This window comes from Bacillus cereus group sp. BfR-BA-01356 (assembly GCF_022663635.1).
GTDB lineage: Bacteria > Bacillota > Bacilli > Bacillales > Bacillaceae_G > Bacillus_A > Bacillus_A cereus.
Window position 1 is genome coordinate 1 of the sequence record NZ_JAKUFX010000042.1, and the last position, 41,920, is coordinate 41,920.

Below are 41,920 nucleotides of genomic sequence, written 5' to 3' on the forward strand. Positions count from 1 at the left end.
AAAAGCGGCGGCGTTAGCGAAACAGAAAAGAGAAGGAACCGAAGAAGTAACGGAAGAAGAAAAAGCGAAAGCCAAGGCGAAGGCAGCAGCAGCTGCAAAGGCAAAAGCGGCGGCGTTAGCCAAACAGAAAAGAGAAGGAACCGAAGAAGTAACGGAAGAAGAAAAAGCGAAAGCCAAGGCGAAGGCAGCAGCAGCTGCAAAGGCAAAAGCGGCAGCGTTAGCGAAGCAGAAAAGAGAAGGGACAGAAGAAGTAACGGGAGAAGAAAAAGCGAAAGCCAAGGCGAAGGCGGTGGCGGCCGCCAAGGCAAAAGCGGCAGCCTTGGCGAAGCAGAAAGCCTCGCAAGGTGATGGGGATTCGGGAGATGAAAAGGCAAAGGCAATTGCAGCGGCAAAAGCGAAAGCAGCAGCGGCTGCAAGAGCGAAGACAAAGGGAGCTGAAGGTAAGAAAGAGGATGAGCCGAAGCAGGAAGAACCGTCCGTAAATCAGCCGTATTTAAATCAGTATGTTGAGGCTATTAGGGAGAAGTTAGGAGAGGGTGCATTAGTAGATTCCTACATTAATAAACTGTCAAAGGATGTGCCAACTCTTGTGGTGGATCCCGAAAAGTATTATGAAGTGATGGAGTCACTGCGATGCCATGAGGGACTTGCTTTTGATTATATGTCAGAGCTACATGCGACGGATTTTGTGACACATATGGAAGTGTATGTTCATTTGTTTTCATATGGCAAGAAACAATCGGTAGCGGTGAAGGTAAAGCTAGACCGGGAAGCGCCGCAAGTCGAATCTGTGACAGCGCTTTGGAAAGGAGCTGACTGGCCGGAGCGAGAAGCATACGATTTGCTCGGCATTGTATTTAAAGGGCATCCGAATTTAACGCGTATTTTAATGCCAGATGATTGGGTAGGATATCCGCTTAGAAAAGACTATGAACCGTATGATGTGGAGGTGTAGCTATGATCCGCACGGAAGAGATGCTTTTGAATGTAGGACCTCAGCATCCGAGTACACATGGTGTGTTCAGGCTCGTAATTAAGATTGACGGGGAAATTATTAAAGAAGCTACACCTGTTATTGGATATTTGCATCGCGGGACGGAAAAGATCGCTGAGAGCTTACAGTATACGCAAATTATCCCTTATACAGATCGAATGGACTATTTATCAGCCATGACGAATAATTACGTCATTTGCCATGCTGTAGAGACGATGATGGGGCTTGAAATTCCAGAGCGTGCCGAATACTTGCGAGTACTTGCGATGGAGCTAGGAAGAATTGCGAGCCATCTCGTTTGGTGGGGGACGAATCTTCTTGATATAGGAGCGGTCAGCCCGTTTTTGTACGCGTTTCGTGAACGAGAGATGATTATAAATTTATTAAATGAATTATGCGGGGCACGGCTTACTTTTAACTATATGAGAGTTGGCGGTGTGAAGTGGGATGCGCCAGATGGTTGGATTGAAAAGGTGGAAGAGTTTGTTCCGTATATGAGGGAGCAATTAGCAGGTTATCATGATCTTGTTAGCGGTAATGAGATTTTCTTAAATCGTGTGAAAGGCGTTGGTATATATAGCGCGGAAGAAGCGATCTCGTATTCTTTAAGCGGAGCAAATTTGCGGTGCACTGGAGTAAACTGGGATCTTCGCAAAGATGAGCCGTATTCGATTTATGATCGTTTTGATTTTGATATTCCTGTTGGAAGCGTGGGAGATGCTTGGGATCGCTACGTTTGCCGAATGCAAGAAATCGAGGAGTCTTTAAAGATTGTTGAGCAAGCGGTTCAGCAGTTCCCGAAAGATGGAGCTGTGCTGGCAAAAGTACCGAAAATTATTAAGGCACCTAAGGGAGAAGCATTTGTACGTATCGAATCGCCGCGCGGAGAGATTGGTTGTTATATCGCTAGTGACGGAAAGAAAGAGCCGTACCGTTTGAAGTTTCGTAGGCCATCTTTTTATAACTTGCAAATTTTACCGAAGTTATTGAAAGGTGAAAACATCGCTAATTTAATTACGATTTTAGGTGGAGTTGATATTGTACTTGGGGAGGTTGATGGCTAATGATTGAGACGCTCTTACAATCACCTTCAAGCTGGACGAATTTCTTCATTTTTTTCGGATTAGCGGTACTTCTACTATTTGCAGTCCTTGGCTTCGTTACATATGGAATTTTGGCAGAACGGAAAGTGATGGGATTTATGCAAGGGCGGATTGGACCAAACCAGGTTGGAGGCCGATTCGGTTTACTGCAAACGGTAGCTGATGTTTTAAAACTATTATTGAAAGAAGATAGTATTCCGAAAGCAGCAGATAAACCGCTGTTTATATTAGCGCCTGTCATTGCATTTGCACCAGCATTTATGGTGCTTGCGGTTATCCCGTTCACTGATAAATTTCAATTTGCAGATATTGGAGTCGGGCTACTTTATTATATTGCTGTTTCCGGTATTACGACGATAGGTGTTGTAACTGGGGGATGGGCATCGAATAATAAATATTCCCTTTTAGGAGGGATGCGTGCGGCGGCGCAAATGATTTCTTATGAGATTCCGCTCGTAATGAGTGTAATTGGTATCGTTTTGCTAGCTGGTAGCCTGAATTTAAATGAGATTGTAGCGGCGCAGGAGAAGGTCTGGTACATTTTCGTACAGCCAATTGGATTCGTCGTTTTCTTAATCGCAGCAGTTGCAGAGTTAAATAGGACGCCATTCGATTTGCCGGAAGCGGAGTCAGAACTTGTTTCTGGATATCATACGGAATACTCAGGTTTTCGCTGGGCGTTTTTCATGCTTTCAGAGTACGTATATTTCTTCGGGATGGCATCGTTAATTACAGTGCTCTTTTTAGGCGGATGGAATCCAGTCATGTTTCTTGGATTTATCCCAGGTGCCGTATGGTTTGCTTTGAAATTTAGCAGTGTAGTCTTTCTATTAATTTGGTTCCGCGTTACGTTCCCGCGTATAAGAGGTGACCAGTTAATGGAGTTTGGATGGAAAGTATTATTGCCGATTGCACTTGCAAATATTTTCTTAACGGCATTGATTAAGGAGTTATTCTTCTAATCTATGAGGGGGGTGCCAGTAAGAGATGAAAGGACTATTTAAAGGGTTAAAATATACATTAAGTAATTTGAGCAAGAAGAAGGTAACGTATGATTATCCAAATCAACCGTTGCCGTTGCCAGACCGTTTTCGGGGGATTCAAAAATTTTATCCGGAGAAATGTATTGTTTGTAATCAGTGCTCTAACATTTGTCCGACAGACTGTATTCAGTTAACAGGAAAGAAACATCCGGATCCTACGAAAAAAGGAAAAATTATCGACACGTATGATATTAATTTTGAAATTTGTATTCTTTGTGATTTATGTACAGAAGTTTGTCCGACAGAGGCAATTGTCATGACAAATAACTTTGAACTCGCGGAATATTCACGTGATGACTTATTTAAAAATTTGCAGTGGCTTGACGAAAACGACGAAAACGTCAGGAAGGAGAATAAGGCATGAATGGCGAGTTTGTAGCATTCTTTATACTATCCTTGTCTGCAATTATCGGCGGTGTTCTTATGTTGAACTTAACGAAAGTTATGCACATGATGCTAGCTCTCGTTCTGACATTTCTCAGCATTGCAGGTTTGTATTTTCTTTTGTCAGCCGAATTTATAGGCGTTGCACAAATTTTACTTTACTCTGGTGCAATCACAATTATTATGATTTTCGGCATTATGTTAACGAAACATAACGCGGAAAATGAATCGCGTCTTACTCTTCGAAAATGGATTATCTTCTTTGCAGTTGTAGCATTTGGAGCGGTTATGTATTTCGCTGTTAATAATGTTGATTTTGCAAATGAAAGCACACAAGGAAGTTTACCTCTCCATGAAAACAACACACTTCAAATCGGTACGCTTCTCTATTCAAAATATATTATTCCATTTGAACTAACTTCAGTTATTTTACTTGTAGCACTCGTTGGCGCAATTATACTTGCGAAAAAGGACGAGAAAGAGGAGGATTCCAATGAGTAGCGTTCCAGCTTCTGCATATTTAACACTTGCAATTATTTTGTTTTGCATCGGTCTATTTGGAGCTTTAACAAAGCGGAATACAGTAATCGTATTAGTTTGTATCGAATTAATGCTGAATGCTGCCAATTTAAACTTAGTGGCGTTTAGTAAATTAGGCTTATTTCCGAATTTAACAGGTCAAATTTTCTCACTGTTTACGATGGCTGTAGCGGCAGCGGAAGCGGCGGTAGGACTCGCTATTTTAATTGCTTTATATTGTAATCGTACGACAGTTCAGGTGGATGAAATGGATACGCTTAAAGGATAGCATTGTGACCGAAAAAGGGGGAAGGAAACAATGATCGATTATGCATGGCTCATACCGCTTTTCCCACTCGTTTCGTTTTTGTTACTCATTATATTCGGGAAGAAAATTAGAGAAGGAAGCAGCGTACTTAGTATTTTTTTCGTCTTTCTCTCCTTTATACTTGCGGTACTTGTGTTAATAGAAAGGTTTTCAGAAGCAAGCGTGAAGCATAAGTGGGTGTGGCTTAGAGCTGGAGATGTGGATATATCATTCGGCTTTGAAGTGACTGCATTAGGAGCTTTAATGTTATTTATCGTGACGCTTGTAAGTCTACTTGTACATGTGTATTCGAAAGGTTATATGAAAGGTGATGAACGATTACCAACCTTTTACGCATATTTAGGACTCTTTACATTTGCGATGTTAGGACTTGTTATATCAACGAATTTATTACAACTTTATATATTTTGGGAATTAGTTGGCCTTGGCTCATTTTTACTTATCGGTTTTTATTTCTTTAAAGAAGAAGCGAAGGCTGCTGCAAAAAAGGCTTTTATTATGACCCGTATTGGGGATGTTGGTTTATTTATCGGGATGATTTTAATTTTTTGGTACGCAGGTAGTTTTGAATATGACGCAATATTTAGGGCGATTTATACAGGGGATCTACCTCCTTACATGATTACAATAACAGCGATATTAATTTTTATCGGGGCGATGGGGAAATCAGGTCAGTTCCCGCTTCATACGTGGTTGCCAGATGCAATGGAGGGGCCAACACCCGTTTCGGCACTTATTCACGCGGCGACGATGGTCGCAGCTGGCGTATATTTAGTAGCGACGATGTTCCCTCTGTTTTCAGCAAGTACAGTGGCGATGCAGACAGTGGCAATCATTGGAGCTTTCACTGCAATCTTTGCGGCCTCTATCGGTCTTGTGCAAACAGATATAAAGAGGGTGCTTGCTTATTCTACAGTTAGCCAGCTCGGGTACATGATGCTCGCGTTAGGTTCTGCCGGTTATGTAGCTGGTATATTTCATTTAACGACACATGCTTTTTTTAAAGCACTACTATTTTTGGCGGCAGGAAGTGTAATTCATGCTGTGCATACGCAAAACATTAATAAAATGGGCGGTTTACAGAAGAAGATGAAAGTAACTGGTACGCTATTTTTAATAGGTACCCTTGCCATTAGCGGTGTTCCGCTGCTTTCCGGTTTTTTCAGCAAAGATGAAATTTTAGTGGCGACGTGGATGAATGGCAATTACGTTTTATTTACTTTAGCGGTAATTGCGGCGTTTTTAACAGCGTTCTATATGTTCCGCCTATACTTTCTTGTCTTTACTGGAGAAACGAAGACGAAGGAAGAAGTGCATGAATCGCCTCGCGATATGACGTATCCAATGATTGTTCTCGGCGTTCTCGCAGTAGTGGCAGGATATATAAATACACCATGGTTTGGGACGTTTCTCGGAGATTGGTTGACGAAAGATGTAGGGTTTAAGGTTGAAGAAGCGCATGGACCAGTTTGGATTATGATTGTTGCGACACTCGTTTCATTTGCGGGAATCGCTCTTGCATATTTCATATATGGCAAGAAATCAATTTCTAGAGATTGGGCTGGGGGTACGGAAACATCGCTTTATAATCTTTTGAAAGAAAAATATTATGTGGATGAACTATACAACATGACGGTGATCCCTATTACGAAAGGAATCGCTCATGTGCTTCGCTTATTTGAAGTGTATGTAGTCGAAGGAATTGCAGTTTTAATTGCAAGTGTAGTGAAAGGTACAAGTAACCTTGGATCGAAACTTCAAAACGGGAATGTACAAGTGTACGGTACTGTAACGGCGGTTTCGCTCGCTGTACTCGTCATTATTTTGCTCTATACGGGAGGGGATTTACGATGAATGATTTGTTGTTAACGTTCTTCATTTTTTCCCCGCTTTTAGGAATTTTATTGCTTGTATTAACACCGAAAAAGGAATTACGTACAGTGCGAGCGCTTGGCTTATTTGGGACGGCACTTCCATTTGGAATAGCTGCCGTCCTCGCTTGTACATATGCTTCTGGAAAGAATTTGTCACTATTCGATGAAAAGATGAAATGGATTAAGTTCGGTGATTTTACAGCGGTAGATAAAAGGTGGTTTTCTATTTATTACGAGCTCGGTATTGATGGTTTGTCGCTTGTCATGATGGTACTGACGGCTCTTCTAGCAACGCTTGCAGCAATTGCAGCCTTTTCTATTAAAAGAAATTTAAAAGCATTTTATATGCTGTTACTCATGCTAGAAATAGGAATGCTCGGCGTCTTTGCTGCTCAAAACTTAATGTTGTTTTTTATCTTCTTTGAAATTACGTTGCCACCAATGTTCTTATTAATTGGAAAGTGGGGAAAATTGTCGAGTGAAAAGGCTGCGTATAGTTATTTAATATATAACGGTATTGGCTCAGCTATTTTGCTCATTGTTTTCTCAATTTTGTTCGCGAAAACAGGTACAACAAATATTGTGGAGCTGAAAGAGATATTAAGAAGCGTAAACGCAGAGGGAGCACTCGTCATCCCAAGTAGTTTGCAGCTTAGTGTATTTATTGCCATAATGATTGCTTTTGCAATTAAACTACCTGTTTTTCCGTTGCACCGCTGGATGGTCAATGTACACATAGAAGCGCATCCAGCTGTAGTTATGCTTCATGCGGGTGTTTTGCTGAAGATTGGAGCGTACGGTATTATTCGCTTCGGGAAAGGGCTATTCCCGGAATATTTTCACGATGTTGCAACACTAATTGCGATATTAGGCGTAATTAATTTATTATACGGTGCCTTTTTAGCGCTCATCCAAACAGACTTTAGGAAAGTACTGGCTTACTCTAGTATTTCGCATATGGGAATTGTGTTAATGGGACTTGCGTCACTTAATGCACCTGGTACACAAGGAGCGTTATTCCAGGTTGTATCGCACGGTTTAATTGCAGCCTTGCTGTTTTTCTTACTCGGTGTTATAGAACAACGTTTCGGAACATCAGACATTACAGCGCTTGGTGGACTCGCAAAAAGTGTCCCAGTACTTAGCGGCTTCTTCTTAGCAGGAGGAATGGCATCGCTCGGATTACCAGGGATGTCTGGGTTTGTTAGTGAATTTCTTGCCTTTCTCGGTTTATTTCAAGGAGAGCCCGTCATTGCTGCAGTCGGTGTGATTGGCATCATTTTAACCGCTGTATATGTATTAAGGGCGACACTTCAAGTGACATTTGGAAAGAAAGAGTGGGAAGCAAAATCTGATATACACGGATGGGAGTATGTCCCTGTTTTACTACTTATCTTTTGTATTATTGCAATTGGAGTTATGCCAGAGATACTAGGGGATCCGCTTCAAAATACATTGAAAACATTGGGGGTGAAGTAGGATGGATATGAATACGTTACTTAGCTTATCGTGGCATCTAATGGTGCCAGAATTTATTATTCTCGGCGCCGCCATCCTTCTTTCCATATGTGATTTGTTTTTTAAGCTGAACCATAGATATGTAGCTCTTGGTGCGATTGCTGCCATCGTATTAGCAATCGTGTCATTAATTACTCTATATAGCGAACCGGCAGGAGATATTTTAAATGGATCGTTTGTGTTAGATGGATTTTCAAAAGGGTTTAAAACGTTGCTATTAGGTGCCTCAGCTCTCATTTTATGCACCGCAATGAGCGATGATAAGAAGAATCCAATTGAAGATAAAGGTGAATATTATTACTTATTTTTAATGGCACTTCTTGGCGCGATGTTCATGGCTTCTAGTGTTGATTTTATTACCCTTTTCGTTGGTTTGGAGTTACTTTCACTTTCTTCCTATATCTTAGTAGGAATACGAAAAAAGAGCCGTGCATCAAATGAAGCGGCAATGAAATACGTCATTAGCGGAGGAATTGGAACGGCGATTACGCTCTTCGGAATGAGTTATTTATACGGTATTACAGGTTCAACTAACATTGTAGATATGCAAAAGGTACTCACTGGGGAACTCGCTAGTGGTATTCAGTTATTGTTAGCTCTCGCATTTCTTTTATTGCTAGTTGGTCTCTCATTTAAAATTGCCACAGTGCCGTTTCATATGTGGGCACCTGATGTGTATGAAGGAGCGGCTACACCAGTTACTGCTTTTCTTGGAACGATTTCTAAAATTGCCGGGTTCCTACTCATTATTCGTTTGTTCCTTATGATCTTTGCAAGTGTATTAATACAAGGAGATATGCAATCTTTATATGGGCATATGAGTATATATATTGCGGTGCTAGCAAGTATTACGATGATTGTTGGGAATGTAGTCGCATTAAAACAATACAATATAAAGCGTTTATTTGCTTATTCGGGCATTGCTCATGCAGGATATTTACTCGTTCCACTTGTGGCATTATCACCATTTACGATGGATAGCATGTGGTTTTATATGCTGGCATACATGCTTATGAATATAGGGGCATTTGCTATCATCCACGGCTTAATCTTACAAAATAATGAGGAAAATATAACAATTTTCACAGGTTTATATAAAAGGTCGCCATTTACAGCGATAATGATGACAATTTTTATTTTATCGTTGGCTGGGATACCAGGAACGGCTGGCTTCATTGGAAAGATTAATATCATTTTAGGCGCACTTCATGTAGAGCCAGCACATTACGTACTAGCTTCGATTATGATGGGTACGACAGTTGTTTCATTCGTATATTATTTCCGTATTTTACAACAAATGTTTTTCCGCACCGGAGAGACAGAAGAGAGAATACGGTTACCGTTAAATATAAAGGTTGTTATGAGTCTTTGTGCAATTTCGATTGTAATACTAGGGATTATGCCGATGATTGGGTACAATTTCTTTTATGAATATTTTCCATTAATGAAAGATTTCTTCTTCTTAGGGAACGTGGTACAATAGTGAAAATAAAAGGTGTGGAGTCAGTACTCTGCGCTTTTTATTTTGTGTTAACTTGTAATGTAGATATACGTTTTTGGAAAGAAAATCACGATGTAAAATGTAAGATGTCTATGTGCATTTGAAAAAGTGTAGCTCCTACTTATTATGGTATCGTTTTTATATTCTTTCATAAGTAGTAGCTGAGTAAAAAGGGGTCGATTTTTTGGCACAACTTTTAGGGCAACAAGCACTGATTGCCATTGTTTCGCATTTATTGTTTATTACCATTACGTGGTGGGCCTTACAAGGCATTCACATTGAGCGTTTAATGAAGTCCGGAAAAGTGCTGCAGACGCGAGTATTACTCATCTTAATTACAATTGCAATTGGGACATCTGTAAGTAACTTTTTCCTTGATTATTTAGGCTATTCGAAGAGTTTAACGTATTTAGTAAAGTAAGTGTATAGAACCTCAAATCTCCGTTAACAATGGGGATAGGAGGGGATGAAATTGAAGCTTAAAGCCATTCTTATTGTTGCACTTAGTGTTGTTTTATTTTTGGTTGGATATAGAGAGATGAAACCGATAAGCGATGAACAGAAAATGGAGAGCATGATCAAGGCTTTAGAGAAAAATGATGCTAAAGTAGAAAAATGGTCATGGTTAGCGAGAGAAACAAAAACAATTTCTAACATACATACGTTTCAAAAGTTGTTAAACGATGTGAAGGAAAAGGCAAATATTCAAAAGTGGGAAGTAGAGCAATCTCCAGATGGATATAAAGCTACATCCTATAAAAAGCTTTCTTCTTATGAAGAACGAGTAGTAGTAACTTGGAGTAAAGAAAATACTAAAGAAAACACTTTCATTATCTTTGAAGTAAGTGGGGCGAAATGGGACCCGAAGTATGTTCAAAACATGAATAAAATTTTTAGTGAAAAACCTATAATTTACACTTGTGTTCAAGGTGTACTGAATGATAAGATTGAAGGTGTTTTGCAAAATAAAACCAATCAGGTTTTGAAAGATCTTTCAGCAAGAGCGATCGAACAAGTAGAAGAAAGAGCATTTGTGTCAGTCTCCGCATACAATAAAAAGTGGGATGACGCTCTTTCAACAAATAGAGAGAAAATAAATGTGCAAATAGCAATACGTTCTACAGACAACAAAGATACAATTGTGGTTGGCACACCGATCATAACTTCTGAGTATTGAGTGAATAGATACTGAAAAAAGGACACGGAGGGGAATAATTTGGAAAAGATCATCGTCCGTGGCGGAAAGCGGTTAAACGGCACAGTGCGTGTTGAGGGCGCAAAAAATGCTGTATTACCTATAATCGCTGCAGCCCTATTAGCGAGTGATGGAAAGAATGTACTATCTGAAGTACCAGTTTTGTCTGATGTATACACAATTAATGAGGTATTACGTCATTTAAATGCTGAAGTCGTATTTGAAAATAATCAAGTAACAATCGATTCTTCTAAAGAACTAAACATTGAAGCACCATTTGAATATGTACGTAAAATGCGTGCATCTGTTCAAGTAATGGGACCATTATTAGCACGTAACGGTCGTGCTCGTATTGCACTTCCTGGTGGATGTGCAATTGGTTCACGTCCAATTGACCAACATTTAAAAGGCTTCGAAGCAATGGGAGCAAAAGTACAGGTTGGTAACGGTTTTGTTGAGGCATATGTTGAGGGAGAACTAAAAGGAGCTAAAATCTACTTAGACTTCCCAAGCGTAGGCGCGACAGAAAACATTATGTCTGCAGCTACATTAGCAAAAGGGACAACAATTCTTGAAAACGCAGCGAAAGAACCAGAAATCGTTGACTTAGCTAACTTCTTAAATGCGATGGGAGCGAAAGTACGCGGAGCTGGAACTGGAACGATTCGTATCGAAGGCGTTGATAAATTATATGGTGCAAACCACTCTATTATTCCTGACCGTATTGAAGCGGGAACATTCATGGTTGCAGCAGCAATTACTGGTGGAGACATCTTAATTGAAAATGCTGTACCTGAACATTTACGCTCAATTACAGCGAAAATGGAAGAAATGGGTGTTAAAATTATTGAGGAAAACGAAGGTGTACGTGTTATCGGCCCAGATAAGTTAAAAGCGGTTGATATTAAAACTATGCCTCACCCAGGTTTCCCAACAGACATGCAATCACAAATGATGGCATTATTACTACAAGCTGATGGAACAAGCATGATTACAGAAACGGTATTCGAAAACCGCTTTATGCACGTTGAAGAATTCCGTCGTATGAATGCTGATATTAAAATTGAAGGTCGTTCTGTTATTATGAACGGTCCAAACAGCTTACAAGGTGCTGAAGTAGCAGCAACTGACTTACGTGCTGCAGCTGCATTAATCTTAGCTGGTTTAGTATCAGAAGGTTATACTCGTGTAACTGAGTTAAAACATCTTGACCGTGGCTATGTAAACTTCCATAAGAAATTAGCTGCATTAGGTGCAACTATTGAACGTGTAAACGAAAAAGTAGAAGAAGTGAAAGAACAAGAAGTTTCTGATCTTCACGCTTAATTGAAATAGTCTCTATGTCTTTTGACATAGGGGCTATTTTTTTGGGTTATTACTGTTATAGTCAATAAATTCTATACTTATGCACGTACCAGTAAAAATATTTAGAAAATTTCTGTTTTATGCTCTTCCCCTTAAGTATGTTCTAAAAGAAAGAGTTGTTCCATAAGAATGAATGGAGTAAAGCTTTTATATTGGGGGAAAATAGGATGAAATTTTCAAAGCCACTTTTTATTACAGTAGCGCTCTTAATAGCGCTCGTTATCATTGTACCTGCAGCCCTTGTTATTCCATTTGCGAAAGCAAAAGTAGGGGAAGAAACGGCCTCTAAAACTCCTCCAGCGATAGAAAGCATACCAGCTCCAGGAAAAGTAGATACAGCTGTTCAAGTTGCTGTATATCGCGAAAAACAAAAGAAGGTAGAAACATTACCAGTGGAGGAGTATGTGACAGGTGTAGTAGCTTCTGAGATGAATGCCAGTTTTGAAATAGAGGCACTAAAGGCGCAGGCATTAGCAGCGAGAACATTTGTAGTACAACGTATGCTAAGCGGAGGAAAGAAAAATAATGCGGACGTGACAGATACGGTGAAAGATCAAGTGTACAAAGGCAAAGATGAATTGAAGAAGCAATGGGGCAATAACTACGAAAATAATTTGAAGAAAATCGAAGAAGCCGTTTCGAAAACAGCAGGACAAGTTTTAACGTATGATGGAAAACCAATTTCAGCATCCTTCTTTTCAACGAGTAATGGTCGAACAGAAAATGCAGCTGACTATTGGGGAAATGATTATCCGTACTTGAAAAGTGTAGATAGTCTGTGGGATCAAGCCTCTCCAAAGTTTACGAGCGAGCAAACATTTACAGTAGCTGATTTTCAAAAACGTCTCGGTGTGAAAGTGCTAGCAGACGGGAAGGTTGGAAATATTAAAGACCTTACGGAAGGAAAGCGCGTAAAGGATGTAGCTTTTCAAGGAAAAATATTAACAGGAAAAGAAGTTCGTGAAAAGTTAGATTTACGTTCTTCTGATTTCACGTGGAAACAACAAGGAGATAAAATCATCGTTACAACGAAAGGCTTCGGTCACGGCGTTGGTATGAGTCAATACGGGGCGAACGGCATGGCAGCGGAAGGAAAGAAATATACAGATATCGTCGCTCATTACTATAAAGGCGTTGAAATAAAGACGATGAATGATTATGAAGGAAAATTGATGGTGAAGAAATAGGTGTCAGAACTCTGGCACCTATTTTTTTCTGTTTAAAATATCATAATTTTCCATTAACTGTTTGATATAATAAGATAAAAAGGCATTTGGGGGAAATGAAATGGCGTTACTAGAGTTGAAACAATTAGGGAAGGCGAACCAGTTACCGGCAATTGAGCTAGAGGTAGAGAAGGGACAATGTATTGTTTTGCAATGCAATAATCATACAGCTAAAGTGTTACACCGCATCATTATTGGTGAAGAAGAGGCGTCGACTGGCAATGTACTGTTTGAAGGAGAAGCAATTGGAAAGAAAAATTATTCCCGCATCGGTTTTTGTTTTTTGAAAGATGAGGCATATGATCGTTTGAAGGTGAAAGAATACTTCAAATTTCTATTAGGGCTTTATGAATCAAAGATAAGTATAGAAGAAGTTGTGCAGTCTGTTGGTCTCCTAGATAAACTAAACGTTAAAATAGAAAAATTATCATTTTCAGAGAAACGCCGTCTTCATATCGGACGAGTGATGATTCATAATCCGGATTTAATCATTTTGGAAGAACCGGAGCAAAATGTAGATATAGAGAGTACGGTTATTATTCGAAAAGCAATCATGAAAATGAAAGAACAAGGAAAGGCGATTTTTATTACGTCATCTTTCCTATCCGATGCCCTTTCGTTAACGGAAGATGTATACATACTAAACAATGATGGTGTGAAAAAAGTAGAAATTGAACAAGAGGAAGCAAAAAAAGTCGATGAAGAGAAGGTCGTTCAAATAATTCCGCAAATGAAGTTAGAAAGAATACCTGCGAAAGTGAACGATAAAATCATTTTACTTGATCCGATGGAAATCCATTTCATTGAAACGCAAAACGAAGTGACACATATTCACGTTCGTGAAGGGGATTTCGTATGTACATTAACATTAAGCGAACTAGAAGCAAGGTTAACAGGTTTTGGTTTCTTTAGATGTCATCGCTCGTATCTTGTGAATTTACAAAGAGTGCGAGAAGTGATTACTTGGACTCGTAACAGTTTTAGTTTAATTTTGGATGACGAAAGAAAAAGTTCAATTCCGCTTTCAAAAGGACGCATGGATGAATTAAAAGGCGTGATTGGGCTATAAAAAGTGTTCCAATAAGCTCAACATGCGATTCATTCACCGGTAAAAATACTCCTTTTACCGGTATTTTAATGCGACTACCCTTTGTTTTTCATATGATTGAGTCAAGAAAAGTGAAACAAACGAACGAAAAGCGCTAAAGCGACTTTCATCTATAAAGAAGAAAAACAAAGGGGATGAAGAAATGACATTGGCAATTGAAATGAAAGATGTAATGAAAAGTTTCGACGGAAAAACGGCACTTCGAAATGTAAATATTGAGGTGAAGCGAGGAGAGATATTCGGATTCCTCGGACCGAGTGGATCTGGTAAGACGACAACAGTAAAAATTTTAACTTCTCAATTGCTTCATAGTGTTGGAACAGTAAGAGTATTAGGGAAAGATATTACAGGACCAAGTAGCATCGATTATAAACGAATTGGTATTTTAACAGATAACAGCGGCTTATATGAAAGACTTAGCATTTATGATAACTTACTATTATTTTGTGACTTATACGATTGTAAAAAAGAACGAATCGATGAAGTACTAGCACAAGTGAATTTATTAGATGATAAAAAAACACCAGTAAAAAAATTATCAAAGGGAATGAAGCAACGCGTCACACTAGCGAGAGCAATCCTTCATAAACCAGATATCCTCTTCTTAGATGAACCAACATCTGCACTTGATCCAGTAAACGTACAAAACATTCATAAAATCTTAAAAGACTTAAATGAAGAAGGAACGACGATTTTCTTAACGACTCACAACATGGATGAAGCAGAAACGCTTTGTAACCGTATTGCCTTCCTTTGTGGCGGAGAAATTGTAGCGCTTGATACGCCAGAGAACCTGCGCTTACAATACGCTAAGGATCATATACAAGTCGTATTAAAGGATAAGCAAAAAGAAGTAGTGCAAAAAGATGAATTAGGTGCAAAACGTATTTCAGAATGGATGAACAAAGGAGAATTACTATCCATTCATTCACACGAACCAACTTTAGGCGATATTTTTATTGAAGTTACTGGGAGGGGATTATAATGACATTTTCAATGAGACGTGTATCAGCTATTTTTAGAAAAGAAGTACAAGATTTTAAGACAAATTCACAAGTGTTGTTAATGGCATTTTTACCAATTATACTTTCATTTTTGTTTAGCAGATTTGGAGTGGGAAAGGAAATGTTAGGTATTACTACTATAACGGCCTTCCTATTTGTCGCAGGCTTTGTTCAATCTATGGTAATTGCAGAAGAAAAAGAAAAACATACATTGCGTGTATTAATGCTATCACCGGCATCTTCGGTTGAAGTTCTACTTGGAAAGAGTTTATTAACATCGGGTCTGACGATGGTCATTTGTATTGCAAATTTATTCATTTTAGATCAGTTAAATATTAATCTTCCATTGGTAGGATTGATATTCTTATGCGGAACTATTTTGTTTATCGTACTTGGAACAATGATCGGATTACTTGCATCTTCTGTACCACAAACATCAATAATTGGAATGCCGATATTAATGACGATGTATTTGGCTGTACAGTTTGAGCCAATGGTTGAAAATAAAGTAATTAAGACGATGATTGGATATCTTCCAACATCTCATATTGTGAAAGCACTTAAAAGCTTAGTAGGTGGGGCGGGATTTAGTAGTATTAGTGGGCATGTATTAAATGTTGCAGTTTGGCTTATTATATCGCTCGTTGTATGTTTAATCGTATATAAAAAGAAACAATTAGACTAAAAACTGAGCTAAAAGTGCTCAGTTTTTTCTTTTTTCTATCATTTCCTCGGAAATTTTACAGTTCTTATACATATTTTTACAGATTTTGTCGAAAAGTAATTAGTTATACGTTGTATAGGATAGGTGAATATTGTTCAAAATGATTGCTGAGGTGATGATGGAATGCGAGGAAGAAATAATAAAAAGTCGCAAAAGGTAGTACATTTATTTCAAAAAAGATGGGTGTTTCCGGCACTATACATTGCTTGTGCAGCGGTAATCTTAATGGTTGCGCTATGGTTCCAAGGAGCTAATCCGAAGAAGACTCCAAACCACGATCAAGCAACACCGTATACACAATCGGAAGATCCAGCAGTACCAGTAACGAAATCTTCAGAAGTAGTGAAAATGCCAGCTGCCGCGAATGCGGAAGTAGTCGTACAGAAGAAATTCTATGAAGATGCAGCAACTGAGGCGGAACAAGAAAAAGCACTTGTCTTTTATAACAACACATATTCCCCAAACAAAGGAATTGACATTGCTGCGAAAAATGGAAAAGAATTCAATGTTGCTGCTGCTTTAAGTGGTACAGTAACGAAAGCTGAAAAAGATTCACTTCTTGGTTATGTTGTAACAGTTGATAGTGGAAATGGTGTAGCGGTATCTTATCAAAGCTTAGGCAGTGTGAAAGTAGAAAAAGGTGCAAGAGTTGCACAAGGTGAAGTATTAGGAACATCCGGTCTAAGTGCAATGAATAAAGAGGCAGGCTCTCACGTTCACTTTGAAGTACGTAAAGACAATGTGGCTGTGAACCCTGAACGTTACTTAAATAAATCAGTAACAGAAATTAAAGCTGATGCAGGTGCTGCAAAGGCTACGAATGCTTCTGGTAAAAAAGCTGATGACAAATCTCAAAAAGAAGAGAAGTCAACGAGCACGAAACCTGAAAGTAAAACAGAAGACAAGTCTCAAAAAGAAGAGAAATCAACAAGCGGTTCAACTGGTGACAAAAAAGAAGAACCGAAGAAAGAAGAAAAATCAACAAATGGTTCTACAGAATCATCTAACGATTCTTCTTCACAAGAATAAGAAAGTGAAAAAATCAGTTCTCACTAGGAGAGCTGATTTTTTTATTTCCATATAAAAATACTCAATTTCGAGAAAAAAGTTGCAAAAACAAGGAAAAATGACGAGATTCTCGAATATATATTACAAAAGGGAGGGGATACTGTGTCATTTTTATTTGTTCTGTCGACTGCTATTATTTTATTGTTTGTTTTATTCACCTTATATTATTATATTGCCGGTAAGAAAGAGGTTCCCCACCATCAATTATTAGAAGAAGAGTTTGAAAGAGAAGAATGACGCCTTATATATAAGGTGTCATTTTTTTCGCCAAAATAGTCACTGTTAACGTATTTCTCACAAAAAAACGTAATTTTTCTTAACTTAGTCCGCAAAAATAGTGAACATGTAGCATATATCAGTAGTGCGGGCAATACAATGGTATAAACCAAAGCAAAGAGAGTGTTTGAGGTGAGAAATCGTGAATCATTTCATTATAAATCCAAGAATGTTTAACGCTTACAAACAGCACCCACACTTACTTCTTAGTCGTATGCAGCGAGGCTCATTTCACCCTTCTCACATCCAAATTAGGGAGGCGAGTGGTGTGCACGATTACATCAAAGAGAGAACTATCAAGATTGGTAAGTATATCGTGGAGACAAGAAAGACAGTGCGTGTCATTGCAAAGGAATTTGGGGTATCAAAGAGTACAGTCCATAAAGATTTAACAGAACGTCTACCAGAAATTAATCCAGAGCTCGCAAATGAAGTGAAAGAAATTCTTGATTATCATAAGTCTATTCGCCATTTAAGAGGTGGAGAAGCAACAAAGCAAAAGTATAGAAAAGAAGATGTAGAGAAGCCTGTACGTCAATAATGTTACAGTAGCAAACATTCCGTTCACATTCGGTAATATTTTTCAGAAGAATTCTTTTTGCGAATATTACGTTTCTGTTAAATTTATGATAAAATCAGAAATTAGGTGAAAAGAATTCGGGTGTAACCTGATTTTGAATATCGAGGAGGAAAAAACGGGAATGTTTGCGCGAGATATCGGAATTGACCTAGGTACGGCTAACGTATTAATTCATGTTAAAGGTAAGGGTATTGTATTAAATGAGCCATCTGTTGTGGCAATTGATCGTAATAGTGGTAAAGTATTAGCAGTAGGTGAAGAAGCGAGAAGCATGGTGGGACGTACGCCTGGTAATATTGTAGCAATTCGTCCACTTAAAGATGGTGTAATCGCAGACTTCGAAATTACAGAAGCAATGTTAAAGTATTTCATTAACAAATTGGATGTAAAGAGCTTCTTTTCAAAACCTCGTATTTTAATTTGTTGTCCAACAAATATTACATCAGTAGAACAAAAAGCAATTCGTGAAGCTGCTGAACGTTCAGGTGGTAAAACAGTATTTTTAGAAGAAGAACCAAAAGTAGCCGCAGTTGGTGCTGGTATGGAAATCTTCCAACCAAGCGGTAACATGGTTGTTGATATTGGTGGAGGTACAACAGATATCGCTGTACTATCTATGGGTGATATTGTTACCTCTTCCTCTATCAAAATGGCTGGCGATAAGTTTGATATGGAGATCTTAAACTATATTAAACGTAAGTATAAGCTATTAATCGGAGAACGTACTTCAGAAGATATTAAAATTAAAGTTGGTACAGTATTCCCAGGTGCACGTAGCGAAGAGCTTGAAATTCGCGGACGTGACATGGTAACAGGCTTACCACGTACAATTACAGTATGCTCTGAAGAAATTACAGAAGCATTAAAAGAAAATGCAGCTGTTATTGTACAAGCTGCAAAAGGCGTATTAGAGCGCACACCACCAGAATTATCTGCAGATATCATCGACCGCGGTGTTATTCTAACAGGCGGTGGAGCTTTACTACACGGTATCGACATGCTTCTAGCAGAAGAACTAAAAGTACCAGTATTAATTGCTGAAAACCCAATGCACTGCGTTGCGGTTGGTACAGGTATTATGTTAGAGAATATCGACAGATTACCAAAGCGTGCTTTGAGATAATTTGAAAGAACTAAGGCTGACGCCTTAGTTCTTTTTTTCGTTTTTATATTTTTTTATTTTGTTTTTTTGCGAAAATGGAAGGAAAATAGAGAAATATGAAGGAAACAGGTAAAATATTCATATATATGGTTAAATTTAATATTTCCTTAATTGAAAACGTTTATAATATAATGAGTCGAATACGACATTAAGGCAAATAATGTTTCAATACATATTGCCTTTCCCTAATTTGGGCATACACTCCTTTCCACCTCCGTGTCAGTTGCAAAAATGTGCAACTATTTTAATGGAATAGAGTGTGTGCATTTTTTTTTAGGAAGTTGTGCTAAATATAAAATGTTACTTTGTAATGACAAACAATAAACAAAATGGGATAATAGCAATATGTCCAAGTGGTAAGACCAATATTACAAAAGGGGCGATTGTTATATGCTAAATATAGAACAAATTAAAGAAATCATTCCTCACCGCTATCCATTTTTACTTGTTGATAAAATATTAGAAGTAGATGAAGGTAAAAGAGCGGTTGGGATTAAAAATGTATCCGCAAACGAAGAATTCTTTAACGGACACTTCCCTGACTATGCAGTTATGCCTGGTGTACTTATTGTAGAAGCATTAGCACAAGTCGGAGCAGTTGCAGTATTAAAGAAAGAAGAAAACCGCGGAAGACTTGCTTTCTTTGCAGGTATCGACAATTGCCGTTTCAAAAAACAAGTACGCCCAGGTGATCAGCTTCGTCTAGAAGTAGAAATGACACGCGTACGCGGCCCAATTGGAAAAGGAAAAGCAATCGCAACAGTAGATGGTGAAGTTGCATGTGAGGCAGAAATTACATTTGCGATTGGTGATAAAAAAGAATAGATAGTACTAAAAAATCTCCTTGTGAAAAGACAAGGGGATTTTTTAATTTCTGCTATATAACGATTAAACAATAATATACAAACTAATCAGAAAATATCTTGTAAATAGATGGTAATTACCATATACTTACTTTATTATTTATCTAGAAAACAGGATAAGTGATAAAGGTAATAAAGAAATAAGGGCATTGTCATATTGTTAAGGTACTTAAATAAGACAAAGTAGGATGTTATTGATTATGATGAAATGTGGGGAACTCAGCAAGAATATTAATTAGACGTATGAAATCGAGCATAAGAGAGAGAAAAGGGAAATGTCGCATTTCACAAAAGGAGATTATGAATATGTTCGGGAGAAAGAAAAGAAAACCATTACGACAATTAATTACACATAAAGAGCCTAAATCGCGTATTACAGAACAATACCGTAACATTCGTACAAACATTGAGTTTACATCTGTAGATAATCATATTCGTTCTATTATTGTTACTTCAGCCGATCCAGGTGATGGGAAAACAACAACAATCTCAAACTTAGCAGTTGTTTTCGGACAACAAGGAAAGAAAGTTTTATTAATTGGAGCTGACTTGCGTAAGCCGACGATACAAAACTTATTTGCCATTCATAGTTCAAATGGGTTAACAAACTTATTATCAGGACAAGCAAAACTTATGCAATGCATTCAAAAAACAGATATAGAGAACGTATACTTAATGGCAGCAGGTCCAATCCCGCCAAACCCAGCAGAACTATTAGGGAGTCTGGCAATGGACGAGGCGTTACTAGAAGCATATAACATGTTTGATATTATATTAATCGACACACCACCTGTCCTTGCGGTTACGGATGCACAAATACTTGCGAATAAATGTGATGGAATCGTACTCGTTGTACGAAGTGAAAAGACGGAGAAAGATAAAATCGTAAAAGCGAAACAAATATTAGATAAAGCATCAGGCAAAATACTTGGAGTCGTTTTAAACGATAAAAGAGAAGAAAAAGAGCAATATGGTTATTACTAAAATATGAAAAAGCCAACAAAAATTTTGTTGGCTTTTTATTGTTTTCCGAAAATTCTTTATCAAGTTACACAGTGTGAAAAACGTGATAAAATAAAAATTTTGGAAAATGATTGGAATGTGTTGTCATATTTAAGATTATTTTGTAAGATTAAACTTGTTTCTTGTGAACAAATATAGAACTGAATTATTAAAAATGAAAAATGTAAGATTTATATGTTATAATTTTTCCTATGTGTAAATTTTAGAAAGTTGGAGGAACCTATGGAAGAAACAATTAGTCTAAAAGAGTTATTTCATATCTTAAAAAAACGTTTAGCAATGATCCTCGTAATCGCCTTTGGTGCAGCTATTGTAAGTGCTATCATTAGCTTTTTCTTCATGACACCAATCTATCAATCTTCGACGCAAATTCTTGTTAATCAGAAGAAGCAAGAAGGGGCAATGTTCCAAGCTGGTGAAGTTCAAACGAATATTCAATTAACGAATACATATAAGGTTATTATTAAAAGTCCAGTAATCTTAGATCAAGTAAATGAAAAATTAAATTTAAATATGACAGCACAAGCTTTAACAGAGAAGATTAATATTGCGAATGAAAAAGATTCTCAAGTTATTTCTGTTACAGCTGAGGATAAAGATCCGAAACTAGCTCGTGATATTGCTAATGCAACTGCAGATGTATTTAAAGGTGAAGTTGCAAAAATTATGAGTGTAGATAATGTTACGGTACTTTCTAAAGCAGAGTTGGCAGAAGAATTATCACCAATTAAACCACGCCCAATGTTAAATGTGGCAATCGCTTTCGTTGTGGGTTTAATGGCTTCAGTTGGTCTTGCATTCTTACTAGAATACTTAGATAACACAGTGAAAAAAGAAGAAGATGTGGAAAACTTACTTGGCTTACCAGTATTAGGTATTGTAGCTCGTATGGATGAAGAAACATTGAACGTGAAATCACACGCTCCATCATCAAGAAAAGTGAGGGGACAAACAATTGGCTCTTAATTTATTTAAAAAGAAAAAGAATCATCGTCAACGTCGTCAATTAATTGCTCATCAACAACCGAAATCACCAATTTCAGAACAATATCGTAATATTCGAACGAATATTGAATTTGCAGCTATTGATACGAATTTACATTCATTAATGGTCACGTCTGCAAACCCAAGTGAAGGGAAAACGACAACGACAGCGAATATGGCAGTTGTTTTTGCTCAACAAGGAAAAAAAGTATTATTAATTGATGCAGATATGCGTAAACCAGCAATGCATCAAATGTTCCAAGTAGATAACATTTTCGGATTAACGAACGTATTAACACATAGTGAACGTTTAGAGAAATGTGTGCAAACAACATTAGTTGATAATCTACACTTTTTAGCTTGTGGTCCAATCCCGCCAAACCCGGCCGAATTGTTAGGTTCGAAATCAATGAAAGAGCTTCTTGGGCAAGCATACAGTATGTATGATCTAGTTATTTTTGATATGCCACCAATTTTAGCTGTAACAGATGCGCAAATTATGGCAAATGTATGTGATGCTTCTATTCTTGTTGTTCGTAGTGAATCAACAGAGAAAGAAACAGCAGTAAAAGCAAAAGGATTATTGGAGTCTGCAAAAGGTAAATTATTAGGAGTTGTTCTAAACGATCGTGAACGTGAAAACGGCTTATATTATTACTACGGTGCAAACTAATTTTAAAGTGAGATATGGTAAAAGCATATCTCCTTTTTTCCCTTGAATATGAGTGATATCTCATATTCAAGGGAAAAAAGATCTTTATAGGAGAGAGGGAGGATGAAACAAATGATAGATTTACATTGTCACATTTTACCTGGTATCGATGACGGTGCACAGACAGTAACAGATAGTTTAGCAATGGCACAACAAGCCGTTTCAGGAGGAATACATACAATTGTTGCTACACCACACCATCAAAATGGAAAATATATAAATGAACGTACTTCAATTATTCATCACGTAAAACAATTAAATGATGAACTACAACAACATAATATTCCACTTACCATTTTACCTGGGCAAGAGGTCAGATTATATGGTGATTTATTAGAAGACTATGAAGCTGGTAAAATCGTTACTTTAAATGAAACAAATAAATATATATTCATTGAATTTCCATCTAATCATGTACCTCGTTATGCAGAACAACTACTATATGGATTACGCGTAAAAGGAATGATTCCAATTATCGTTCACCCAGAACGTAATGCCGAGTTAATCGAGCGGCCAGATAAGTTATATAGCATTGTAAATAAAGGGGCATTAACGCAAGTAACGGCAGGTAGTTTATTAGGGAAATTCGGTAAAAAAATTAAAAAGTTTTCACTTCAACTTGTAGAACATAATTTAACACATATGGTCGCTTCAGATGCACATAACACAACGTCAAGAGGATTTCATTTAGCGGAAAGTTACGAATTAATTGAGAAAGAATTTGGAATGAATGTTATGAGTGATTTGAAAGAAAATCCGTACTTATTAATTAGTGGGAAGGCAATTTACAAAGAAGATCCAGAACAAATTCGTCGTAAAAAATTATTTGGTATTTTTTAAATAAAGAACTGGTGATGTCTCCTAACCGTTATCAACGGAGGCACTCGGTCGTGCTGTGGGTAGAAATTTTTATTTCGAACCTACCTTAGACGCTTGTCGTCGGGAGTATGACGTGAGGATGGGTTAGATGCCCATAATTTATTTGTAATAGAAACTCTACCTATGGAGTTATAAACATGACTTTATAGGTAGGGTTTTTGTTATTGTTACATATAAATAAAAGGATATGGGAGGATTACAATTGAAAAAAGTAAGAAAAGCAATTATTCCAGCAGCTGGTTTGGGAACAAGATTTTTGCCAGCAACAAAAGCAATGCCGAAAGAAATGTTACCGATCGTTGATAAGCCGACAATTCAATACATAATAGAAGAAGCAATTGAATCAGGAATTGAAGACATTATTATTGTTACTGGAAAAGGAAAACGTGCTATTGAAGATCATTTCGATCACTCTTTCGAATTAGAACAAAGCCTTTTAGAAAAAGGGAAGTATGAAATGCTTGAAAAAGTACAAGCTTCCTCAAAAATAAATATTCATTACATAAGACAAAAAGAGCCAAAAGGTTTAGGGCATGCGGTATGGTGCGCTCGTAAATTTATTGGGAATGAACCATTTGCGGTATTACTTGGTGATGATATTGTACAAGCAGAAACACCATGTTTACGTCAATTGATGGATCAATACGAAGGAACACAATCATCCGTTATTGGTGTACAAACAGTACCTGAAAATGAAACACATCGTTACGGTATTATTGATCCAGTTGAACAAAATGAACGTCGCTATCAGGTGCGTAAATTTGTAGAAAAACCAGCCCAAGGAACAGCTCCATCTAATTTGGCAATTATGGGACGTTACGTATTAACGCCAGAAATTTTTATGTTCTTAGAGAACCAAGAAACAGGTGCTGGTGGAGAAATTCAATTAACTGATGCGATTCAACGTTTAAATGAAATTCAACGAGTGTTTGCGTATGACTTTGAAGGAATCCGTTATGATGTTGGGGAGAAGTTTGGGTTTATTAAAACGACGATTGAGATGGCGCTTCAACATGAAGAACTAAAAAAAGAATTGATGGATTATATGAATGAGCTTGTGAAAAAAGAAAATGTATATATAAAGTGAGGGGAAAGTACATTGGCCTTAACAAAAATATCGAGTGGAAATACAAAGGAACAGGGATTACTTGGTGATAAAGATATAAATAAAAAGCAGTCTTATATGTTTATGAAGCGTTTAATGGACATAATTGGTGCGCTGTGTGGTCTTATTTTCCTTTCACCAGTGTTTATTATTGTTGCTATACTCATTAAGCTAGAAGATCCACAAGGTCCTGTGTTTTTTAAACAAACTCGTGTTGGAAAAGATGAAAAAGGGTTCGGAATGTATAAATTTCGTTCGATGGTAACAGATGCTGAAGAGAAATTAAAGGATTTATTACAGCATAATGAAGTATCAGGAGCCATGTTTAAAATGAAAGAGGATCCTCGTGTAACAAAGGTTGGGAAATTTATTCGTAAAACCAGTATTGATGAATTACCGCAATTGATTAATGTTTTAAAGGGAGAAATGAGTTTAGTAGGACCAAGACCCCCCTTATTGAGAGAGGTTAAAGAGTATACTACCTATGATAAACAAAGATTGAAGGTTACTCCGGGATGTACAGGGCTTTGGCAAGTTAGTGGAAGAAGCAATATTGGATTTGAAGAGATGGTAGAGTTAGATCTATCTTATATTCAAAATAGGAATTTATTATTAGATATTAAAATAATTTTTAAAACTGTAGGAGTACTATTGGGATCGAAAGATGCATTTTAACTTCTTAAAAGAGAATATAAGGAAGGGATTTACTATATGTATGATTTTTTGATGATAGGGTGGGAATTAGATTACTCTAGAAATAGGGTGATGGTGGACAAGAGTAAACTAAAAATAAAAGAAGTACAAATAGGCCAAGGGAATATTCTGTTGAGATACATAAAAATATTTTTTCAAACTCTTTTTGCCTTAATTAGGTATAAGACGAACACTGTATATATACCGGCATTTAACCAAGCGAATGCACCTATTATTATTTTAATATCGAAAATATTTAGGAAGAAAATAGTTGTAGATATTTTAGTTTCGGAGTATGACACTATTGTAGAAGATCGAAAATTAGTTCCTAAAGGTTCATTAAAGGCTAAAAAGGCATATCTTTTAGATCAGATTTGTTTGAAATATGCGGATGTCTTAATATGTGATACAGAATTACATAAAAAATATTTCATTAATAAATTTGGATGTAGTGCTGAAAAAATTAGTGTTATTCCAGTGGGAGCGGAAGAGCATTTTACTTATATTCCTAAAAAGGGTTCTAATGAAATATTTACAGTTGTTTTTTATGGTGGATTTAGCCCGTTACATGGTATAGATATTATTTTAAATGCAGCTGCAGAATTAAAAAATGATCCAAACATTTCTTTCACTTTAGTTGGAAATGGACAAACAAAGCAACAAATGGTGAAATTAGCAGATAAACTAAAGCTAGAGAATATCACCTTTATTGATAGGGTTGATTATGAAAAATTACCATTATTTTTGAGTGAATTTGATGTTGGATTAGGCATATTTGGAGAAACGGATAAGGTAAAACGAGTAGTTCCAAATAAAGTTTATCAAGTAGCTGCCTGTCGATTACCTGTCATTACTGTGGATACGCCAGGGATTAAAGAGGTCTTTACTAATAATGCTAACATTATATTAATATCTCCTGAAGGGTTGGCTGCGAAAAATTTAGCAGATGCAATCAAAAAATTAAAATTAGATAATGGGTTAAAGGCTGAAATAGCTATGAATGGTTATAATTTAATGAAAGAACATTATAGTGTGCCCAAAATCCGTTCAATGTTTAACTCTTTAATTTAATAATAAGGCTAAGGAGTTTGTTATTAATATGAGTCATAAGGAAGTTTCAGCAGAAAATCAAGTTAATATAAACAGTGATACTAAAAGGTTTAGCAAAGATACATTGACTTATGGTATAGCGGTTATTATACCCGCTTTTATTGGGATTATATCAATTTCAATTTATACCCGTCTTTTTTCGACTGAGCAATTTGGTCAGTATAATCAGGTGTTTAATACAACTTTATTAATTACTACACTGTTTTCTCAATGGATTCAACAATCTATACAACGATATCGTCCACTGTATCGAAATGATGCAGAGGGACTAAGAGATTTTAATACCAATTTAGTTAATTTAATTTGTTTAATGTGTGTATTGATTTTACTATTAGCTGGCTTAGGAAGCTTTTTTACTAATGCACTGGGGGATTATGAACAATATTATTGGACATCTATTTTATTAATAATCACCCAGTTCTTATTTCTTACATTCGGTTCAGTGTTACAGGCAGATTTCAAAACAAAGAAATATAAAAATTTCAATTTACTAACATCTATATTTAAGTTTGGGATTGGATTAGCATTAATATTTTTTGTATATAGGCATCCAATTAGTATTATATATGGTTTGGTTTTAGGTCAAATATTTCTTCTAAGATCTATGTTTAAGAGTACAGGAATGTCTTTAAAAACATTTAGTTTAACTAGATGGAGTGAAACTAAAATATTCACTAAACAATTTATACTGTATGGGTTTCCGATGATAGGTTGGTTTATTGGAAATTCTATTTTAAATTTAGCTGATCGGTATATGTTGGAAGGTTTGGGGAGTGTACAAGATGTTGGAATCTATTCAGCAAATTATTCCATTGTAATTGCTTCGTTAGGGTTGCTAACGACACCATTATTAACAGCTGCACACCCAATAATTATGAATCAAGCTAATAAAGTAACAGATATAGAGTTAGGGAAGTTAATTACTTTTTTCTGTAGAATTTATATGCTGATTTCAATTCCTTTATTAGCATTTGTAACGGTTTTCCATAGAGAGATAACGAACTTATTTTTAGGCGAGGAGTTTAGAGAAGGCTCTATAATTATTCCTATTGTATTTTTAAGTTTAATTTTTTGGAATCTAGGTATGTATGGTCATAAAGGATATGAAATAAAAGAAAAAACAAAGATTATGTTAAGTTTTGTTTTAATTTCAGCGATAGTCAATATATTTTTAAATTATTTATTGATTCCTAAATACAAATATATGGGTGCGGCAGTAGCTACATTAATTAGTATGGCCTTATATCCATTGTTAGTGAGGATTTTTTCATCTCGTTATATTAAGTGGGAAATAAACAAGTTATCTACTTGTAGAGTAATAATCGCCTCAGTAATAACAGGGTTGATTGTAAATACTGTAAAAGATATGTTGTTTAATAATCAATTTTTACAGATTGCATTTGGTGGATGTGTAGGGTTAGCAATTTATATTACTCTACTTCTGTTATGTAGAGAACTTAATTATAAAGAGATAAAAAAGAACATTTTGAAAAGGTTAAGCAAACATTAATTGTATAGAAATATGGCGGTGACATAGTAGTGCAAAAAATTCTAATTGTAAATAGTTTTTATTATCCAGATATACGAGGGGGAGCTGAAATTTCAACCCAGCTTCTTGCAGAAGATTTAAGTAAAAATCACGAAGTATTTGTGCTTACTACTGGAAAAAATAGAGATGAAATAATCAAGGAAGAAATTAATAATGTTAAAGTTTATAGATTACCTTGTAAAAATATTTATTGGCCAAATAAAGGGGACAAGCGTAATAATATTAGCAAATTAATATGGCATTTGATTAATAATTATAATCCAATACAGAAAAAGATTATTAAAGAGATAATCAAGGAAATTTCACCTTCGCTCATTCATACTCAAAATTTAATGGGGGTAGGAACATACTTATGGGATGTAGCGGATGAATTAGACATACCTGTTGTTCATACAACTAGGGATTATGCTTTAATTAATCCTGTATCGAATGATTTGGTAAATCAATATATTAAATATTGTAATAAAAAAAGAAGCCAAAAAGTAAATTCTGTAGTAGGAATATCGAAATACATATTAAATGAGCATAATGAAAACAAATTTTTTAGAAAAGCTTCGAATAATGTAATTCATAATATTGTACAAGCCGAAAAATATCCTAAGCAGAAAAAAGAAGATAAAAAAGGGTTAACTTTAGGTTATTACGGACAATTGGAAACAAATAAGGGTATAGATATTTTATTACAGACTATTAAAGAAATTCCGCATTCTATAGTTGATAAAGTAATTATTTGTGGGGTTGGTTCCATTGAAGACCAATTGAAAACATTGGTACAAAATGATAAAAGATTCATTTTTAAAGGGAAAACACGATTAAAAGAAGTCTATAGGACTATGGCTAGTTCAGACTTAACAATTGTACCATCAGTCTGGGAGGAGCCGTTTGGTAGGGTTATAATAGAATCTTATCAGCAGGGAACACCAGTAATAGCTTCAGCTGTTGGTGGAATACCAGAAGTTATAAGTCAATCAGATTTTTTGTTTAATAATATAGAAGAAATAAAGGATAAGATAAATAAATTTTATTCTAGTGGCAATGAGGAAGTTCAGCAGATAATAGAAGATTGTTATATTCATGCTGAGAAATATAAGGATAATTTACAAGAATATTGCTCAGTATATAACCAGCTTTAAAAAATATTTTATTACTAACTAAGGGGCTAAAGATGAAAAAATATGTTTGGCCATTTTCTATAATTGTGATACTTGTAGTAGGTATTTTATCAAGCCTTATAAATTATAAGTTAATTACCTGGTTTATAGTTGTGGCCTCAATGTTAACACCAGCATTATTAGTGATTAAGGATTTTCGAAGAGAAGACTTTTTTCTAAGACCAACTTTTTGGTTTTTTGGTAGCCTATTATTATGGTCGATTACATTACCAATAGATTTTATGTTAGGAACTGAGGACAGAATAAGCTATGAGGCACTGTATGAAACGTGTCAATTATATGCTGTAGCGAATTTATCAGCTACTATTTCATTTGTTTTAGTGAAAAAGATATTCAAATTCAAAGGGTTAGATTGTAAAAGCTATTTTTTGGAACATAAAAGTCTCACAAGTGGTGTTTTATTTACATTTGTGGGGGTTTTGATGTTGGTGTATAAAATATCTTCTGATGGTGGATTAGCTACTATAGGAATTGAAAATCGATTAATAGGTATGCAGAATGCACAAGGAAATAGTATTTCCTTTCCATGGCAAGCAGCATTAAGTGTAGGTTTAATAAACTTAGCCATCTCTATAAGGAAAAAAATATATGTATATCTAATACTATTGACGTCATTATCATTATTTTTGATTTTCGGTTTTGGAGCTCGAGGAGATGTTCTCTTTGTATGTTTGCCAGCATATTTTATTTCACTCTATAAGTTGGGATTTTTCCGTCGCAAAAGGAATAAAATATTGGTAGTTATAGTTATTCTAATGGTTTTGTCGCCGATATTTACCATATCCAGAAATGTAATTATATACAATAAAAGTATAAGTGAATTTGAAAAATGGGAATGGGCATATAACACAGGAGAGACCGGAGGGGCGTTTAGGGTTACAAGTGATATTGTTAATTCAAATTTAATAATAAACTGGCCTGATAATATATACTCTATGGAAACGTTAAGTTTTTTACCCTCTAAGGTGTATGAAAGTATTTATGGACATAAAAAGTTTTCCTCAGATAAATTTTTTGTGCAAAATTACTATCCTTTGAGAGCTAAAAATGGAGCAAGCTTTGGTTTTTCGCCAGTAGCTGAATCATGGTTAGCAGGAGGAATCATGGGCATAGTATGTTTCTTTTTCTTTAGCGGTATCTTGTTAAATGTTATAAGGAAATATTCAGTTGTGTTATATCTATTGCCCACTTTTATGTGGTTCCAAAGGGTCTCTTTTGATACTTTTATAAATTCAGTTTTCTTTATTTGCGCATTTTATCTAATAACTGTTTTTATTAATATAGTTACAAAGCGCGTAGTCAATTAACTAGTGATTTTTAATAAAGATAAGAATAAAAAACTAGTATTTAATACTAGTTTTTTATTGATTATCTACTAAAGGAGTAGGTAGTTATGAAAGGGATTATTCTTGCTGGAGGTAGTGGAACTCGCTTATACCCTTTAACCCAAGCGGTATCTAAGCAATTATTACCTGTATATGATAAACCAATGATCTACTATCCGCTATCAGTGTTAATGCTTGCGGGTATTCGCGAAATTTTGATTATCTCTACACCACAGGATACACCTCGTTTTAAAGAGTTATTAGGAGATGGTTCACAGTTCGGGATAAAACTTGAATATGCTGTACAACCTTCACCGGACGGTTTAGCTCAGGCATTTATTATCGGAGAAGAGTTTATTGGCGATGATTCTGTAGCTCTTGTTCTTGGTGATAATTTATTCTATGGACACGGTTTAACAAAACTATTACAAAACGCCGCAGAACGCCAAGAAGGGGCAACTGTCTTTGGATATTATGTAAATGATCCAGAACGTTTTGGGGTTGTAGAGTTTGATGAAGGTGGGAAGGCTATTTCTATTGAAGAGAAGCCTCAAGAGCCAAAGTCACATTATGCTGTAACAGGTTTATATTTCTATGATAATCGTGTTATAGAAATTGCGAAGAATATTAAACCATCACCTCGTGGAGAATTAGAAATTACTGATATAAATAAGGTTTATTTGCAATTACAAGAGTTGCACGTTGAAATTCTTGGCCGAGGTTTTTCTTGGTTAGACTCTGGTACGCACGAGTCGTTATTAGAAGCATCTCAATTTATTGAAACAATTGAAAAACGTCAAAGTTTAAAGGTAGCTTGTTTAGAGGAAATAGCATTTAGAAAAGGATATATTACCCGTGAGCAACTATTTGAATTAGCAGAGCCGATGAAAAAAAATCAATACGGTCAATACTTGATTCGATTGGCAGAACAAAGTAAACAAAAACAACCAATTTATCAATAAAGGAGTACTTATAATGAAGATTGTTGAAACTAAAATTCCTGATGTAGTTATTTTAGAGCCTAGGGTATTTGGCGACCATCGCGGATATTTTATGGAAAGTTATAATAAAGAAGTTTTTGATAAGCTTGGTTTAGATTACGAATTTATTCAGGATAATCAATCTTTATCTGTACCAGCCGGAACATTACGTGGATTACATTTTCAGTTAAATCCTAAAGCACAGACAAAGATAGTACGCTGTATCACAGGTGCTATTTATGATGTAGCTGTTGACATTCGAAAAGGTTCACCTACATATGGACAATGGGTTGGTGTTATTTTAAGTGAACATAATAAACGCCAATTAGTCGTACCGAAAGGATTTGCACATGGATTTTGTACATTAGTGCCAAATTCGACAGTGGCTTACAAAGTAGATGAATACTATTCTCCTAATCATGATGCTGGTATTCTATGGAATGATCCAGTCTTAGGAATCGATTGGCCGGTGAGTGAACCAATCCTTTCAGAAAAGGATACTAAACATCCATTATTAGAAGAAGCAAATATTAATTTTGTGTACGAGAAATAAGGAGGAATAACATGAAAGTATTAGTAACAGGTGGCGCAGGGTTTATTGGAAGTAACTTTGTTCGATATATGGTGAAGAAGTACCCAGAATATAATATTGTAAATTTAGATTCATTAACATATGCAGGTAATTTAGAAAATCTAAAAGATATTGAGGAATCATCTAATTATAAATTTGTCAAAGGCGATATAGCAGATCGTCAGTTTATTAACCAATTATTTAAAGAAGAAAAATTTGATTATGTGTTAAATTTTGCAGCAGAGTCACATGTTGATAGAAGTATTACAAATCCTGATATCTTTATTCAAACGAATATTCAAGGTACACAAGTATTACTAGATGCTGCTAAAAATGCGGAAGTAAAAAAATACTTGCAAGTTTCAACAGATGAGGTATATGGAACTTTAGGCGAAACTGGTTATTTTACGGAAGAAACACCTTTGGCATCAAATAGCCCGTATAGTTCAAGTAAAGCTGGTGCAGATCTATTAGTTCGTGCTTATCATGAAACGTTTGGTTTACCAGTAAATATTACACGTTGTTCAAATAATTACGGACCATTTCATTTCCCAGAGAAGCTAATTCCTTTAATGATTATTAATGCACTAAATGATAAACAATTACCTGTATATGGTGATGGTTTAAATGTACGTGATTGGTTACATGTTGAGGATCACTGTCAGGCAATTGATTTAGTACTTCATAAAGGTGAAAATGGTGAAGTATACAATGTTGGTGGAAACAATGAACGTACAAATATTGAAATCGTAAAAACAATCTTAAAAGCATTGGATAAACCAGAATCTCTAATTAAGTATGTTACAGATCGTCCAGGTCATGATCGACGTTACGCAATTGATGCGACAAAACTTCGTGAAGAGTTAGGTTGGTCACCAAAGTATAACTTTGATACAGGTATTGAGCAAACTATTAAATGGTATTTAGAAAATCAAGATTGGTGGAAAAATATTATTTCCGGAGAATACCAAGAATACTTCAAGAATCAATATGCGAATAGATTAGAGGTATAAAACATGAAAGTATTAGTAACAGGGGCAAAAGGTCAGTTAGGACAAGATGTATTATGTTTACTAGAAAATCAACCGTGGGAAGTTTTTGGGTTTGGTAGAGAAGAGCTAGATATTACAAATGAAGAACAAGTACGTGAAAAAGTACTAGCTATAAAGCCTAATATTATTATTCATACAGCAGCATACACACAAGTAGATCAAGCTGAGAGTGATGAAGAAACTACCTTCAAGGTTAATGCTGAAGGGACAAAATATCTAGCACAAGCTGCTGAAGCAGTGGAAGCAAAATTTTGTTATGTAAGTACTGATTATGTTTTTGATGGGACAAATAATGAACCTTATAAAACAAATGATGAAACAAATCCACAAACTATATATGGGAAATCTAAGTTAGCTGGAGAACAATATACATCTGAATATTGTTCTAAGTATTTTGTTGTTAGAACTTCTTGGGTATTTGGTTTACATGGTAATAACTTTGTAAAGACCATGTTACGTTTAGCGGACGAAAGAAGTGAGTTGGAAGTTGTTAGTGACCAGTTTGGATCACCAACATATACGAACGATTTAGCTAGATTTATTATAGAACTTGTAGAAACTAATAAATATGGGATTTACCATGCTTCTAACTCGGGGGTTTGTTCTTGGTACGAATTTGCAAAAGAAATATTTAGACAATCGAACAGAAATGTCAATGTAAACGCAATATCAACAGCAGAGTTTCAAAGACCTGCACAGCGTCCAGCTTACTCTGTTTTAGAACAAAAAAAAATAGCGGAACAGGGCTTAATTATGCTTCCAAATTGGAAAGAAGCTTTAGGACGTTATTTATCTCAAATGTAAATTTTTTATGTGAAAGGAAGGATAATAGATGAATATTGCAGTAGTAGGAACAGGCTATGTAGGGTTAGTAACAGGAGTTTGTCTATCAGAAATTAACCATCAAGTAATATGTATAGATACGGACGAAGAGAAAGTTCGAAAAATGCAATCAGGTGTTTCACCTATATATGAACCAGGTTTAGATGAATTAATGCAAAAAAACATTAAAAAGGGCACTTTGCATTTCTCAAGTAATCATCAACAAGGATTTAGAAACGCAGAAATCATATTTATTGCTGTAGGGACGCCACAATTACCTGATGGATCTGCAAATTTACAGTATGTAGAGACAGTTGCAAAATCAATAGCTAAATATGTTCAAAAAGATGTCATTGTTGTTACAAAAAGTACAGTTCCTGTTGGAACAAATGATTTTGTTAAGAAAACAATTTTAGATAATCTTGAAAAGGATGTGAAGGTTAGAATTGCATCTAATCCCGAGTTCTTGCGTGAAGGATCTGCAATTCAGGATACTTTTCAGGGAGATCGTATTGTTATTGGAACCGAGGATGAAGAAACAGCAAAAATATTAGAAGGAATGTATCATTCATTTGGTTTACCAGTTTTTAAAACTGATATTTACAGTTCTGAGATGATTAAGTATGCCTCAAATGCATTTTTAGCAACTAAGATTAGCTTTATTAATGAAATTTCTAATATTTGTGAGAAATTAGGAGCGAATGTTGAAGATGTTGCAGGTGGGATGGGTATGGATCACCGAATTGGAAGAGCATTTTTAAATGCCGGTATTGGTTATGGGGGCTCATGTTTCCCAAAGGATACAGAGGCACTTGTTCAAATAGCTGGCGGAGTTGAACATGATTTTCACCTATTGAAGTCTGTGATTGAAGTGAATAACAGTCAACAGGCTCAAATAGTAGAGAAGGTTAAAGCTCGAATGAAAAATTTAGCAGGAAAAAAAATAGCTATGCTAGGATTAGCATTTAAACCAAATACAGATGATATGAGAGAAGCAGCCTCTATTGTAATTGCAAATAAGTTAATCAAAGAAGGGGCTAAGGTTATAGCATATGATCCAATTGCGATGGAAAGTGCTAAAAAAGTATTGCCTCAAGAGGTAGTATATGTAGATTCTCTAGATAAGTGCCTTGAAGGAGCAGAAGCGACTATTATAGTAACTGAGTGGGAAGAATTTAAATCGATGGATTTAAATAAATTTAGAAGTTTAGTTAAAAATGCCATTCTATTCGATGGAAGAAATTGCTTTAATTTAAAAGTGATGGAGGAACAGTGTGTCGAATATTATTCTGTTGGTAGACCTGTTGTTAATAATAAAGACGAAGAAGTTTTAGTATGAAAATATATATAAACGGTAGATTTTTAACACAAAAGGTAACAGGTGTACAACGAGTAGCGCATGAAATCGTTAAACAATTAGATAATTTAGAAGCTAGTATGGAAATAATTATACTCGTTCCTAGAAATACATTACAAGATATAGAAGTAGATTTTCAAAATATAAAAATTAAAGAAATAGGTTTTTTAAAAGGTCATCTTTGGGAACAACTAGAGCTCCCTTTATATACATTGAATAACTTATTAATTAATTTTTGTAACACAGCTCCTTTATTTAAAAAGAATCAAATTGTATATATCCATGATGCTGCAGTATATTCCAGACCAACTGGCTATTCTAAAAATTTTGTTCGTTGGTATAAACTTTTATATTTGTGCACATCTAAATTTTCTAAGAGGATTATCACAGTTTCTGACTTCTCGAAAGATGATTTGGTAAAACACCTTCCAAATTTAAAAGATAAAATTACAGTTAGTCATATAGCGGTTGATCATATGGATAAGGTTGCATTTGATGATAGTATATTAAGTGAGAATGACTTAAAAGAAAAGCAATACTTATTAGCTGTGAGTAGTATGCATCCTAATAAAAATTTTGATCTTATAATAAAAACTCTAGAAGAGATGGTTAATTTTAATGAGCAAATTGTGATTGCTGGAGGTCAAAATTCAAAGGTTTTTTCTAATACATTTGTAAAGAAGAATCCCAATGTGAAATTTGTAGGTTACGTGACTGATGAACAATTAAAATCATTATATAGTAAGGCGAGGGCGTTTATTTTTCCGTCGTATTATGAAGGGTTTGGCTTACCACCTTTAGAGGCAATGAGCTTAGGGTGCCCAGTTATAGCTTCTACAGCAGCCTCTATCCCTGAAGTTTGTGAAGAAGCAGCTCTATATTTTGACCCGGATAGTTCTATAGAACTAAAAGAGTGTATTAGTCAAATCTATGAAGATGATCAAATTGTTGAGGAAATGCGAAATAAGGGTTTACAAAGAAAAGACGCATTTAGCTGGGAACAAACAACAAAAATTCTTTTGAGCGAATTAAAAAAATATAAATAGCAAGAGGGATTATATGAAAATAGCAATAGTGCACGATTGGTTAGTAACATATGCTGGTGCTGAAAAAGTATTAGAGCAAATGCTTGAGGTATTCCCGGAAGCAGATTTATTTAGTCTAGTTGATTTTTTAGATGAAAAAGATAGAGGATTTATTAAGAATAAAAAGGTTAGTACGACATTTGTTCAGAAGCTACCTTTTGCAAAGAAAAAATATCGAAATTATCTTCCCCTAATGCCTTTGGCTATTGAACAATTAGATTTATCAAAATATGATGTTATTCTTTCTAGTTCTCATGCTGTGGTAAAAGGGGTTTTAACAGGACCAGATCAGTTGCATATATCTTATGTACATTCACCTATTCGTTATGCATGGGATTTACAGCACCAATATTTAAAAGAGGCAAATTTGGAAAAGGGTCTTAAGGGGCTGTTAACAAAGTCTATTTTACATAAAATAAGAAATTGGGATTACCGTACTGCAAATGGTGTAGATTATTTCGTTGGTAACTCTAAGTTTATTGGACGTAGGATATGGAAAGTGTATAGAAGGGAATCAGAAGTTATTTATCCACCTGTTGATATCTCCGCATTTACACTACATGAACCAAAAGAAGATTTTTATATGACTGCATCGCGTATGGTGCCATATAAGAAAATTGATTTAATTGTTGAAGCATTTGCACATATGCCAGACAAAAAGTTGATTGTAATTGGTGATGGACCAGATTTTGAGAAGATAAAGGCAAAAGCTAAAGGTAATGTTCAGCTTCTAGGTTACCAATCGTTTGAAGTATTAAAAAGTCATATGCAACGTGCAAAGGCGTTTGTCTTTGCGGCAGAAGAGGACTTTGGCATTACACCAGTTGAGGCCCAGGCTTGTGGTACACCCGTTATTACATATGGTAAGGGTGGAGCTACAGAAACTGTTTTAGATTTAAATCATGACAAACCAACTGGCCTATTCTTTAAAGAGCAGACTGTTGAAAGTATTGTTGAGAAGGTTAATGAATTTGAACAAAGTTATGATAAGTTTATTCCATCTAATTGTAGGGAGAATGCTATAAGATTTTCTCCAGAAAGATTTAGAGAAGAGATTAGAAGTATTGTAGAGGAAAAATATAAAGAGAAATTTCTAGGGTGAAGAGGTAATAACTTCACCTCTTTTTATTTTTGTAAAGGAGTGGAAATATGAAATTAATATTATTATCTGGTGGTTCTGGAAAGCGTCTTTGGCCGTTATCCAATGATTCACGTTCTAAACAATTTTTAAAAGTACTTAAAAATAATAATGATGAAATGCAATCGATGGTTCAAAGAGTGTGGGGACAATTAAAGAATTTAGGCATTGAAAACGATGCAGTTATTGCTACAAGTAAATCTCAGGTAGACATGATTAATAATCAATTGGGAAATGATGTACCCATTATAATTGAACCAGAGCGTCGTGATACATTCCCAGCAATCGCCCTTGCTGCTTCATATTTATACTCTAAAGAGCACGTTGATTTGAATGAGGTAGTAGGTGTATTACCTGTAGACCCATATGTAGAAAATAGTTTTTTTGAAAGGTTATTGGATTTAGAAAAAGCATTAAGCTCTTCAAATGCCGATTTAGGTTTAATGGGGGTTACACCTACATATCCATCTGAAAAATATGGTTATATTGTTCCAAATGTAGAGACAAGCACACAGGAAATTATTCAGGTAAGCCATTTTAAAGAAAAGCCAGTAACTGCAGAAGCTGAAGATTTGCTAAAACAAAATGCGCTTTGGAATTGTGGTGTATTTGCATTTAAATTAGATAAAATTATTTCTCTATTAGATCAAAAAGGGCTTCCGGTTCAGTATGATGTATTAGTTCAACAATATGCAAGTTTACCAAAGATAAGTTTTGACTATGAAGTAGTCGAAAAAACAGAAAATATTATTGCACTTCCTTATAATGGTTCATGGAAAGATCTTGGAACGTGGAATACTCTTACAGAAGAAATGGGAACAAACATCCTTGGTAAGGGAAATATGGGAGATGAGTGTGAGCAGAATCATATTATTAATGAATTAGATATCCCAGTTTCTGTGTTAGGTCTTTCTAATATAATTGTAGCTGCTAGCCCAGATGGTATTTTAGTTTCAGAAAAAGAGGCTAGCCCTCGAGTGAAAGAATTAGTAGGAGATTGGGATCAAAGACCAATGTATGAAGAGCGTCGTTGGGGTTGGTACCGTGTACTAGATCATACAAAATATAATGATGGAAACGAAGTATTAACGAAGCGTATTGGCATTACAGCTAGTAGAAATCTAAGCTACCAATATCATAATAATAGAAGTGAAGTTTGGACAATTGTAAAAGGTGAAGGTATTTTTGTACTAGATGATGAAATACGGGTTGTTCGCCCTGGGGATGTATTAGAAATTCAGCCAGGAGAGAAGCATGCAATTAAGGCTGTTACAGATTTAGAATTTATTGAGGTGCAATCAGGTAGCGAATTAGTTGAGGAAGATATTGTTCGAGTTTATATGCAATGGAGCGAAATAGAGGAAGTTTGTTATTTAAAAAAGTAAAAGTCAGTAGTAAGTGCAACTAGAGGTGGAGTTATTTTGTATAAAGAACCATTATTTTTTCAACCAGTGTTACAGGAGCGGATTTGGGGAGGAGAATCTTTAAAAGGATTTAATTATGAATTACCTTCACAAACAACCGGCGAATGCTGGGGAATTTCTGCCCATTTAAATGGACCAAGTATAGTAAAGAGCGGTAAATATAAAGGTTTAACATTGAAACAACTATGGGATGAACATAGAGCGTTATTTGGGAACTATCAGGCGGATCAGTTCCCTTTACTAACTAAAATTTTGGATGCCGAAAAAGATTTATCTGTACAGGTACATCCAAATGATGAATTTGCAAATATTCATGAAAATGGTGAGTTAGGAAAAACCGAATGTTGGTATATTATTGACTGTAAAAAAAATGCCGAAATGGTATATGGACATACTGCTCAAACTAAAGAGGAATTTAAGGACATGATCGAAAGTAATGATTGGAATCAATTACTGCGACGAATACCAATTAAGCCTGGAGATTTTTTCTATGTACCAAGTGGAACGATTCATGCGTTATGTGAAGGAACATTAGTGTTGGAAACACAACAAAGTTCAGATACGACATATCGTGTGTATGATTATGATCGTGTTGATAGTGTTGGAAATAAACGAGAACTACATGTTGAAAAATCAATCGCCGTATCAATGATTCCCCATGAGGATTATAGAGTTTATCCTGAAATTGAAAAAGAGAATGGTGCTATTATTACTAAATATGTAAGAGAAAAGTACTTTTCAGTTTGTAAATGGGAGATTCAAATGGAAGCATCTTTTCAGCAGAATCAACCGTTTCAATTAGCTAGTGTAATCGAAGGTGAAGCCATTTTAAGAACTCTAAGTGGGGAATTTAGTATAAAAAAAGGAGATCATTTTATTTTTCCTGCTGGAATTGAAAGCTTTGTTATAAAAGGGAATGTGACCTTAATTGTATCTCATCCATAGAATATGTCACATTAATTTTACGATTTAGCTTTATCATTTATTAGTATTGCTATAATATAATTAAGAAGTCTTAGCATTTTGTTTGTAATTATAAGCAAAGAGGGTATAAGAATGAAAAAGAAAATTTTATTTTGGATTCTCGGTATAATAGGTGTTCTTATTATTGGAGGCGGTGCATATGCATATCATGTTTATTCTAACATATCAAATACATTAGATGCTGTGCATAAACCGTTAGATCGTGAAAAGTCAGATAAGCGATCAGAAAAGGTAGAGGTAGCAGATAAAAAACCAATCTCAATTTTGTTAATGGGAAGTGATCAACGAAAAGATGAGGTAGGACGATCAGATTCTCTTATGTTGTTTACTTTAAATCCAAAAACAAAATCTATGAAAATCACAAGCATACCACGTGATTCTTATACAGAAATTGTTGGGAAGGGTAAAAAAGATAAGATTAACCATGCTTATGCATTTGGTGGTATCGATATGGCTGTAAAAACAGTTGAGAATTTTCTTAACGTACCAGTTGATCATTATATTGAAGTAAATATGGCTGGTTTTAAAGACATTGTTGATGCTGTTGGTGGAGTAGATATTAATAATGATATGGACTTTACAATTGATGGAGTTCATTATGCAAAAGGTGACTTACATTTAAATGGAGATAAAGCATTACTATATTCTAGAATGAGATATCAAGATCCACGCGGTGACTTCGGTCGTCAAATGCGTCAACGTCAAGTTATCCAAGCGGTAATTAAAAAAGGTGCAAGTGTATCTTCTCTAGCAAGCTATGGTGATGTATTAAAAGCGATTGAGAAAAACGTTAAAACAAGTTTAACGCAAGATCAAATGTTTGATATTCAAAAGAACTATAAAGATTGCATGCAGAATAGTGAAGAAATTCAAATTCCAGGTGATGGTCACAAAGCCGCTGATGGTATTTGGTATTACTATGTTCCAGATGCAGCGAAACAAGATTTAACGAATAAGTTAAGAGCGCATCTTGAATTGACTAAGTAATATGTAACAACCCAACTCCTTTGGAAGGAGTTGGGTTTATTTTTGCATGGATTTATATTAATATTATATGTTGTGAGATTAATAGATGAGGTGAATTGATGAATAAGAAAGCAGTACTTGTTCTTGTTGTTTTTGTATTGTTTGTTGCTTCGATTGTGAGTGGTAAATTGTACTGGAATAAGAAGATTGCAAATGCGACAGGACAGACGAGTGAAGTAACGAAAACAAAGGCTGAAGTGAAAGATAGCGGAGCGAAGAAAGAAGAGAAAAAGGAAGAGGAAAAACAAGATGCGAAGTCATCTTTTAATGAGGCATACGCGAAGAATTTGCCAGATGCAGTGAAAGAGAAGTTAAAGAAAGCTGCTGAGGATAAAAAGGCAGTAAATCTTGTTATTATTGGTGATGAAGCCTCTTCATCTGAAAAAGGTACTTGGGCAGCTAAGTTAACGGCTAATTTAGAAACTGCTTACGGTAAAGGTTTATGGAAAGTGACGGTAAAGGAATATAAGGGTGAAAGCACAGAAGAATTAATTACGAATAAACGTGATAAAGAGATTGCGAAAGAGAATCCTGATGTAATTTTATTTGAGCCACCATTTATTACTGATAATGGTAAAACTGGTAATGGGAACTCTGTCGCAAATACGCAGAAGTTCGTTCAATCACTTTCTACTAGTGCAAAGGGTGCTACAATTATGATTCAACCATCAAATCCAGTGTATGGTGCGAAGAATTATCCGAAGGCAATTGAGGCATTGAAACAATTTGCAACGCAAAATAATTATACATATGTTGATCACTGGGGAGCATGGCCTGATGCAACAACAAAGGCTATCTTACCATATTTACAAGAAGAGTTTGGTTTCCCAAGTGCAAAGGGTCACGAAGTTTGGGCGCAATATGTAACGGATTATTTTGTAGCTAAGTAATAAGAGGTATGTGTAAATAACAGAAATTAATTTATTACTTTTTAAGGTATGTATTTTGTAGCATACCTTTTTAATTTGAAATTGGAGGATAATAGAATGAATTGGAAACAAGAATTTAGTCGCTGGCTTTCTTACGCACAATTAGATGCAGAATTAAAAGAACAGCTAGAAAATATGAAGCAAGATGAGAAGAAAATCGAGGAT

At 35.6% G+C, this 41,920-nt stretch carries 43 protein-coding genes; all 43 read left to right on the forward strand.

The genetic code is table 11. The annotated features are described in order from the left end of the window. On the forward strand, window positions 1–955 hold a 955-nt coding region (locus tag MR168_RS15720; protein ID WP_242291416.1), incomplete at its 5' end, for an NADH-quinone oxidoreductase subunit C. Between the two features lie 2 nt (window positions 956–957). Next, on the forward strand, window positions 958–2,058 hold the full coding sequence (gene nuoD / locus MR168_RS15725; RefSeq protein WP_000621434.1) for an NADH-quinone oxidoreductase subunit NuoD: 1,101 nt from the start codon (window positions 958–960) through the stop codon (window positions 2,056–2,058). Further along, window positions 2,058–3,059 (forward strand): NADH-quinone oxidoreductase subunit NuoH, encoded by a 1,002-nt coding sequence (gene nuoH, locus MR168_RS15730; RefSeq protein WP_000573426.1) that lies wholly within the window; start codon window positions 2,058–2,060, stop codon window positions 3,057–3,059. Before nuoD ends, nuoH begins: the two co-directional genes overlap by 1 nt. A gap of 25 nt (window positions 3,060–3,084) precedes the next feature. Continuing rightward, window positions 3,085–3,504: an NADH-quinone oxidoreductase subunit NuoI gene (gene nuoI, locus MR168_RS15735; protein ID WP_000677191.1), complete on the forward strand. Its 420-nt coding sequence runs from the start codon at window positions 3,085–3,087 to the stop codon at window positions 3,502–3,504. Beyond that, a complete protein-coding gene (locus tag MR168_RS15740; protein ID WP_001012812.1) occupies window positions 3,501–4,025 on the forward strand; it encodes an NADH-quinone oxidoreductase subunit J in 525 nt (174 codons plus the stop codon). The genes nuoI and MR168_RS15740 overlap by 4 nt, the downstream gene beginning before the upstream one ends. Further along, entirely contained in the window at window positions 4,018–4,332 is a 315-nt protein-coding gene (gene nuoK / locus MR168_RS15745; protein ID WP_098664315.1) for an NADH-quinone oxidoreductase subunit NuoK, read from the forward strand. The genes MR168_RS15740 and nuoK overlap by 8 nt, the downstream gene beginning before the upstream one ends. A gap of 30 nt (window positions 4,333–4,362) precedes the next feature. Next, complete coding sequence (gene nuoL, locus MR168_RS15750) at window positions 4,363–6,225, forward strand: NADH-quinone oxidoreductase subunit L (RefSeq protein ID WP_046393108.1); 1,863 nt, start codon at window positions 4,363–4,365, stop codon at window positions 6,223–6,225. Further along, entirely contained in the window at window positions 6,222–7,724 is a 1,503-nt protein-coding gene (locus MR168_RS15755) for an NADH-quinone oxidoreductase subunit M (RefSeq protein ID WP_000998922.1), read from the forward strand. The genes nuoL and MR168_RS15755 overlap by 4 nt, the downstream gene beginning before the upstream one ends. A gap of 7 nt (window positions 7,725–7,731) precedes the next feature. Next, a complete protein-coding gene (gene nuoN / locus MR168_RS15760) occupies window positions 7,732–9,246 on the forward strand; it encodes an NADH-quinone oxidoreductase subunit NuoN (protein ID WP_348980675.1) in 1,515 nt (504 codons plus the stop codon). Window positions 9,247–9,448: 202 nt separating this feature from the next. Next, the gene (locus MR168_RS15765) at window positions 9,449–9,685 is read left to right on the forward strand and encodes a DUF1146 family protein (protein ID WP_000057889.1); all 237 of its coding nucleotides are present in this window, start codon (window positions 9,449–9,451) and stop codon (window positions 9,683–9,685) included. Window positions 9,686–9,736: 51 nt separating this feature from the next. Then, window positions 9,737–10,441 (forward strand): YwmB family TATA-box binding protein, encoded by a 705-nt coding sequence (locus MR168_RS15770; RefSeq protein WP_000767916.1) that lies wholly within the window; start codon window positions 9,737–9,739, stop codon window positions 10,439–10,441. Window positions 10,442–10,480: 39 nt separating this feature from the next. After that, the gene (gene murA, locus MR168_RS15775; protein ID WP_000411274.1) at window positions 10,481–11,785 is read left to right on the forward strand and encodes a UDP-N-acetylglucosamine 1-carboxyvinyltransferase; all 1,305 of its coding nucleotides are present in this window, start codon (window positions 10,481–10,483) and stop codon (window positions 11,783–11,785) included. 206 nt (window positions 11,786–11,991) lie between these two features. Beyond that, a complete protein-coding gene (gene spoIID, locus MR168_RS15780; protein ID WP_242291418.1) occupies window positions 11,992–13,011 on the forward strand; it encodes a stage II sporulation protein D in 1,020 nt (339 codons plus the stop codon). Window positions 13,012–13,111: 100 nt separating this feature from the next. After that, window positions 13,112–14,119, forward strand: coding sequence for a LytTR family transcriptional regulator DNA-binding domain-containing protein (locus MR168_RS15785; protein WP_086412172.1), 1,008 nt, complete (start codon window positions 13,112–13,114; stop codon window positions 14,117–14,119). A gap of 181 nt (window positions 14,120–14,300) precedes the next feature. Continuing rightward, entirely contained in the window at window positions 14,301–15,143 is an 843-nt protein-coding gene (locus MR168_RS15790) for an ABC transporter ATP-binding protein (RefSeq protein WP_086412171.1), read from the forward strand. Next, the gene (locus tag MR168_RS15795; protein ID WP_000144450.1) at window positions 15,143–15,847 is read left to right on the forward strand and encodes an ABC transporter permease; all 705 of its coding nucleotides are present in this window, start codon (window positions 15,143–15,145) and stop codon (window positions 15,845–15,847) included. The genes MR168_RS15790 and MR168_RS15795 overlap by 1 nt, the downstream gene beginning before the upstream one ends. A 162-nt stretch (window positions 15,848–16,009) precedes the next feature. After that, the gene (spoIIQ, locus tag MR168_RS15800; protein WP_086412170.1) at window positions 16,010–16,915 is read left to right on the forward strand and encodes a stage II sporulation protein SpoIIQ; all 906 of its coding nucleotides are present in this window, start codon (window positions 16,010–16,012) and stop codon (window positions 16,913–16,915) included. A 141-nt stretch (window positions 16,916–17,056) separates the two neighbouring features. Further along, window positions 17,057–17,191, forward strand: a complete 135-nt coding sequence (locus tag MR168_RS15805; RefSeq protein ID WP_000008901.1) for a hypothetical protein — start codon at window positions 17,057–17,059, stop codon at window positions 17,189–17,191. A 307-nt stretch (window positions 17,192–17,498) separates the two neighbouring features. Continuing rightward, window positions 17,499–17,771, forward strand: a complete 273-nt coding sequence (gene spoIIID, locus MR168_RS15810) for a sporulation transcriptional regulator SpoIIID (protein ID WP_000544012.1) — start codon at window positions 17,499–17,501, stop codon at window positions 17,769–17,771. Between the two features lie 160 nt (window positions 17,772–17,931). Continuing rightward, a complete protein-coding gene (gene mreB / locus MR168_RS15815) occupies window positions 17,932–18,933 on the forward strand; it encodes a rod shape-determining protein (RefSeq protein WP_000457978.1) in 1,002 nt (333 codons plus the stop codon). 429 nt (window positions 18,934–19,362) lie between these two features. Next, a complete protein-coding gene (gene fabZ / locus MR168_RS15820) occupies window positions 19,363–19,797 on the forward strand; it encodes a 3-hydroxyacyl-ACP dehydratase FabZ (protein ID WP_000931959.1) in 435 nt (144 codons plus the stop codon). 344 nt (window positions 19,798–20,141) lie between these two features. Continuing rightward, on the forward strand, window positions 20,142–20,819 hold the full coding sequence (locus MR168_RS15825) for a CpsD/CapB family tyrosine-protein kinase (RefSeq protein ID WP_140159383.1): 678 nt from the start codon (window positions 20,142–20,144) through the stop codon (window positions 20,817–20,819). 261 nt (window positions 20,820–21,080) lie between these two features. Beyond that, window positions 21,081–21,824 (forward strand): YveK family protein, encoded by a 744-nt coding sequence (locus MR168_RS15830; RefSeq protein WP_072940088.1) that lies wholly within the window; start codon window positions 21,081–21,083, stop codon window positions 21,822–21,824. Then, complete coding sequence (locus tag MR168_RS15835; protein ID WP_001207148.1) at window positions 21,814–22,515, forward strand: CpsD/CapB family tyrosine-protein kinase; 702 nt, start codon at window positions 21,814–21,816, stop codon at window positions 22,513–22,515. Before MR168_RS15830 ends, MR168_RS15835 begins: the two co-directional genes overlap by 11 nt. Window positions 22,516–22,626: 111 nt before the next feature. Next, window positions 22,627–23,394, forward strand: a complete 768-nt coding sequence (locus tag MR168_RS15840) for a tyrosine-protein phosphatase (RefSeq protein WP_086412184.1) — start codon at window positions 22,627–22,629, stop codon at window positions 23,392–23,394. Between the two features lie 241 nt (window positions 23,395–23,635). Then, complete coding sequence (gene galU / locus MR168_RS15845; protein WP_086412167.1) at window positions 23,636–24,520, forward strand: UTP--glucose-1-phosphate uridylyltransferase GalU; 885 nt, start codon at window positions 23,636–23,638, stop codon at window positions 24,518–24,520. A 12-nt stretch (window positions 24,521–24,532) separates the two neighbouring features. Continuing rightward, window positions 24,533–25,213: a sugar transferase gene (locus MR168_RS15850; protein WP_086412166.1), complete on the forward strand. Its 681-nt coding sequence runs from the start codon at window positions 24,533–24,535 to the stop codon at window positions 25,211–25,213. Window positions 25,214–25,306: 93 nt separating this feature from the next. Then, on the forward strand, window positions 25,307–26,302 hold the full coding sequence (locus MR168_RS15855; RefSeq protein WP_242291419.1) for a glycosyltransferase family 4 protein: 996 nt from the start codon (window positions 25,307–25,309) through the stop codon (window positions 26,300–26,302). Window positions 26,303–26,330: 28 nt separating this feature from the next. Next, entirely contained in the window at window positions 26,331–27,851 is a 1,521-nt protein-coding gene (locus tag MR168_RS15860) for a lipopolysaccharide biosynthesis protein (RefSeq protein WP_086412164.1), read from the forward strand. 29 nt (window positions 27,852–27,880) lie between these two features. Next, window positions 27,881–29,023: a glycosyltransferase family 4 protein gene (locus MR168_RS15865; protein ID WP_086412163.1), complete on the forward strand. Its 1,143-nt coding sequence runs from the start codon at window positions 27,881–27,883 to the stop codon at window positions 29,021–29,023. A gap of 32 nt (window positions 29,024–29,055) precedes the next feature. Next, window positions 29,056–30,369, forward strand: a complete 1,314-nt coding sequence (wzy, locus tag MR168_RS15870; RefSeq protein WP_086412162.1) for an O-antigen polysaccharide polymerase Wzy — start codon at window positions 29,056–29,058, stop codon at window positions 30,367–30,369. A gap of 86 nt (window positions 30,370–30,455) precedes the next feature. Beyond that, a complete protein-coding gene (gene rfbA, locus MR168_RS15875; protein WP_086412161.1) occupies window positions 30,456–31,349 on the forward strand; it encodes a glucose-1-phosphate thymidylyltransferase RfbA in 894 nt (297 codons plus the stop codon). Between the two features lie 13 nt (window positions 31,350–31,362). Beyond that, the gene (gene rfbC / locus MR168_RS15880) at window positions 31,363–31,920 is read left to right on the forward strand and encodes a dTDP-4-dehydrorhamnose 3,5-epimerase (RefSeq protein ID WP_086412160.1); all 558 of its coding nucleotides are present in this window, start codon (window positions 31,363–31,365) and stop codon (window positions 31,918–31,920) included. Between the two features lie 11 nt (window positions 31,921–31,931). Beyond that, a complete protein-coding gene (gene rfbB / locus MR168_RS15885) occupies window positions 31,932–32,951 on the forward strand; it encodes a dTDP-glucose 4,6-dehydratase (RefSeq protein ID WP_098295345.1) in 1,020 nt (339 codons plus the stop codon). Window positions 32,952–32,954: 3 nt separating this feature from the next. Continuing rightward, the gene (gene rfbD, locus MR168_RS15890; RefSeq protein ID WP_086412158.1) at window positions 32,955–33,794 is read left to right on the forward strand and encodes a dTDP-4-dehydrorhamnose reductase; all 840 of its coding nucleotides are present in this window, start codon (window positions 32,955–32,957) and stop codon (window positions 33,792–33,794) included. Between the two features lie 28 nt (window positions 33,795–33,822). Next, a complete protein-coding gene (locus MR168_RS15895; RefSeq protein ID WP_086412157.1) occupies window positions 33,823–35,151 on the forward strand; it encodes a UDP-glucose dehydrogenase family protein in 1,329 nt (442 codons plus the stop codon). Continuing rightward, window positions 35,148–36,215, forward strand: coding sequence for a glycosyltransferase family 4 protein (locus tag MR168_RS15900; RefSeq protein WP_086412156.1), 1,068 nt, complete (start codon window positions 35,148–35,150; stop codon window positions 36,213–36,215). Before MR168_RS15895 ends, MR168_RS15900 begins: the two co-directional genes overlap by 4 nt. Window positions 36,216–36,228: 13 nt before the next feature. Further along, complete coding sequence (locus MR168_RS15905; protein WP_242291420.1) at window positions 36,229–37,356, forward strand: glycosyltransferase family 4 protein; 1,128 nt, start codon at window positions 36,229–36,231, stop codon at window positions 37,354–37,356. A gap of 47 nt (window positions 37,357–37,403) precedes the next feature. Next, window positions 37,404–38,777 carry a sugar phosphate nucleotidyltransferase gene (locus MR168_RS15910; RefSeq protein ID WP_063246285.1) on the forward strand — a complete coding sequence of 458 codons (1,374 nt, stop codon included), beginning with the start codon at window positions 37,404–37,406 and terminating at the stop codon, window positions 38,775–38,777. Between the two features lie 36 nt (window positions 38,778–38,813). After that, on the forward strand, window positions 38,814–39,761 hold the full coding sequence (gene manA / locus MR168_RS15915; protein WP_086412240.1) for a mannose-6-phosphate isomerase, class I: 948 nt from the start codon (window positions 38,814–38,816) through the stop codon (window positions 39,759–39,761). Window positions 39,762–39,872: 111 nt separating this feature from the next. Then, on the forward strand, window positions 39,873–40,787 hold the full coding sequence (gene tagU / locus MR168_RS15920) for a polyisoprenyl-teichoic acid--peptidoglycan teichoic acid transferase TagU (protein WP_016123866.1): 915 nt from the start codon (window positions 39,873–39,875) through the stop codon (window positions 40,785–40,787). A gap of 98 nt (window positions 40,788–40,885) precedes the next feature. Then, window positions 40,886–41,716: an SGNH/GDSL hydrolase family protein gene (locus MR168_RS15925; RefSeq protein WP_016123865.1), complete on the forward strand. Its 831-nt coding sequence runs from the start codon at window positions 40,886–40,888 to the stop codon at window positions 41,714–41,716. Between the two features lie 96 nt (window positions 41,717–41,812). After that, the coding region (locus MR168_RS15930; protein WP_242291421.1) for a phosphoglucomutase at window positions 41,813–41,920 on the forward strand (108 nt) is incomplete at its 3' end.

Bases quoted from the DNA above. Each gene is read 5' to 3' on its own strand.
- nuoD (WP_000621434.1), top strand. From the start codon at position 958: ATGATCCGCACGGAAGAGATGCTTTTGAATGTAGGACCTCAGCATCCG.
- nuoH (WP_000573426.1), top strand. From the start codon at position 2,058: ATGATTGAGACGCTCTTACAATCACCTTCAAGCTGGACGAATTTCTTC.
- nuoI (WP_000677191.1), top strand. From the start codon at position 3,085: ATGAAAGGACTATTTAAAGGGTTAAAATATACATTAAGTAATTTGAGC.
- MR168_RS15740 (WP_001012812.1), top strand. From the start codon at position 3,501: ATGAATGGCGAGTTTGTAGCATTCTTTATACTATCCTTGTCTGCAATT.
- nuoK (WP_098664315.1), top strand. From the start codon at position 4,018: ATGAGTAGCGTTCCAGCTTCTGCATATTTAACACTTGCAATTATTTTG.
- nuoL (WP_046393108.1), top strand. From the start codon at position 4,363: ATGATCGATTATGCATGGCTCATACCGCTTTTCCCACTCGTTTCGTTT.
- MR168_RS15755 (WP_000998922.1), top strand. From the start codon at position 6,222: ATGAATGATTTGTTGTTAACGTTCTTCATTTTTTCCCCGCTTTTAGGA.
- nuoN (WP_348980675.1), top strand. From the start codon at position 7,732: ATGAATACGTTACTTAGCTTATCGTGGCATCTAATGGTGCCAGAATTT.
- spoIID (WP_242291418.1), top strand. From the start codon at position 11,992: ATGAAATTTTCAAAGCCACTTTTTATTACAGTAGCGCTCTTAATAGCG.
- MR168_RS15785 (WP_086412172.1), top strand. From the start codon at position 13,112: ATGGCGTTACTAGAGTTGAAACAATTAGGGAAGGCGAACCAGTTACCG.
- MR168_RS15790 (WP_086412171.1), top strand. From the start codon at position 14,301: ATGACATTGGCAATTGAAATGAAAGATGTAATGAAAAGTTTCGACGGA.
- MR168_RS15795 (WP_000144450.1), top strand. From the start codon at position 15,143: ATGACATTTTCAATGAGACGTGTATCAGCTATTTTTAGAAAAGAAGTA.
- spoIIQ (WP_086412170.1), top strand. From the start codon at position 16,010: ATGCGAGGAAGAAATAATAAAAAGTCGCAAAAGGTAGTACATTTATTT.
- mreB (WP_000457978.1), top strand. From the start codon at position 17,932: ATGTTTGCGCGAGATATCGGAATTGACCTAGGTACGGCTAACGTATTA.
- fabZ (WP_000931959.1), top strand. From the start codon at position 19,363: ATGCTAAATATAGAACAAATTAAAGAAATCATTCCTCACCGCTATCCA.
- MR168_RS15825 (WP_140159383.1), top strand. From the start codon at position 20,142: ATGTTCGGGAGAAAGAAAAGAAAACCATTACGACAATTAATTACACAT.
- MR168_RS15830 (WP_072940088.1), top strand. From the start codon at position 21,081: ATGGAAGAAACAATTAGTCTAAAAGAGTTATTTCATATCTTAAAAAAA.
- MR168_RS15840 (WP_086412184.1), top strand. From the start codon at position 22,627: ATGATAGATTTACATTGTCACATTTTACCTGGTATCGATGACGGTGCA.
- MR168_RS15860 (WP_086412164.1), top strand. From the start codon at position 26,331: ATGAGTCATAAGGAAGTTTCAGCAGAAAATCAAGTTAATATAAACAGT.
- wzy (WP_086412162.1), top strand. From the start codon at position 29,056: ATGAAAAAATATGTTTGGCCATTTTCTATAATTGTGATACTTGTAGTA.
- rfbA (WP_086412161.1), top strand. From the start codon at position 30,456: ATGAAAGGGATTATTCTTGCTGGAGGTAGTGGAACTCGCTTATACCCT.
- rfbC (WP_086412160.1), top strand. From the start codon at position 31,363: ATGAAGATTGTTGAAACTAAAATTCCTGATGTAGTTATTTTAGAGCCT.
- rfbB (WP_098295345.1), top strand. From the start codon at position 31,932: ATGAAAGTATTAGTAACAGGTGGCGCAGGGTTTATTGGAAGTAACTTT.
- rfbD (WP_086412158.1), top strand. From the start codon at position 32,955: ATGAAAGTATTAGTAACAGGGGCAAAAGGTCAGTTAGGACAAGATGTA.
- MR168_RS15895 (WP_086412157.1), top strand. From the start codon at position 33,823: ATGAATATTGCAGTAGTAGGAACAGGCTATGTAGGGTTAGTAACAGGA.
- MR168_RS15900 (WP_086412156.1), top strand. From the start codon at position 35,148: ATGAAAATATATATAAACGGTAGATTTTTAACACAAAAGGTAACAGGT.
- MR168_RS15905 (WP_242291420.1), top strand. From the start codon at position 36,229: ATGAAAATAGCAATAGTGCACGATTGGTTAGTAACATATGCTGGTGCT.
- MR168_RS15910 (WP_063246285.1), top strand. From the start codon at position 37,404: ATGAAATTAATATTATTATCTGGTGGTTCTGGAAAGCGTCTTTGGCCG.
- tagU (WP_016123866.1), top strand. From the start codon at position 39,873: ATGAAAAAGAAAATTTTATTTTGGATTCTCGGTATAATAGGTGTTCTT.
- MR168_RS15925 (WP_016123865.1), top strand. From the start codon at position 40,886: ATGAATAAGAAAGCAGTACTTGTTCTTGTTGTTTTTGTATTGTTTGTT.